The following is a 57045-nucleotide window of genomic DNA, read 5'->3' as shown; positions in this document are numbered from 1 at the left end:
ACTCGATCTTCACTCGGATCTGTTCAAGAAGCTTTCCCACGGCTTGCCCGAAGCGCTGCAAAGCATGCGTGAAAAGCTGGAGGCGTGCTTCGATGCTTGATATGTGAGCGTTCACTCACTGCCGGGCCGCCTTCGGGCGGCCCTTTCATTTTGGGCGCCGGGATGCCGGGATGCCGTGTTTCAGGCCATGCAGGAGCTGTTCGCCGCTTGCGGAGCTAATTCGCTGCGGTGCGGGAATTGTTGTGCGTGAAGAAACAATGAACTATTTGGTTACACATTTTTTGTCATAGTCGAAGAAACCCATAAGAAAAGTACGTACTTTCGAGCAACTTCTGCACGAATTCACGAGTCGTAGGAGAATTCGCAGCTCGCCTGGCTGGATGGCGCGAGCAGTCATTGGGCAGGAGTCGTCTCATGGATCATCTGCAGTCGATGCGAGTGTTCGTCAAAGTGGCCGACCTTGGCAGTTTTGCCCGGGCCGCCGCCGCGATGGATATCTCCAACGCAGTCGTCACGCGCCACGTCGCCGACCTCGAAAGCCGGCTCGGCACGCGGCTGCTTAACCGTACGACCCGCAGCCTCTCGCTGACCGAATCGGGTCAGGTTTATCTCGAGCGCACGCGCCAGATTCTCGACGAACTCGAAGACGTCGAGCAGATGGTGGTCGCGCGCAATCACGAACCCGTCGGGACGCTGCGCATCGTCGCGCCGGTCGTGTTCGGACTGCACAATCTCGCGCCGGTGCTGCAAACCTACACGCAGCGCTTTCCGCAGGTCGTTCCCGACGTGTCGCTCGTCGACCGCCAGGTCGATCTCGTCGAAGAGGGCTTCGACCTCGGCATCGTCGCCGCACGGCAGATGCGCAGCGCGAGCATCGTCACGCGGCGTCTCACGACCGGCCGCATGACCGTCTGCGCGACGCCCGCGTATCTGGAAAAGCACGGCACGCCCACGCGCCCCGAGCAGTTGATGGACCACCCGTCGCTGTCGTTGCCGTCGGAATACTGGGGCGACGAACGCGTCTTCACGGGGCCGGAGGGCGAAATCCGCGTGCGCCCGACCAACGTGATCATCGCCAACAACACCGAGATGCTGCGCCAGTTCGCGCTGCTCGGCATGGGCATCGCGGTCCTGCCGAGCTATCTGATCGGCAGCGACATGGCGCGCGGCCGTTTCGTGCGGCTCCTGAGCGAGTATCGTCTGCCGCAGATCGAGATCAACATCGCCTACCCGAGCCGCCGCCATCTGCCCGCCAAGGTGCGCACGTTCATCGATCACCTGGTCGAGCACTTCAGCCAGACGCCGAACGGTCAGCTCAGTGAGCAGCCGGCGACGGACGGGCAGGCACAGCCTGCGGCTGCATCTGCATCTGCATCTGCATCTGCATCTGCATCTGCAACGTCCGCAACGGCGCGCCATGGCGCGCAGTATCCGGCTTCGTCGGACGCGTTCGATGGTTCGGAGCCGCTGCCAGATCTGCTCGACGGCGAGCGCGAGCCGAAGGCCGTGCGCCCGGGAGTACGATCGCGGACCTCGGTGCTTTCGTCGCTATAAAGCGCTATAAAGCCGATATCTCCGCGCATCGGGCGATAAAAAGGCGCAACCTCGTGAGAGGTTGCGCCTTTTGTCTTGGGCTGGCGGTGCAGCGCGCTCGGCGTTGCCGCCGGACGTCGCACGCCGCGCGATCAGGAGCCCGTCTTGCGGGTGGGCGTCTTGCGCGCGGCAGTCTTGCGCGCCGTTGTCGTCGACTTTGCTGCCGCAGTTTTGCGAGCGGGCTTCGCGACGTCCTGCGCTTCGTCGTTAGCCGCTTGCGTCTCGGGCGCCGCCTCAGCGGCCGCGGTCGATTTCTTCGCCGCGCCCTTTGCTGCCGTCTTTGTGCTGGGTTCCTTCTTCTCGAACTCGAAGCCGATCTTGCCGTCGCTCTGCTTCACGAGGAACGCCTTGAAGTTGCGGCCCGTACGCGACGACTTGAAGTTCGTGAGCAGATCCGTGCGGCCCTCGGCGAGCAGTTTCGCCATCTGCTCGCGCGTGATTTCCTGCTGGAGGATCACCTTGCCCGAGCGGAAGTCGCACGTCTTCGGGTTCGCGACCGAATGCTCGCAGACGTAGCTCATGCCGTGTTCGAACACGCGCCCGCCGCATTTCGGGCACGCGCCCACGGCTTCCTGCGCCGAGAAATCGGGCGCTTCGCCGTCTTCGCCGCCCTGATCCTGGCCGAAGTCGAATTCGAGCTTGTAGTTCTTCGTTTCGTCGTCGAACGAGAGCTTGAGGATCGCCGAGAACGGACGGCCCATCTTGCTGCGGAAGCCGGAAAGCGGGCCGATCGTCTTGTTCTGCAGCAGTTCCTCGACCTCGGGGATCTCGAACTGACGGCCGCCCGGAATCTTGGAAATCGAGAACTCGCACTTCGTGCAGGCGAAGCGCCGATAGTTTTCCTTCACCTGAGCGCCGCAATTCGGACACGGCGTTTCGAGCGTCGCGTAGTCGCCCGGGATCGTGTCGGAGTCGTATTCCTTCGCGCGCTTCACGATGGTCTGCGTCATGCGGGCGATTTCCTGCATGAACGCGTCGCGCGGCAGCTTGCCGCGCTCCATTTGCGAGAGCTTGTATTCCCACTCGCCCGTGAGTTCCGGCGCCGTGAGTTCCTTGACGTCAAGGCCGCGCAGCAGCGTCATGAGCTGGAAGGCCTTCGCGGTCGGGATCAGGTCGCGCCCTTCGCGCACGAGATACTTTTCACCGAGCAGACCTTCGATGATCGCCGCACGCGTGGCCGGCGTACCCAGGCCCTTCGCGGCCATCGCCTCGCGCAGTTCGTCGTCCTCGACGAGCTTGCCCGCGCCTTCCATGGCCGAGAGCAGCGTCGCTTCGTTGTAGCGTGCGGGCGGCTTCGTGACCAGTTGATGCGCGGCGACCTTGTCGGTCTTGACCAACTCGTTCTTCTGCACCGGCACGAGGTTGGCGTCGTCGCCGCCCGTGTCTCGGCCATACACCTGCAGCCAGCCTGCCTCGACCAGCACCTTGCCTTCGGTCTTGAAGTGATGCCCCGCGACTTCGGTGATGCGAGTCGTGACGCGATATTCGGCGGCCGGGAAGAACACGGCGAGGAAGCGCTTCACGACGAGGTCGTAGAGCTTCTGCTCCGGCTCGGACAGCGATTTCGGCGCCTGCAGCGTCGGGATGATGGCGAAGTGGTCGCTGATCTTCGAATTGTCGAAAATGCGCTTGTTCGGCTTCACCCAGCCCTTGTCGAGCACCTGCTTCGCATGCGGCAGGTAGTTGTTGCTCTCCTTGAGCATGTCGAGCGTCTGCTTGACGGTATCGAGGTAGTCCTCGGGCAGCGCGCGCGCATCGGTACGCGGGTAGGTGAGCACCTTGTGCTTTTCGTACAGCGCCTGGGCGAGGCCGAGCGTGTTCTTGGCCGAAAAGCCGAAGCGGCTGTTGGCCTCGCGCTGCAGGCTCGTCAGGTCGAAGAGCGCGGGCGAGAGCTGCGTGGAAGGCTTCGATTCCTCGGTGACGGTGCCTTCGCGGCCGTGGCAGGCGGCGACGATCGTTTCGGCGGCCGGCAGGCTCCAGAGGCGCGAGTCGCGCTTTTCCGGGTCGAATTCATCGCGCTTGAATTTCGGGTCGAACCAGCGGCCTTCGTAGAAACCGGCGGCGCAGACGAACTCGGCGCGCACTTCCCAGTAGTCGCGCGGCACGAAACGGCGGATTTTCTCTTCGCGTTCGACGACGATCGACAACGTTGGCGTCTGAACGCGACCGATGGTGGTCAGGAAGAAGCCGCCGCCCTTGCTGTTGAAGGCGGTCATGGCCCGCGTGCCGTTGATGCCGACGAGCCAGTCGGCTTCCGAGCGGCAGCGTGCGGCATCGGCGAGCGGCTGCATATCGGAGTCGCTGCGCAGATGCGTGAAGCCGTCACGAATGGCGGCGGGCGTCATCGACTGGAGCCAGAGGCGCTGGACCGGCTGCTTCGCCTTCGCGTGCTGCGCGATCAGGCGGAAAATCAGCTCGCCCTCGCGCCCCGCGTCGCATGCGTTGATGAGGCGGTCGACGTCCTTGCGCTTCATCAGCTTCGTGAGCACCTTGAGGCGCGATTCGCTTTTTGCGATCGGGTTGAGGTCGAAATGCGGCGGGATGACGGGGAGATGCGCGAAGCTCCACTTGCCTCGCTTGACTTCATATTCTTCCGGTGCGGCGATTTCGAGCAAATGGCCGACCGCCGAGGACAAGACGAAATCGTCGTTCTCGTAATACTCGTCATGCTTCGTAAACCCGCCCAAAGCGCGTGCGATGTCGTTCGCGACGGATGGCTTCTCGGCGATGATCAGAGCTTTGGACATGACTTTTATAAGTGGGTGAATCCGGGTTAGTGCGCCTGTGGCCGACGCCTGAGCGGGTCGGTTCTCGGGCCGGTCCTGTAACGACCGCTTTATAGCACAAGGTGCGGCGGCGGCGATTTTCGCATCTTCTCGTTGGCCGCCATCGACGCTGTTGTTGCTACTGCCGTTGCAGTCGCTGCTGCAGTTGACAACGCAGTTGTCGCCGCCGCTGCTGACGCGGTTGGCACCGCAGTTGTCACATAAAGCGCCCAATCATAATGGCGCGACGAGCCAGCGGGCAAGCGAGGGACTGATCGGAATCGGGTCATTGTGCGCACGGGCGGCCTGCGGCTCGTGCTCCTGCTGCGGCTCCTGCCCCTGCTTCATGCCTCGGCAAGCGCGGGGCGCAGCTTCGGCGCGTCTGTCACGCCCGGCAGCGCCGTGAGATCGGCGAGCATGCGCTCGACCACGGCGCCATGGGGCAGCACGGTGCCGAAAAAGCGCGTTGCAGAGGCATCTTCGATCAGGATCGTCGGGAAGTTCTCCACATCGAGGTCGTCAAAGCGGTCGGCGTGCGTTTCGATATCGATCCAGGCGAAACAGATGTCCGGGTGCGCGTCGGCGATGCGATCGAACGTCGCCCGATAATCACGACAGGTGCCGCACCAATCGGCGCACAGGCACGCGACGAACAGCGTATCGCGGTCGGCGACGCGGCCGGCGATCCGGTCGGCATCGGTGTCGAGGTCAAGCGCTGGCATGGTCGTTCCTTGCGTTCTCTTCTATATAGAGGCGGTACATTTGGCGCGAATGTAACATGCCGGGGCTAGCGAAGTGTCGCCCTGACGAACCATCCGCCGGGCAGCGAATTCAATTGCCCGGAAAGTTCGAGCTGCAGCAATGCGGCTTGCAACGCCGCTTCGCTCAGTTCGGTACGCGCTGCGAGGATTTCAAGCGTGGCGGGCGCATGGCCGAGCGCGTCGAGCACGCGTAGCGCCTCGGGATCGGGGTTGCCCGGCGATCGTGCGTGGCCGCTTTGCCGGGGCGGTTCGTGCCTGGCCGCGCGCGCTGGTTGCGCGACGCTTTCGCCATCGCTGTGCGCCGTGGATGCTGCGGGCGCGGCGGACAGCTGAATACCGAGCGCTTCGAGCACTTCCTCCGGCGACTCGACGAGTTGCGCGCCTTCCTTGATCAACCGATGGCAGCCGCGCGCAAGCGGCGCGTGAATCGAGCCGGGCAGCGCAAAGACATCGCGTCCCATTTCATTGGCGAGCCGTGCCGTGATCAGCGAGCCGGAGCGCATGGCGGCTTCCACGATGACGACGCCCTCTACGAGTGCCGCGATCAGGCGATTGCGCTGCGGAAAATTCGCCGAGCGCGCGGGCGTGCCAAGCGGCCACTCGGAGAGGATCGCGCCGCGCTGCGCGATCTGCGCGGCGAGCGCGCGATGCGTGCGCGGGTAGACGAGATCGGCTCCCGTGCCGACAACAGCGGCCGTTCCGCCGCGTTCGTCGAGGGCGCCCCGATGCGCAGCGCCGTCCACGCCGAGCGCGAGCCCGGAGACGACCGTGGCGCCCGCGGCTGCGAATGCGCGGGCAAACCGTGCGGCGTCTTCGAATGCCTGCGGCGTCGCGCTGCGGCTGCCGACGACCGCGATGCTGCGCGCGTGCAGCAAGGCGAGCCGGCCTTGTACGTAGAGCAGCGGCGGCGGGTCCGGCATCGCGAGGAGCCGTGGCGGATAGGCAGGATCGGCGAGCGTAACCAGCGCGTTTCCCGGCGTTGCGCACCAGGCGTTCAGCGTTTCGAGCCGCTCCGCAAAGCCGGGCGTGGGCGCAGCGACTGCGGCGCGCGCGGCTTCGCTGCCGGCTGCGGCGGCAAGCGTCGCGAACGGCTGGGCCAGCACGTTCTGCGGCAGCCCGAAGGCGGCGAGCAGCGTGCGCAGCGCGGCGGGTTTCAGGCCGCGCGCAGTGGCAAGGCGCAGCCAGGCGGACCGTTCCTCGTCGCCGATCGGCAAGGGTGCGAGCATGGAGAAAACCCCGGTGCCAGGTGGGTTGCAACCCGGCGTGATAAAATTTTCACTATCCGAAATCCAGTGCGGCGCGTCCCTCGACACGTCGCGCACCTGTGCGGCGGCCTGCGGACTGTGGCGTGGGCAGCGGCCCGTTGAATCCGGCCGTTTTGTCCGTATATCCTCTGCGTCCTGCAACGTGCGGACAAGCTGGCCGAACGGCCAGTCCGCGCGATGCCGCAAGAACCCGGCCCCTCATAGAAACTCCGTAAAACCATGGCTCTACTGAACATCCTTCATTACCCGGACAAGCGCCTGCACAAGATTGCCAGGCGGGTCGAGGTCTTCGACGACCGCATCCGCAAGCTCGTCGCCGATATGGCGGAGACGATGTACGCCGCACCCGGCGTCGGTCTCGCGGCGACGCAGGTGGATGTGCACGAGCGTGTCGTGGTGATCGACGTCTCCGAAACGCACAGTGAACTGCGCGTGTTCATCAATCCGGAAATCATCTGGTCGAGCAAGGAGCACGTGGTCCACGAAGAGGGCTGCCTCTCGGTGCCGGGCATCTACGACGAAGTCGAGCGCGCCGAAAGCGTGCGCGTTCGTGCGCAAAACGAGAAGGGCGAAACCTACGAAATGGACTGCGAAGATCTGCTCGCCGTGTGCATCCAGCACGAGATGGATCATCTGATGGGCCGCGTGTTCGTCGAGTACCTCTCGCCGCTCAAGCAGACGCGCATCAGGAACAAGATGAAGAAGCTCGAGCGCGCGATGTGAGGTATTTTCGCCACGCGGTTCTTTCGTTGTTCCTCCTTCAGCCCGACTTCGAGCGCACATGAGTCACTCCCTTCGCGTCATCTTTGCCGGCACGCCGGAATTCGCCGCCGCGGCGCTCGCAGCGATCCACGAAGCGGGCTTCGCCGTGCCGCTCGTGCTGACACAGCCCGACCGCCCGGCCGGGCGCGGGATGAAGCTGCAAGCGAGTCCGGTCAAGCGCTACGCGCAGGATCACGGCCTCGCGGTTGCCCAGCCCACTTCGCTGCGGCGCGCGGGCAAGTATCCGGAAGAGGCCGCCGCCGCGCTGGACCTGCTGCATGCGACGCCGCACGACGTCATGGTGGTCGCCGCGTACGGGCTGATCCTGCCGCAGGAAGTGCTGGATATTGCACCGCACGGCTGCATCAACATCCATGCATCGCTCTTGCCGCGCTGGCGCGGCGCCGCGCCGATCCACCGCGCGATCGAAGCGGGCGACGCCGAAACCGGCATCACGCTCATGCAGATGGACGCGGGCCTCGACACCGGCGCGATGATCTCCGAGGCGCGTACGCCGATCACCTCCGCCGATACAACCGCAACGCTGCACGACCGGCTTGCGCAACAGGGCGCGAAGCTGATTGTCGAGGCGCTCGTGGAACTGGAGCGCAGCGGCAATCTGTCGAACACGCCGCAGCCGGCCGAGGGCGCGAACTACGCCGAAAAGATCGGCAAGCAGGAAGCCGCGCTCGACTGGCGGCGTCCGGCCGACACGCTCGTGCGCCAGATCCGCGCATTCGACCCGTTTCCCGGCGGCGCAGCGACGCTGGACGGTGCGCAGGTGAAGCTCTGGGCCGCCGAACCGGCCGATGGCGCCGGGGTTCCCGCAGACGCTGCGCCGGGCCAGATCCTCGACGTCACGCCCGCTGGCGTGGTGGTGGCGTGCGGCGAAGGTGCGCTGCGCGTGACGCAACTGCAGAAACCGGGCGGCAAGCGCCTTCCCGCGCGCGAATTTCTGGCGGGCATGCCGCTCGTCGCGGGACAGCGTTTTCAACTGCCGCATACGTCCGATACGTCCTCCGATACACCGAACACGCCTGCAGTCTGAGCGACGAAGCACTGGCGCGCCAGTCGTCCATTCGGCCAGGTGCCGCGCATGATCTGATGCGCGTTAGAATCGGGCCAGCCTGATTCGTATTTCCTGAGGACGCCATGTTCGGCATTACCCACTTTGGTTTTTTCGTCGTCGCCGTCTTTTTGCTCAACGTGACGCCGGGCCCGGATACCGCTTACATCGTCGGCCGCAGCGTCGCGCAAGGGCGCAGCGCCGGGCTCGTCTCGGCGCTCGGCATTTCCGTCGGGTGCTGCGTGCATTCGCTCGCATGCGCGTTCGGCCTGACCGCGCTGCTTGCCGCGTCGGCTACCGCGTTCACCGTGGTCAAGTTCGTCGGCGCCGTGTATCTCGTCTATCTCGGCGTGCGGCTGATTTTCACGAAGGCCGCCCCCGCGACTGCGGAAGCCGATGCCGCGCCGCGCGCGAGCGCGCCGCGTCCGCTGCGCCAGCTCTTTCTGCAGGGCTTCTGGACCAACGTCCTCAACCCCAAGGTGGTGCTGTTCTTCGTTTCGTTCTTCCCCCAGTTCGTGACCGCCACCAGCTCGCACAAGGCGCTTGCATTCCTTGCGCTCGGCGTCGTGTTCGTGTTGATGAGCACGGTCTGGAACAGCTTTGTCGCCTGGATTGCGGGCAGCGTCACGCGGCGCTTCTCCGGCAAGCCGGGCATGAAGCGGTGGCTGGACCGCACGGTCGGCTCGGCGTTCGTCGGGCTTGGCGTGAAGCTCGCCACCGCTTCCCGGTAACGTTGAATTTTTCGCATCCGCTCATATATTACAAATCGCATACAATGCGTTCGCTGCCGGTGAGCGGCGCGCGTTCAACGATTTGATTTCCCTCTTGGGTGAAGGAGCACAGCAATGTTCAACTGGGTCAAAACCGCGATGTTGATGGCTGCGATTACGGCCCTCTTTATCGCGATCGGCGGCATGGTCGGCGGTCAGCGCGGGATGATGTTCGCGTTCGTCGTGGCGCTCGGCATGAACTTCTTCTCGTACTGGTTCTCGGACAAGATGGTCCTGCGCATGTACAACGCGCAGGAAGTGGACGAGACCACGGCGCCGCAGTTCTACCGCATGGTTCGCGATCTTTCCACGCGCGCCGGGCTGCCGATGCCGCGCGTCTACCTGATCAACGAAAACGCGCCGAACGCATTTGCCACAGGCCGCAATCCGGAGCACGCGGCGGTCGCGGCGACCACCGGCATCCTGCGTGTGCTCTCCGAGCGCGAGATGCGCGGCGTGATGGCGCACGAACTCGCGCACGTGAAGCATCGCGACATTCTCATCTCGACGATTTCCGCCACGATGGCCGGTGCGATTTCAGCGCTCGCGAACTTTGCGATGTTCTTCGGCGGCCGCGACGAAAACGGCCGCCCGGCGAATCCGGTCGCGAGCATCGCCGTCGCGCTGCTCGCGCCTATCGCGGGCGCACTGATCCAGATGGCGATTTCGCGTGCACGCGAATTCGAGGCCGACCGTGGCGGCGCGCAAATTTCGGGCGATCCGCAAGCGCTTGCATCCGCCCTCGACAAGATCCATCGCTACGCGCAAGGCGTTCCGTTCCCGGTAGCGGAGGAACATCCCGCAACCGCGCAGATGATGATCATGAATCCGCTCTCGGGCGGCGGCGTCGCGAGCCTGTTCTCAACGCACCCGCCCACCGAGGAGCGCATCCGCAGATTGATGGACATGGCGGCGGGCAAGACCTGACCGAAATCCGCTGCTTCGAAAAACGCCTTTCTGAAGGCGTTGATGTGATGGTCAGCCCGATCCCTACTCAGCGAACTACGCCGAGTAGGGATTGTTCTTTTTGGGGACCATCATGGACACGGCTTCGTTGACCGGCGTCGATTTGGGCCAGCACTGCTTCCACCTGCACGCGCAGGGCCCATGTCGGGCCGCGTCCTCGGGCGTAGCGCTCACGCCACGCTACAATGCGTCGTTTGCGCCGCGCGTCTCTCGCGGCCCGCTTCCGGTTTTTCCATGACATCCAGCTCGTCCCGGCGGTCCGCCGCTCCGTCCCGCAATCCACGTCCTGGCGCTCAGGCACACAGGCCTCGCGCCGCGACCGGCCCTCAGGCCGTGCATCTGGCACCGGATTCGCTCGGCTTCGCGCTCGATCAGGCCGCACAGGCCGTCGGCGCGGTGCGCGCGGGCGCGGCGTTGCCCGCTGCACTTACGAGCGTGTTCGCCGCCTTGCCCGCCGATTCGGCGACGCTCGCGCGCGGAGCCGTGCAGGACATCGCCTACCGGACGATGCGGCGTCTGGGCCTCGTCGACTGGCTGCTGCGGCAGCGCGTGAGCAAGGCGCCGCCGCAGCCGGTCGCGAACCTGATGGCGTGCGCGCTGGCGCTGCTCGTCGACGACGAAGCGAACGCGGCCTACGCGCCGTTTACGGTCGTCGACCAGGCGGTTCGCGCGGTGGGCGCGCGCCGCGAAATGGCTTTCGCGAAGGGGCTCGTCAACGCCGTGCTGCGCGGTTTTCTGCGCGAACGCGAGGCATTGCTGGCCGCGGCGCGCGCCGACGAGGTCGCGCACTGGAACTATCCGCAATGGTGGATCGATGCGACGCGCGCTGCGTGGCCGGGCGAATGGCAGTCCATTCTTGCCGCGGGCAACACGCACGGCCCGCTCACGCTGCGCGTGAACGCGCGCCGCACGACTGCCGCCGATTACCTCGTGCGCCTTCGGGCGGCGGACATCGACGCCGTGCAGATCGGCGACCATGCCGTGCGCCTTGCTGCGCCGCTGCCGGTCGATCGCATTCCGGGTTTCATGGCGGGCGACGTTTCGGTGCAGGACGCGGGCGCGCAAGTCGCGGCGCAACACCTGGGCGTGCGCGACGGCATGCGCGTGCTCGACGCCTGCGCGGCGCCTGGCGGCAAGAGCGGCCATCTGCTCGAACTTGCCGACATCGATCTGATCGCGCTCGAAAGCGACGCCGCACGCGCTGCGCGCATCGGCGAAAATTTCGAGCGGCTCGGTTTCACCCAGGACGATCCCGCGCACCCGCTGCGGCGCGCGCGGGTCGTGATCGGCGATGCGGGCGCTGCGGGCGATAGCGCCGCCTGGTACGACGGCCAGCCCTTCGACCGCATTCTGGCCGACGTGCCGTGTTCGGCGTCGGGCATCGTCCGGCGTCACCCCGATATCCGCTGGTTGCGTCGCCAGGGCGACATCGCGGCGCTCGCCAAAGAGCAGCGTCGCATCGTCGCGGCGCTGTGGCCGCTCCTGAAGCCGGGCGGCGAACTGCTCTACGTGACCTGCTCGATCTTCCCCGAGGAAGGCGAAGCCGCGGCGCGCTGGTTTGAAAGCAGCCACCCGGATGCGGTACGATTGGGCGCGCCGGGGCAGCTGTTGCCGACGGCCGGGCATGCGCCGTCCGGGGAGGCTGGCGGTGACGCTGACTGCGAGGCTGACAACGGCGCAGCCAGCAAGGCGCAGCCCGACGCGAGCGGAAACGATGCGGATCACGCCGCCGTTCCCCGCCGCACCGCCGATCACGACGGATTCTTCTACGCGCGCTTTCAGAAACGGTGATCATTAAACGCTTCTTCCCGCTGCGGCTCGCGGCTCTGATCTGGTTCGTGCTGGTCGCCGGCTTTATCGCCGCGACGCCGGCGCGCGCCGATTCGATCTCGGTGCAGCGCGCGTCGCTGCAGGCCGACGGCAACGGCTGGAACCTCGACGCCCGTTTCGACTTCGACCTGAACAGCAGTCTGGAAGACGTGGTCAACAAAGGCACTCCGCTCTACTTCACGACCGATTTCGAACTCTCTCGCGCGCGCTGGTACTGGTTCGACGAGAAGCCCGTGAGCGTGTCGCAGAGCATCCGGCTGTCGTTCCAGCCGCTCACGCGCGAATACCGCGTCTCGACCGGCGGCCTGCAGCTCGGCTTTCCGACGCTCGCCGAGGCGCTCGCCGTCGTCAAGCACGTGACCTCGTGGCATGTGTTCGACCGCAGCGACGTGAGCGCGGACGAAACCTACATCGCGTCGGTGCGCATGCAACTCGACGTGGCGCTCATGCCCAAGCCGTTCCAGATCAACGCGGTCAACAACCGCGACTGGGATCTCGCCTCCGACTGGAAGCGCTTTAACTTCACGGTGACCGAACGTGCTAGGTAAAGTGCGCCGCGCCACCAGCGTCAGCAGCATTGTCCTCAGGCTGCTCGTCTCCACCGTCGCGTTCACCGCGACGCTGCTGCTCGTGCTGCTCGCCGCCGCGAGCGCGAACACCGAATTCTTCGATCGCTATTACGGCTGGCTCTACGCGGCCAACTTCGTCGTCGCGCTGATTTTCATGTCGGTGGTGACGGCGCTCGTGATCGTGATCGTCGTGCGCCTGAGGCGCGGCAAATTCGGCACACGGCTGCTCGCGAAGCTCGCGTTCTTCTTCGCGCTCGTCGGCGTCGTGCCGGGCGGCATCATCTACATCGTTTCGTATCAGTTCGTGTCGCGCTCGATTGAATCGTGGTTCGACGTGAACGTCGAAACCGCGCTCACAGCGGGCCTGAACCTCGGGCGCGGCATGCTCGATGCGTCGCTCTCCGATCTGCAGACCAAGGCGCGTCTCATGGCCGAGCAGATAGCGAGCGCCGACTCCGCAGGCACGACGCTCACGCTTTTGCGCACGCGCGACCAGTTCGGCGTGCAGGACGCGACGATCGTCACGCCGGTGCGCAGCATGTCGGGCGCGGCGCCGGACTTGCGGGTCGTCGCGCAGGCGTCGAGCAACCTGTCGTCGCTGGTGCCCGCCGGCCTGCCCACGCAGCTCATGATCGATCAGGCGCGCGAGAGCGGCTACGCGGCGATCGAAGGCGAAGTGGATGGCGATCCGCAAGAGCGCGGTTCGAAGGGCCCGCTGCGGCTGCGCGTCGTGACGCGCATTCCCGACGCGAACACCATGGACCTGCAGCCCACCGAACGCTTCCTGCAACTCGAACAGCCCGTGCCCGCCGCGCTCGCGCGCAACGCCGACGCCGTGCAGCGCGCGTATCGCGAGTACCAGGAGAAGGCGCTCGGGCGCACGGGCTTGCGTAAGATGTACATCGGCACGCTGACGCTCGCGCTCTTTCTCGCCACGTTCGTCGCGATGATGCTCGCGCTCGCGCTCGGCAACCAGCTTGCGCGGCCGCTTTTCCTGCTCGCACAGGGCACGAAGGAAGTGACCGAGGGCGACTACACGCCGAAGCGCGAAATCAAGTCGCGCGACGAACTGGGCTTCCTCACGCAATCGTTCAACGCGATGACGCGCCAGCTATCGGAAGCGCGCGCGGCCGTCGAGAAGAACCGCGTCGCGCTCGAACATTCGAAGGCGTACCTCGAAAGCATCCTCGCGAACCTCACGGCGGGCGTGTTCGTGTTCGACCGCCAGTTCCGGCTGACCACGGCGAATCCGGGCGCGGAGCGCATCTTCCGCCAGCCGTTCGAGACGCAGCTGGGCGTGCCGCTCGAACACATCGGCGTGCTGGCCGAATTCGGCGCCATGGCGCGCAAGGCGTTCGCCGATCAGGAAGCCGCGAGCAGCGACGGCGACCGGGCGCGCGGCCACTGGCAGCAGCAGTTCTCCGTGCCGATCACGGGCGAAACCGATCCGCTCACGCTGCTCGTGCGCGGCGCGCGCCTCGTTGCGGGAACGGGCACGGGCGCCGAGGCGGGCAACCCGCAGACGGCGGGCTACGTGGTCGTGTTCGACGATATCTCGGACGTGATCTCGGCGCAGCGTTCGGTCGCGTGGGGCGAAGTCGCGCGGCGTCTCGCGCACGAGATCAAGAACCCGCTCACGCCGATCCAGCTGTCGGCGGAGCGCCTGCAGATGAAGCTCTCCGACAAGCTTTCGCCGACCGACGCCGACGTGCTCAAGCGTGGCGCGACGACGATCGTGAACCAGGTTGCGGCGATGAAGCAGATGGTCGACGATTTCCGCGACTACGCGCGCACGCCGCCGGCGGTGCTGTCGAGCCTGCAGCTCAACGATCTGGTGAGCGAAGTGCTGACGCTCTACGGCGTGGAGGAAGGCAAGAGCGCGCTGAAGGTGGAGTTGTCGGCGCTGCCGGTGATCCGCGGCGACGCGACGCAATTGCGCCAGGTGATCCACAACCTGTTGCAGAATGCGCAGGACGCGGTCGCCGACACACCGAACCCGCATGTGACGCTCGAAACACGGGCCGTAGAATACGGGGATCCGGATGCGGAGGGCCGCTCGCGCATCGCCGTGCGCCTCACGATATCGGACAACGGAGCGGGATTCCCGGCGCGCATCCTCACGCGCGCGTTCGAACCCTATGTGACGACCAAAGCCAAAGGAACAGGACTCGGGCTTGCGATGGTCAAGAAGATCGTCGATGAGCACGGCGCGCGCATCGACATCCGCAACCGCATGAAGACGGGCGACGTGATCGAAGGCGCGCAGATCTCGATTCTCTTTCTCCAGCTGGCGGACGACGCCGCAACGCCGGAATCCGGCGCGCGGAGTTCGCGTGCCGCAGCCGGGCAGGGAACAAAAGCAACAGTGCAGACAAGGGCAGCGTAAATGGCAACCATCCTGGTGGTAGACGATGAAATGGGGATCCGGGAACTGCTCTCGGAGATCCTGAGCGACGAGGGACACGTCGTGGAGCTGGCGGAGAACGCGCAGGAGGCGCGCGAATTCCGCCTGCGCCAGGTGCCTGACCTGGTTCTGCTCGATATCTGGATGCCGGACACCGATGGCGTCACGCTGCTCAAGGAATGGGCGGCGCAGATGCTCCTGACGATGCCGGTCATCATGATGTCGGGACACGCGACGATCGACACCGCCGTCGAGGCGACGAAGATCGGCGCGCTGAATTTCCTCGAAAAGCCGATCGCGCTGCAAAAACTGCTGAAGGCTGTCGAGCAGGGACTCGCGCGCGGCACGGCGGCGCCCGTGCTTGCGCAGGCGAGCGGCAAGCCCGCGGCGGGCGGCTCGGCTGCGGTGGCATCGGCGGCGGCGCTGCCGATGTTCGTGGCCGACGGCGTGCAGGGCATGGCGCCTGTCGCGCAGACGGCGTCGATTTCGTTCGACATCCCGCTGCGCGACGCGCGCGACGCCTTCGAGCGCGCCTACTTCGAGTACCACCTCGCGCGCGAGAACGGCAGCATGACGCGCGTGGCGGAAAAAACCGGGCTCGAGCGCACGCACCTGTACCGCAAGCTCAAGCAGCTCGGCGTGGATCTCGGCAAGAGCAAAGGCGAATGAACGTCATCGCCTGGTTTTGAGAGGGGCTTGCGTTGGGCTGCGAGCCTCGCTATAATCTGCGTTCTTCGTTGGCCCGGTAGCTCAGTTGGTAGAGCAGCGGATTGAAAATCCGCGTGTCGATGGTTCGATTCCGTCCCAGGCCACCAGAATTGCAGCCCCAGGAGATCGCACGATTCCTGGGGCTTTTTCGTTGTTCTGTTGTTCTGTCGCGCCGAAGCGGCAGCCAGCCGTATGCGCCGGGCGCCGATCCTCCCGCGAAGGGCCTGGGCCTATACTGCATTAGCTGCATGAGCCGGCGCCGCATGAGCCGGCACGGCCCCGGGCAGCCGAAAGCGGCTACCTGAAATGGCTACCGAAAGTGGCCACCTGAAGCGGCCACCTGCGGCATGGCGGCGGCGTTCGCGACGCAGTGCGGGAGCCTCACACACGGAGTTTCACGGTGACTCGAACAGACGCCAAGACCGGCGCACTCGTGCTGTTTTCCGGCGGCCAGGACTCGGCCACGTGCCTCGCCTGGGCGCTCGACCGCTACGACACCGTCGAGACGCTCGGCTTCGATTACGGCCAGCGCCATCGCGTCGAGCTGGCGTGCCGCGAAGGCTTTCGCTCGGCGATTGCGCGTGCGTTCCCCGCGTGGGCCGGGCGGCTTGGCGAAGATCACATGGTCGACCTCTCGGTGCTCGGTTCGATCAGCGACACCGCCATGACGCGCGAGATCGAGATCGAGACCGCCGCGAGCGGCCTGCCGAACACGTTCGTACCGGGCCGCAACCTGATGTTCATGACGATCGCCGCGGCAATTGCCTATCGGCGCGGGCTCAAGGTGCTGGTCGGCGGCATGTGCGAAACCGATTTTTCGGGCTATCCCGACTGCCGCGACGACACCATGAAGGCGCTGCAGGTCGCGCTGAACCTCGGCATGGACAGCCGCTTCGTGCTCGAAACGCCGCTGATGTGGCTCGACAAGGCCGACACCTGGCGTCTTGCGGAGCAACTGGGCGGCAAGGAACTCGTCGAGCTGGTGCGCGTCGAGACACATACGTGCTATCTCGGCGAGCGCGCCGAACTGAACGCATGGGGCTTCGGCTGCGGCGAATGCCCCGCCTGCAAGCTGCGCAAGCGCGGCTACGAAGCGTATCTCGCGGGCGGGAAGGTCACTGAAGCGCCGCTCTGAGGCCCTCGGCGCAACGGTTACCGGTTACCCCACGGCGCACGATGCAGGCAGCAGACTCGGGCCGCCGACTCAACCCGATCCAGGATCAGGCAGCAGCATGACTTACGCGGTAAAGGAAATTTTCTACACGTTGCAGGGCGAAGGCGCGAACGCCGGGCGCTCGGCCGTGTTTTGCCGGTTCGCCGGCTGCAACCTGTGGTCGGGCCGCGAAGAGGACCGGGCCACTGCCGTGTGCCGGTTCTGCGATACGGACTTCGTCGGCACCGACGGCGAGAACGGCGGCAAGTACCCGCGCGCCGAAGAACTGGCCGCGAAAATCGCGTCGCTGTGGCCCGAGGGCGAAGGCAACCGCTTCGTCGTCTGCACGGGGGGCGAGCCGATGCTGCAGATCGACCCGCCGTTCGTCGACGCGCTGCACGCCGCCGGCTTCGAAATCGCCATCGAAACGAACGGTTCGCTGCCGGTGCTCGATACGATCGACTGGGTGTGCGTGAGCCCGAAGGCCGATGCGCCGCTCGTCGTCACGAAGGGCAACGAGCTGAAGGTCGTGGTGCCGCAGGACAATCAGCGCCTCGCCGACTACGCAAAGCTCGACTTCGAGTATTTTCTCGTCCAGCCGATGGACGGCCCATCACGCGACCTGAATACGAAACTGGCCATCGACTGGTGCAAGCGCCATCCGCAGTGGCGCCTCTCGATGCAGACTCACAAGTACCTGAACATTCCCTGACGCGCCGTGCTGACGATCACCCGAAAACTCGAATTCGATGCGGGCCACCGCATCCCCGACCACCGCAGCCAGTGCCGCAACCTGCACGGCCATCGCTATGTGCTTGAAGTCACGCTGCAGGGCGACACGGTCGAGGCCGAAGGCGCGCCCGACCGCGGCATGGTGATGGACTTCGCGGACGTGAAGTCGCTCGCGAACCAGCATCTCGTCGACCGCTGGGATCACGCGTTTCTCGTCTACGAAGGCGACACGCAGGTGCGCGCGTTCCTCGACACGCTGCCGGGCCACAAGACCGTCGTGATCGACCGCATTCCGACCGTCGAGAATCTCGCCGCGCTTGCGTTCGAGATCCTTGCGAACGTCTACGACGCCCACTACGGCGTGAATCTCCAGCTCCATAAAGTGCGCCTCTACGAAACGCCGAACTGCTGGGCCGAAGTGGTCCGCGACTAAGTTCCCCATCAGGCCCGACACCAGGCCCACCACCAGGCCCACCACCAGTCCGCGCGCACGCGCAGCCCGCTTCCAGGCAGCCTGCTCCTGCGCGCGCCGTCACCGGCGCGCGCCCGTCCTTCCCCTGGCCTGTCGATGCCTCTCCGCACCGGGTTTTCCGCCCGATGGCGGCGTTTATTGTCGCTGTATCATCAATGCAGCAAGGCCGCGCACCTTCCGCGCGGACGGACAACATAAACATAGCGAGACATGCCGGTTGCGGCGTCGCCGGGCCACACGCCCGGGCACGACGCGCGCGGCGCGCGGCCTCGCCGGGAGCACGGCGATGAGCACCTTCACCAATCCCCTGAAAGAACGTTTGAGAGAGGCCGGGCCGCTCTACGGCCTGTGGCTGTCGATGGGCAGCGAAACCGCCGCCGAGGCGCTCGCCCACGCCGGATTCGACTGGCTGCTGATCGACATGGAGCACGCGCCCAACGACAGCGCGGATACGGTCGCCCAGCTGCGTGCGATTGCCGCCGCCCATCTGCCGACCGAGCCGGTCGTGCGCCTGCCGACCAGCGAGCCGTGGCTCGTCAAACGCGTGCTCGACGCGGGCGCGCGCACGGTGATGTTTCCCAACATCGGCAGCGCTGAGGAAGCCGCGCATGCCGTGCGCCTCACGCAGTATCCAGACGAGCGCACGCCCGATGGGCGGCGCGGCGTGGCGGGCGTCGTGCGCGCGGCTGCGTACGGCATGCGGCGCGATTACCTGCACACTGCAAACGCGCAGATTGCTTGCATCGTGCAGATCGAATCGGCGCAGGCGCTGGGCGAGGTGGAGAAGATCGCGGCGACGCCGGGCGTCGACTGCCTGTTTGTCGGCCCCGCCGATCTTGCCGCGAGCCTCGGCCATCTGGGCGACTCCAGGCATCCCGACGTCAACGCAGCGATGCTGCGCATCGTCGCTGCGGCGCGGGATGCGGGCGTGGCTGCGGGCATCTTCGCGATGGATGCGGCGCAGGCGAAGCAGTACCGCGACATGGGCTTCAGCTTCATTGCGCTCGCCGCCGATGTGATCTGGCTCGTGCGCGCGACGCGGCAGGCGCTCCAGGAGGCGAGATCATGAGGCGCTATACAGGGACGGCGGCGAGGATGGCGGCGCGCGCGGCAGCCGGGTTTTTCGCCGCGACCGTTGCGGCGGCGTGCCTTGCCGCCGGACCCGCAGTTCGACCCGCAGCCGGACCCACCATCAGCGCGGCCGATGCCACGGGCGCGGGCGCTCAATCGGATCCGCAGACGGCCAACGCCGTCGCCGACTACAACGCAGGCAACCTGAGCGCCGCGCTGACCGAGTTTCGCGCGGCGGCTGAGCGCGGCAACCGTCTCGCGGAATTCGACTACGCGATGATGCTGCTGAACGGCGAAGGCGGCGCGACGGATGTCGGCGAGGGCCGCCGGTGGCTGCGCAAGGCCGCCGACGCGAACATGTCGCATGCCCAGTACGTCTACGGGAAGATGTACGACGACGGCGACTTCGTCGAGCGCGATCCTGCTCAGGCGCACCCGTGGTTCCTGAAGGCGGCGAAGCAGGGCCACGTGCAGGCCGAGCTTGCGCTGGCGAACCAGTACCTCGACGGACGCGGCACGACCCGCAACAACAAGCAGGCGTTCTACTGGTACAAGAAGGCGGCTGAAGGCGGCGACATGACGGCGCAATACGTGACCGGCTCGTTCTACGAGCACGGCGGCGACGGTGTGCCGAAAAACCTCAACGTCGCGCGCGCGTACTACGCTGCCGCCGCGGCGCAGGGCGACCGGGTAGCGTTGCTCAAGTACCGGCAGTTGAGTTCGCAGTTGATGAAGTCGGCGCCTGGCGCGACGCCGCAGTAGTCGAAAAGCAGGTAAAAAGCAGGCACAGCGCGGCGCGCCGGGTTTCGCGCAGGCTAGCTCTGCATGAGCCGCTTCTGGCGGCCGACGCTCATGATCAGTCCGATCGCGATGCCGAGCGTCGTGAGTGCGGTCCCGCCGTAGCTCATGAACGGCAGCGGCACGCCCACCACGGGCAGGATGCCGCTCACCATCCCGATGTTCACGAATGCGTAGGTGAAGAAGGCCATCGTCAGCGATCCGGCCAATAATCGCCCGAACAGCGTGGCGCCGTTCGCGGCGATATACAGCCCGCGCGCAATCAGGCACATATAGAGCGTGAGCAGCACGAGTCCGCCCGCCATGCCGAATTCCTCGGAGAACACCGCGAAAATGAAGTCGGTGTGCTTTTCGGGGATGAACTCGAGGTGCGACTGCGTGCCCTTCAGCCAGCCCTTGCCGAGCGGCCCGCCGGAGCCGATCGCGATCACGGCCTGAATCGTGTGGAAGCCCTTGCCGAGCGGATCGGATGTCGGGTCGAGCAGCGTGCAGACGCGGTGCTTCTGATAGTCGTGCAGGAGCGGCCAGTTCACCTGCGGCTGGCAGATCTTGTCCTGGAAGACGGCAATCGACGCGACCGCGATCACGCACGCGATCAGCACCGGCACGATCAGCTTGAACGACAGCCCCGCGAAGTAGATCACGAAGAAGCCTGCCGCGAACACGAGCACGGCGGTGCCGAGATCGGGCTGCTTGGCGATCAGGCCGACCGGCACGAGCAGGATGATGAAGCCGACGAGAAAGTCGTACCAGCGCGTCACGCCTTCGCGGCGCTGGTAATACCACGCGAGCATGAGCGGCGTGGCGATCTTGAGGATTTCCGACGGCTGGATCACGACGCCCACGTTGATCCAGCGTTTCGCGCCCTTGCGCGTGAGGCCGAACATCGCCACCGCTATCAGCATCGCGATGCCGAATGTGTACATGGGCACGGCGAAGCGCATCAGCGTCGTGGGCGGCACGTTCGCGAGCACCCACATCACGACGAAGGTCAGCATGATGTTGCGCAACTGGTCCTCGACGCGGCCCGGCACGTCGAGGCTCGCGCTGTACAGCGTCACGATGCCCACGCACAGCAGCAGGAACACGGTGAGCGCCAGCGGCCGGTCGAAGCCGATGAACATCTTGCGGATCGTGTCGAACACCGCGCGCTTGTCGATCTTGTCGAACTGGAACATGGGCATGGCGGGCTCCTTACTCGTCGATGCCGGCGGCGGGGGATGGCCGCTCCGGCTGGCCGTCGTTGCGCGAGGGCGCGAGGGCGGCCGTGTCCGGTTCGCTCGCGGGGCCGGAGGGGTGCGATGGCTGCCGAGAGGGGGGGTGCGGCTCGCCCCGGCGCGGCGCGGATGCGGCGTCCGCGCCCGTGGCTTTCGCGATGCCCGTCGCGCGCGCAGCGGGCGCTGAAGCCGCCGTTGACCCCAAAGCAGCACCCAAAGCGGCACCCGAAGCAGCGCTGGCGGGTGTCGCCGCAGCCGCAGCCGAAGCCGCCGCCGCCGCTGAGGCCGCAGCAGCTGCCGAAGCCGCGCCGGGAATCGGCAGCGGCTTGAACCCGGCGGCGACTTTCACCGTATGGTTGTCGGACGTGTCCTGCGGCGCGCCGATCACGGGCTCGGACGCATCCTGCGCCGCGGACGCCGCAGCGGCCACTGCGGCTTGCAGGACGCCCGGCTTCTGGCGGTCGAGGAGGTAGTAATCGAGCACGCGGCGCGCGATCGGGCCTGCGGCCTGCGCGCCCCAGCCGCCGTTCTCGACGATCAGCGCAACCGCGATCTTCGGCTTGTCGGCCGGCGCGAACGCGATGAAGAGCGCGTGGTCGCGCAGATGCTCGGCGAGCGCATGCGCCTGATATTTCGCGCCCTGCAGCGAGAACACCTGCGCCGTGCCGGTCTTGCCCGCCGACGTGTACGGCGCGTTCGCGAAGATCTGGTACGCGGTGCCCGACGGGTTCATCGTCACGCCTTCCATGCCGCGCTTCACGACGTCGATGTCCGCTTGCGACACGTTCAGGCGTCCGCTTTCGTGCGGCACCGTGAGGTGCACTTCGCGCGTGATCGGATTCTCGATTTCCTTCACGAGGTGCGGCTTCATGACGATGCCGTTGTCGGCGAGCGTCGCGGTCGCGTGCGCGATCTGCAGGATCGTGAACGAGTTGTAGCCCTGGCCGATGCCGAGGCTGACCGTCTCGCCCTCGTACCAGCGTTGCTGCTCGGGCTTGCGGTAGGCCTTGCGCTTCCACTCGGTCGACGGCAGGATGCCGCGCGCCTCGCCCGCAATGTCGATGCCCGTGATCTGGCCAAAGCCGAGCGGCTTCATGAAGCTGGCGATGTTGTCGACGCCGAGATCGTGCGCGAGCATGAAGAAGTAGGTGTCGTTCGACACCATGATCGCGCGGTTCATGTCGATCCAGCCCTGGCCGGATCGCACGTCGTTGTTGAAGCGGTGGCCGCCGAACATGTAGTAGCCCGGATCCTGGAAGCCCCATTGCGGCGTGCGCTTGTGCAGCGTGAGCGCGGCGAGCGCCATGAACGGCTTGTAGGTCGAGCCGGGCGGATAGGTGCCGTGCAGCGGCCGGTTGAGCAGCGGGTGATCGGGGGAGTTGTTGAGCTCGTCCCAGGTCTGCTGGTCGATGCCGTCGACAAACGCGTTCGGATCGAAGCTCGGCGCGGAAACGAACGCGAGGATGTCGCCGGTCGCCGGCTCGATCGCCACGAGCGCGCCGCGCCGGCCCGCGAACGACTGCTCGGCGATCTGTTGCAGGCCGATGTCGATCGACAGCCGCAGGTTGTTGCCCGGCGTCGACTGGGTGCGCGAGAGCGTGCGCACGGGCCGTCCGCCCGCCGTGACTTCGACTTCCTCGAAACCGGTCAGTCCGTGCAGTTCGGTTTCGTAGCTCTGCTCGACGCCGATCTTGCCGATGTAGTCGGTGCCGTTGTAGTTGTTCGCGTCGCGGCGCGGATCGTAGTGCTCCGGATCGCTGTTGTTCTGGTCGCTGGCGTCGTCGATGCGCTCCTGGTCGCGCTGCGAGATGCGGCCGATATAGCCGATCACGTGCGCAGCCGTCTGGCCGAGCGGGTACTGGCGGAACAGCCGCGCGCGCACTTCCACGCCGGGGAAGCGGAAGCGCTGCGCGGTGAAGCGCGCGACTTCGTCGTCGGTGAGGCGGGTGCGGATCGGCAGGCTTTCGAAGTTCTTCGAGTCTTCGAGCAGCTTCTTGAAGCGGCGGCGGTCGCGCTGGTCGATCGGGATCACCGTCGAGAGCTGATCGATCGTGTTGTCGAGCGTGTCGGTCAGCTTCGAGGGCGTGATTTCGAGCGTGTACGCCGAGTAGTTCCTGGCGAGCACGACGCCGTTGCGGTCGGTGATGATGCCGCGGTTCGGCACGATCGGCGCGACGGAGATGCGGTTTTCGTCGGCCTGCAGCGAATACTTGCCGTGGTTCCAGACCTGCAGCCAGAGGAAGCGCGACGCGATCAGCCCGAAGCAGACGAACACGAACAGCCCCGCCGCGGCGACGCGCAGGCGGAACTTCAGAATCTGTCTCTGGGTGTCCTTGAATTCGGTCATGCGATGCGTCCGGCCCGCGTGCGCGGCTTAGATAGGCCGCGTGTCGTCGGGATCGACGGGGCGGCGCTGCGGCAAGAGGAGCACGATGCTCGCAACGGGCCACAGCACGGCGGCGACGAAACCGCTCAAGAGGTAATCCCAGCCGGGAAACGATGCGCCCATCAAGAGGCGGATCACGAACGGCACGATCTGCGTGCCGACCAGCATCGGCATTACGGCGAAAACCTGCACGCCGAGCGACATCCACAGGACGCGGCGATGAATCGTGATCGCGCCGTACGACAGCAGCGTGTACGCAAGCGCGTGTTCGCCGAGCAGGCTGGCGTTATGCACGTCCATCATGAGGCCGAGGCAGAACGCGAGGCCCATGCCGACCTTGCGCGGCTGGTGGATGTTCCAGAACAGCAGCACGAGCGCGACGAAGTCGGGCACGCCCGGCAGCTTGCCCCACGGCAGCAGGTTCAACAGGAACGCGGCGGCGAGGCTGAACGCGATGAAATACGGGTTGACCGGCTGCAGGATGTATTGCGGACGCGGCATCACGGATGCTCCGGCGCGGCGGCGGGCGCCGCGCTGTGCTGCGCGGACCGGGCCGCTGGTTTGGCTGCCGGAGTGGCCGCTGGTGTGGTCACTGCGGCGTGCTCGGGCTTCGCTGCGGATCGGGGTGCGGCCTCGGCCGGCTTCTGCTTTGCGGCGGCGGTCGCGGCTGCCGCTGCCGCTGCCGCTGTGGCGGCCGGGGTTGCCTGGGTTGCTGCCGGGGTCGGCGCGGCCGTTGCCGCGGCGGCGGGCTGCGTCTTGCCGTCCGCTGCCTTCTCTGCTGCCTTTTTATCGGCGGCTTTCTTCGCATCGGCCTTCTTTTTCGCGTCCTTGGGGGCGACGGGCTCGGTCTCGGCCGGACGCGGCGGCTCCTGCGAAACATAGTGCAGCACGAGCACCTGGCGCGCGCCGCGCACGGTTGCAATCGGCACGCAGACCACGCGCGCGAACGCGGTGTCGGCCTGGCGGTCCACGCGCAGCACCTTCGCGACCGGCAGTCCTTGCGGATACACGCCGTCGAGGCCGCTCGTCACGAGTTCGTCGCCGACCTGCACGTCGGCGCTGATCGGCACGAAACGCAGGTCGAGCAGCGCACCCTGCGCGGTGCCGTAAATCACGCTGCGCAGGCCCGTGCGCACGATTTCGACCGGGACGGCCTGGTCCTTGTCCGTGAGCAGCGTGACTTCGGACTGCATCGCGAATACGCGCGTGACCTGACCGACCACGCCGTCCTCGTCCACGACGGGCGAGCCGGTCTGGATGTCCTGCTGCGAGCCGCGCCCGATCACGACCTTCTGCGTGAACGGGTCGCGCGTGTCGTACTGGATTTCGGCGGGAGTCGACTGCGCGCCGATACGCTGCGACAACTGCAGCACCGCGCGCAGGTGCGCGTTTTCGGCGCTGAGCGCGCTGGCGGTATTGGCTTCCTGCGAAAGCTGGAGATTGCGCGCGTGGAGTTGCGCGTTCTCGGCGCGCAGCGTGGCGCCCGTCACCGCGAGGTCGGCGGCGCCCATGATGAGATCGCGCGGCACGAGCGCCGCGCGTTGCAACGGGTAGAGGCCTGCCCCGAGCACGCCGCGCACGACTTCGAGCGTCTTGAAGCGGGCGTCGGAGACAAGCAGGGCCAGCGACAGCGCGACAAAGAGGATGAGCCGCGCAAGTGCCGAAGGGCCTTGCTTGAACAGAGGCGGCGGACTGTATTCCATGGTCGGCGCCGGGGGCGTGTGCGGATGGACGAAACGGTGGCGCTACGAGCGGCGCCTGTTAGCGGGCGACGAGGCCGCAACCAGGCAGCGAACCGGCTGCCTCTCCAGGAGGAGCTGGATGTGCGGGATGTGCCGCGCCGCGCGCATGGGATGCGTGTGCTTACTCGTACGAGAAGATGCTGCCGAGCTTGTCCATGCGTTCGAGCGCCATGCCCGACCCGCGCACGACGCAGGTGAGCGGGTCTTCGGCGACGAGCACGGGCAGGCCGGTTTCTTCTGCGAGCAGGCGGTCGAGGTCGCGCAGCAGCGCGCCGCCGCCCGTGAGCATCATGCCGCGTTCGGCGATGTCGGCGCCGAGTTCCGGCGGCGTCTGCTCGAGCGCGATTTTCACGGACGAGACGATCTGGTTCAGCGGATCGGTCAGCGCTTCGAGGATTTCGTTGCTGGAGATCGTGAAGCTGCGCGGGATGCCTTCCGAGAGATTGCGGCCCTTCACTTCCATTTCCTTGACTTCGGAGCCGGGGAAGGCGGAACCGATTTCCTTTTTGATGGCTTCGGCGGTTTGCTCGCCGATCAGCATGCCGTAGTTGCGGCGGATGTAGTTGACGATGGCTTCGTCGAACTTGTCGCCGCCCACGCGCACCGAGCCCTTGTAGACGATGCCGCCGAGCGAGATCACGCCGACTTCGGTCGTGCCGCCGCCGATGTCGACGACCATCGAGCCCGTGGCTTCCGAAACCGGCAGGCCCGCGCCGATCGCAGCGGCCATCGGCTCTTCGATGAGGTAGACCTGCGAGGCGCCCGCGCCGTGCGCGGCTTCCTTGATCGCGCGGCGCTCGACCTGGGTCGAGCCGCACGGCACGCAGATGATGATGCGCGGCGACGGCGAGAACATGCGCGATTCGTGAGCCGACTTGATGAACTGCTTGATCATCTGCTCGGTGACGGTGAAGTCGGCGATCACGCCGTCCTTCATCGGGCGGATCGCCTCGATGTTGCCAGGCACCTTGCCAAGCATCTGCTTGGCTTCCTTGCCGACGGCCTGAATGGTCTTCTTTCCGTTCGGGCCGCCTTCCTGACGGATCGACACGACGGACGGCTCGTCGAGGACGATGCCTTTGCCGCGCATGTAGATCAGCGTGTTGGCGGTGCCGAGGTCGATCGCGAGGTCGTTTGAGAAATAGCTACGCAGAAAACCGAACATTCAAAAATCCTGTCTCGCTTGTGGCCGACCTTCCAGACGGGCGGGTCAAGGACGGCAGCGGAAAAAATAACAGCCCCAGGCCGGGCGCGAAGCGCGCCGCGAGGAACCTGAAACTGCGGGAATGATTACCGGGGGCAAACTGGTGGCGTTCTGAGTCTGCCGCGAGCCTGCCCCTTGCATGCCCCGTAGCCCCTTCGTGCCTTTATGTGCCTTTGCGTGCCTGTTGCGCACCTTTCACGTGCCATTTGCGCACCGCTTTGCGTGCGCTGGTTGCCTGCGCGTGTTTGTCAGCGCTTCGCCAGTACTTTGGCCGCGAAGTGTTGCACAGGCGTTGCACAAGCGCTGCCGAAGTGCCGTGATCGGCGATCAAAGACAGACGAAAGGCAGATGCAAGGCTATCCGGGTTTGGGTCGAACGCGTAATGATACCTTATAATTTTGCCTGTTTTGCAGGATCCGAAAGGGAGTTTTTGACGACGTCGAAGCTTTCCTCCAGAGCCGGATCCGGCGCGATAAATCGCTGTTGCAGCACTGTTTTTTCGAACCTGGCGCAACGGCTGGAGCTACAGCCCATTTTTTCCGGTGACCGCATGGCCCTGACCCTCAACGATGTGAAGCGAATCGCGCATCTCGCGCGTCTCGAACTGGCCGACGCCGAAGCCGGCAATACGCTCGAACGCCTGAACAACTTCTTCGGCCTCGTCGAGCAGATGCAGGCCGTCGACACCACCGGCATCGCGCCGCTCGCGCACCCGATCGAGCAGATCGAGGACGTCGCGCTGCGCCTGCGCGAGGATGCCGTGACCGAAACCGTCGACCGCGACGCGTTTCAGCGTCCGGCGCCCGCGGTGCAGGACGGCCTGTACCTCGTGCCGCGCGTGATCGAATAAGCCTCGGGCACCCGGTTTTCCCGTCGCTGGCGCATGAAAGCGCCGCGACGGCTCCCCGATCTCACGGGGCGCGGCCTGCCGGCCGGGCACGAAGCCCCGATGACGGCGCACGCAGCACGCAGTACGCAGCAAGCGGCGCCGCCGCCACGTTCTTCCAGGAACCTCGCAATGCATGAAAAAAGCTTGACCGAACTGCGCGCCTCGCTGGCTGCCAGGGAATACTCGGCAGTCGAGCTGGCGCAGCACTATCTGGCGCGAATCGACCGGTATAAGGCGCTGAACGCGTTCGTCGACGTCAATCCGGAGCTGACGCTCGCCCAGGCCAGGGCCGCCGACGCGCGCCTCGCCGCCGGCGACACCGGCGCGCTGCTCGGCCTGCCGCTCGCGCACAAGGACGTGTTCGTCACGCGCGGCTGGCGCTCGACGGCCGGCTCGAAGATGCTCGAAAACTACGTGAGCCCGTTCGACGCCACCGTCGTCGCGCGGCTCGAGCGCGCGGGCATGGTGTGCCTCGGCAAGACCAACATGGACGAATTCGCGATGGGCTCGTCCAACGAGAACTCGCACTTCGGCGCCGTGAAGAACCCGTGGGACGAGCGGGCGGTGCCGGGCGGCTCGTCGGGCGGCTCGGCTGCGGCCGTGGCTGCGCGCCTCGCGCCCGCCGCGACCGGCACGGACACGGGCGGCTCGATCCGCCAGCCCGCGTCGTTCTCGGGCGTCACGGGCATCAAGCCGACCTACGGCCGCGTGTCGCGCTACGGCATGATCGCGTTTGCCTCGTCGCTCGACCAGGGCGGCCCGTTCGCGCACAGCGCCGCTGACTGCGGCCTGCTGCTCAACGCCATGGCGGGCTTCGACGAGCGCGACTCGACGAGCCTGCAGCGCGACGACGAGGACTACACGCGCCATCTCGGCACACGCTGGAGCGCCGACGCTTCCGCCGACAAGCCGCTCGCGGGCCTGCGCATCGGCCTGCCGAAGGAATACTTCGGCGCGGGTCTCGCCGAAGACGTCCGCGCGGCCATCGACGCCGCACTCAAGGTCTACGAATCGCTCGGCGCCACGCTCGTCGAGGTGTCGCTGCCGAAGACCGAACTGTCGATCCCCGTCTACTACGTCATCGCCCCCGCCGAAGCCTCGTCGAACCTCTCGCGCTTCGATGGCGTGCGCTACGGCCATCGCGCAGCCGACTACCGCGATCTGCTCGACATGTACAAGAAGTCGCGCGCCGAGGGCTTCGGCCCGGAAGTGAAGCGCCGCATTCTGGTCGGCACCTACGTGCTCTCGCACGGCTACTACGACGCGTACTACCTGCAGGCGCAGAAGATCCGCCGCATCATCGCGCAGGACTTCCAGGAAGCGTTCAGGCAGTGCGACGTCATCATGGGCCCGGTCGCGCCGAGCGTGGCGTGGGACCTCGGCGCGAAGGGCGACGATCCGCTGCAGATGTACCTCGCGGACATCTACACGCTCTCCACGAGCCTCGCGGGCCTGCCCGGCATGAGCGTGCCGTGCGGCTTCGGCGCGGGAGCGAATGCGCAGCGTCCGGTCGGTCTGCAGATCGTCGGCAACTATTTCAACGAGGCCCGCATGCTGCAGGTCGCCGACGCCTTCCAGCGCGCGACCGACTGGCATCGCAAAGCTCCGGCAGAGGTGTGATCATGGCAGCAACACAATGGGAAGTCGTCATCGGTCTTGAGACGCACGCGCAGTTGTCGACGGCGTCGAAGATTTTCTCGGGCGCTTCGACGCAGTTCGGCGCCGATGCCAACACGCAGGCCTGTCCCGTCGATCTCGCGCTGCCGGGCGTGCTGCCGGTGATGAACCGCGGCGCCGTCGAGCGCGCGATCCGCTTCGGTCTCGCGATTGGCGCGACGGTCGCGCCGCGCAGCATCTTCGCGCGCAAGAACTACTTCTATCCGGACCTGCCGAAGGGCTATCAGATCAGCCAGTACGAGATCCCGGTCGTGCAGGGCGGGCAGATCACGATCCAGGTCCCCGCCAACGAGAAGACCGGCAAGGAAGCCTACGAGAAAACCGTCAATCTCACGCGCGCCCACCTCGAAGAGGACGCCGGCAAGTCGCTGCACGAAGACTTCGCGGGCATGACGGGCATCGACCTGAACCGCGCGGGCACGCCGCTGCTCGAAATCGTCACCGAGCCGGAAATGCGCAGCGCCGCCGAAGCGGTGGCCTACGCGAAGTCGCTGCACAGCCTCGTCATGTGGCTCGGCATCTGCGACGGCAACATGCAGGAAGGCTCGTTCCGCTGCGACGCGAACGTCTCCGTGCGTCCGGTCGGCCAGCAGGAATTCGGCACGCGCGCCGAAATCAAGAACCTGAACTCGTTCCGCTTCCTCGAAGAAGCGATCCAGTACGAAGTGCGCCGCCAGATCGAACTGATCGAGGATGGCGGCACCGTCGTGCAGGAAACGCGCCTCTACGACCCGGACAAGCGCGAAACGCGCTCGATGCGCAGCAAGGAAGACGCGCACGATTACCGCTATTTCCCCGATCCCGATCTGATGCCGCTCGTGATCGATGCGGCGTGGATCGAGCGCGTGAAGGGCGCGATGCCCGAACTGCCCGCGACGATGCAGACACGCTTTGTCGAGCAGTACGGCGTGACGCCTTACGATGCGGGCGTGCTCACGGCGGCCAAGTCGATGGCTGTGTACTTCGAGGCCGTGGTCGCGACCACAGGCGCCGCCCAGGCGAAGGTTGCCGCGAACTGGCTGATGGGCGAAGTGTCGTCGCAGTTGAACCGCGAAGGCCTCGATATCGACGCGTCGCCGGTCTCGGCTGCGCAGCTCGGGCTGTTGCTGCAACGCATCGCCGACGGCACGATCTCGAACAAGATCGCGAAGGAAGTGTTCCTCGCGATGTGGGACGAGAAGGCCGAGGGCGCGGATGCCGCCGATCGCATCATCGAAGCGAAGGGCCTCAAGCAGATTTCGGATACCGGCGCGCTCGAAGCGATCATCGACGAGGTGCTCGCCGCGAACCAGAAGTCGGTCGAGGAATTCCGCGCGGGCAAGGAGAAGGCGTTCAACGCGCTGATCGGCCAGGCGATGAAGGCAACGAAGGGTAAGGCGAATCCGCAGCAGGTGAACGAGCTGCTGAAGAAAAAGCTATCCTGAGCGCTTTCCGGCAATTGCCACCGCAGGGCGGCGTCGCGCAAGACGCGCGACGCCGCCCTGCCGTTTGATGCGCCGCCGAAGTATGCGCTGTGGGACCGGAGTGAGCGCGTTGGAACAAGAGGAGAACCCCGAATGACGAAGCCCCCGAGTCTCGATGACTACCGCGTGCCGTACTTCGACGACAAGCGGGCGGCGAAATTCTCACTCGACGCGCTCGATCCGTCGGCCAAGCCGTTCAGCACGGGAACCAAGGAAGGCGACCGCGACCGCCTGGCCGTTGTCAGCGAGCGCATCGACGTGCAGCAGGAGCGCTTGCACGCGCAACGGTACGAGCGCGTGCTGCTCGTGCTCCAGGGCATGGATACGAGCGGCAAGGACGGCACGATCCGCAGCGTCTTTCACGAGGTCGATCCGCTCGGCCTGCGCATCGTGCCGTTCCGCGCGCCGAGCGCCATCGAGGCGTCGCACGATTTTCTCTGGCGCGTGCACCGGCGAGTGCCCGCAGCGGGCGAGCTGACCATCTTCAACCGCAGCCACTACGAAGACGTGCTCGTGCCGCGCGTGATGGGCCAGATCGACGCGACCGGGTGGGAGCGCCGCTACCGCCAGATCCGCGAGTTCGAGGCGATGCTCACGGAAACCGGCACGACCATCATCAAGTGCCTGCTGCACATCTCCAAAGACGAGCAGAAGGCGCGCATTCAGGCGCGCATCGACGACCCGACCAAGCACTGGAAGTTCGACCTCTCCGACCTCGAAGCGCGCAAGCGCTGGGACGTCTATCAGGCGGCCTATCGCGACGCGCTCGCGGCCACCTCCACGGAGTACGCGCCGTGGTACGTGATTCCGGCGAATTCGAAGTCGCATCGCAACCTGATGGTGGCCGAGCTGCTGCTGCGCCTGCTCGAAGGCCTCAAGCTCGAATTCCCGCCCGCCAGGGAAGAACTGAAGGGCGTCAAGGTCGACTAGCCCGGCTCGCTTGATTGGCGACATCACGCCTCGCGCAGCGGCACAGAGCGGACGCAAGGCGCGGGCGCAAACCACAAGGAAACAAGACATGTTGCGAGTGATCACCGCGAACCTCAACGGCATTCGTTCGGCGGCGAAGAAGGGCTTCTTCGAGTGGTTCGGGGAACAGAAGGCCGACGTGCTCTGCGTGCAGGAAATCAAATGCTCGCAGGACGACATGACGCCCGAATTTCTCGCACCGCACGATTTCACGGGCTATTTCCAGCACGCGGTGAAGAAGGGCTACAGCGGCGCGGGCCTCTACACGCGCCATGAACCGGACGAGGTGATCATCGGCTTCGGCAGCGAAGAGTTCGATCCCGAAGGCCGCTACGTCGAGGCGCGCTTCGGCAAGCTGTCGATCGTGTCGGTGTACGTGCCCTCGGGTTCGAGCGGCGATGAGCGCCAGGCCGCGAAATACCGCTTCATGGACGCGTTCATGCCGCATCTCGCCGAACTCGCGCGCGAGCGCGAAGTGATCGTGTGCGGCGACGTGAACATCGTCCACAAGGAAATCGACATCAAGAACTGGAAGGGCAACCAGAAGAACTCGGGCTGCCTGCCCGAAGAGCGTGCGTGGCTCACGAAACTCTTCGACGAAGTCGGTTATGTCGACGTGTTCCGCACGCTTGACTCACGGCCCGAGCAGTACACCTGGTGGAGCAACCGCGGCCAGGCGTACGCGAAGAACGTGGGGTGGCGCATCGACTACGAGATCGCCACGCCCGGCATCGCGGCCACCGCGAAGCGCACGTCGATTTTCAGGGACATCAAGTTCAGCGACCACGCGCCGCTCACCATCGACTACGACTACGAGGTCGCGTGCATTGGGTGACGTTGCGTGACGCCGGGCTGCGCCCGCATCAGGGCGCCGCGATCTTGCGCCGTTGCGGCACGATAATGCCCGCGTAGTCGGGCAGCGCATCGACCGGCACGCCGATCGCCTTCGCATAGAGCGGCATCATGTCGGGCAGGCGCTTGACGACGTCGGCGCGGCGCGCGCTCGTGTACGGATGCACGTAGATGAAGCCCTGATCCCGGTCGTTCTTCGTCGCCGCGGCGAGCTTGTCCCAGAGCGTCACCGCTGCGCGCGGATCGAAGCCCGCGCGCGACGCTATGTCGCTGCCGATCACGTCGGCTTCGGTTTCGTCGGCGTGGCCGTAGTGCATTTCGACGAGCTGCGAGCCGATGCCGAGCGGAAACACGCCCAGATCGGCGAGCCCGAAGAGCTGCGGCACGCTGCCGGACTCGATCTGCGCCGCCTGCTGTTCGCCGAGGCGCTCGCGCACGTGCTCGCGCACCGCATGCGCGATCTCGTGGCCGAGCAGCATGCCGAATTCGTTGTCGTTGAGCTTCACGCGGTCGAGCAGGCCGCCATACACGACGATCTTGCCGCCCGGCAGGCAGTACATGCGGATATCCGGCGACCGGATCACCGCCACCTCCCATTTCCAGTTCTTCACGCGCTCGCCCCACTTCTGCGTGAAGGGCGCAAGGCGGTTCACGAAGAAGCGCACGCGCTCCACATGCGGGTCGCTGTCGGGATAGAGCCGGTCGGAGTGGGCCGCGCCGCGCACGATCTCGGCATATTCGGCGGCGGCCTGCGCCTCCAGCATCGGCGAGGGGATCAGGTTGCGGTACACCGCGCCATTGCCGAAGCGCACCTGGCGGCCCGTGCTCATGCTCGGGGCGGGCGCGCGGGCGGCCAGATCGGAGGCGTTTTGCACCGTGGATGCGGTGGGCCCGGTCGCAGCGACAGCGTTCGCGGCCTGCGCGCTGCCCGCGTGCAATGCCATAAACGCCGCCATAAACGCCAACAGCGGCGCCGCCGCGAGTGTCAGTGTGCGTGCACCGTGCCGACGCGGGCGGCGGGGCGCCGGTTGCGTTGCGGGCACGGCAATGTGCTGCGGGGTCACGACCTGATTCTCCACGGGGCGATGCGAACCAGCAGGAGCATACCCGGTACAGCGAGCGCCGTGCAGAGGATGAAGTAGTCGAACCAGCCGATCTTTGCGACCAGATAACCGCTCGCTGCGGATGCAAGCGTGCGCGGCACGGCGGCGAGACTCGTGAAGAGCGCGAACTGGGTGGCCGTATAGCGCGGATCGGTGGTGCTCGCGATATAGGCGGTGAACGCGGCGAGCGTGAGACCGGTCGCGAACGTCTCGAAGCCGTAGACGAGCGCGAGCGCCACGGCGCGCGGATCGAGCGAGAGCTGCAGGTTCAGGCCCAATACGCTTGCGACCTGCGACACGGCATGGCTCGTGGCGACGACAGCGTCGTAGATCGCCGCGAGCGACGGCGAGCCGGGCCCGAGTTGCGCGAGCCATGCGAAGCCGAGCGTCGAGACCATCTGCAGGAAACCGAAGATCCACAGGCCGCGCCCGATGCCGATCTTCACGAGCGCCACGCCGCCGACGATGCCGCCCGCGAGGCTCGCGCCGAACGCCGTCATCTTCGCGATCACGCCGATTTCCGTGCGCGAGTAGCCGATGTCGAGGAAGAACGACGTCGAGAGCGTGGTGGCCATCGTGTCGCCGAGCTTGTAGAGGAAGATGAACGCGAGCACGAAGAGCGCGCCCTTCCAGCCGTCGCGGCGCACGAATTCGACGAACGGCTGCACGGCCGCTGCACGCAGGCTCTTCGGCGGCGTGCCGTGCACCTCGGGCTCGCTCACCACGAGCGCCATGATCATGCCGGGAATCATGAACGCGGCCGTGACGACGAACACGGTCTGCCACGGCAGGTGATCGGAGAGGATCAGCGCGAGCGAGCCGGGCACGAGCGCGGCGATCTTGTACGCATTCACGTGCACCGCATTGCCGAGGCCCTGCTGCGTGTCGGTCAGCAGCTCGCGCCGGTAGGCGTCGATGGCGATGTCCTGGCTCGCGCCGAAGAACGCGACGAGCGCCGTGAGCGCGGCCACCGTCCAGATCGCGTCCTTCGGCGAGACGAAGCCGAGTGCCGCGATGGCGAGCGCCACGAGAATCTGCGTGACGAGCATCCAGCCGCGCCGGCGGCCCGGACGCCAGCCCGGCAGGCGCGGCACGTAGCGGTCCATCAGCGGCGCCCAGACGAACTTCCAGGTGTAAGGGAACTGGATCAGCGCGAAGAGGCCGATCTCCTTGAGGTTGACGCCCTCGGAGCGCAGCCACGCCTGCACGAGATAGACGAGCGTGAAAAGCGGCAGCCCGGAGGTGAAGCCGAGAAACACGCAGATCAGCATGTGCGTGTTCAGATACGCCCGCCAGCCGGGATGTTCTTCGTGCGCGTCTACGTGAATGTTGCGGGCGGGTGCCTCGTGGGGCGGATTCGGCATGTCGTCGTCAGCGGCGGCGGCGGTTTTTGTGGATCTGAGTCGAAAAAACACGCCGCGCTGCCGGCGACGTTATTTTTTCCGTACGCGATAGACCGCAAGACTACCACGCCAGTTCACGCCCCATCGAACGGTCTGGCCGCCGTGCAGTACGGCGCGGTCAAGAATTTCGACACCCGCTTCGGGGGCGAGCGCCTCGAAATCCTTCACGGTGAGCACGCGCACGTTCGGCGTGTTGTGCCACTGGTAGGGCAGCGACTTCGAAACCGGCATGCGTCCGCGCAGTACCGAAAGCCGGTGCGGCCAGTAGCCGAAGTTCGGGAACGAGACGATGCATTCCTTGCCCACGCGCGCGGTCTCGCGCAGGATCGCGGCCGTCTGGTGGATGGTCTGCAGCGTCTGCGAGAGGATCGCGAAGTCGAAACTCGCGTCCTCGAAAAGACGCAGGCCGTCTTCCAGGTTCTGCTGGATCACGTTGATGCCGTTCGTCACCGAAGCGAGCACGCCCGCATCGTTGATCTCGATGCCGTAGCCCGTGCATTCCAGCTCTTCGCCGAGCAGCGCGAGCAGCGAGCCGTCGCCGCAGCCGAGGTCGAGCACCGTCGAGCGCGGCTCGATCCAGCGTGCGATCGTGCGGAAGTCGGGACGGGCGGAAAGACGGTCGAAAGCGCTCGGGTTCATGCGCCCACCTCGCTGGCAATACGTTCGTAGTAAGCGCGCACGACGTTGTGATAGCGCGCGTCGTCGAGCAGGAATGCGTCGTGGCCGTGCGGCGCGTCGATTTCCGCGTAGGTCACCTGGCGCTTGTGGTCGAGCAGCGCCTTCACGAGTTCGCGCGAGCGCGCGGGCGCGAAACGCCAGTCGGTCGAGAAGCTCGCCACGAGGTACTTCGCTTTGGTATGCGCGAGCGCGCGGGTGAGATCGCCGTCGAACGCCTTGGCCGGGTCGAAGTAATCGAGCGCGCGCGTGATGAGCAGGTACGTGTTCGCATCGAAGTAGTCGGCGAACTTGTCGCCCTGGTAGCGCAGATACGACTCCACCTCGAATTCGACGTCGAAGTTGAAGTTGTATTCGTCGACGGCGCCTTCCGCGCGGCGCAGCGCACGGCCGAATTTCTCGGCCATGTCGTCGTCGGAGAGATAGGTGATGTGGCCGATCATGCGCGCCACGCGCAGGCCGCGCTTCGGCTTCACGCCGTGCGCGTAGTAGTCGCCGCCGTGGAACTCGGGGTCGGAAAGAATCGATGAGCGCGCAACTTCGTTGAACGCGATGTTCTGCGCGGAGAGCTTGGGCGTCGACGCGATCACGATGCAGTGGCCGACCCGGTCGGGATAGCGCGTGCTCCAGGCGAGCGCCTGCATGCCGCCGAGGCTGCCGCCCATCACGGCGGCGAATTTGTCGATGCCGAAGCGGTCGGCCACGCGCGCCTGGGCGTCCACCCAGTCCTCGACGGTGACGACCGGGAACTTCGCGCCGTAGGGCTGGCCGGTCGCCGGATCGACGCTCATCGGACCGGTCGAGCCGAAGCACGAGCCGAGGTTGTTCACGCCGATCACGAAGAAGCGGTTGGTGTCGAGCGGCTTGCCGGGCCCGACCATGTTGTCCCACCAGCCGACGTTTTTCGGGTCGCCTTCGTAGACGCCCGCGACGTGATGCGACGCGTTGAGCGCGTGACAGACGAGCACGGCGTTGCTGCGTGCGGCGTTGAGCGTGCCGTAGGTTTCGACGACGAGGTCGTACCCGGCGAGCGACGTGCCGTTCTGCAGGCGCAGGGGTTCGTTGAAATGCAGTGTGTGTGGAGCGACGATGCCGATCGATTCCATTCGTTCCGCCTTGGTTTTTCGGGGCGGCTAGACGGTGTCGGCGGGCGGGAATGCGGTGGGTTGGCTCGGCTGACGACCTCTTTAGCCGCATTTGTAATGAACCCGGCAGCCGTGGCTTTCGGGTTCGCGCGCCCGCAATCGAGTCAGCAAATCGGCGCGTCGATGTCCAAAGACAAGCGCAGAGTATAGCGGAAATTGCGCCCCGGCAATGCGGTGAATCGACCGGGGCGGCGAATCAATGCGCGCGCGTGCCGTCGTGCCGACGCGAGCGCGTTACTGCAGGATCACGCGAATCTGCTCGTCGGCGTGCTCGACCGGCGAGCGCGTGAAGCCGCTTTGCGCGTAGCGATGCCAGCAGCCGATCACGTAGCGCACGACCAGGTTGGCGCGCATGGCCGGATCGTACCCCTCCGGTAGCGCCGTTGCGCCGGGGTTGTGCGCGCGCTCGTTGCCTTCGGCGACGCCCACGCGCAGGCACTGGCGCAGCGACGCCTCGATGCGGTCGAGCATCTGGTTCACGCGCTCGGCCAGCCGCTCGTGCTCGCCCACGAGCGCTTCGCAGGTCAGCACGCGCGTCATCCCGGCGTTCTTGGTGGCGAAGTTGATGAGCATGAGCGCGATGGCGCGCGCCTGCAGCACGCCGCTCGGCTCCTTCGCGACGATCTGGTTGATGAGCGCGAACAGTGTCTGTTCGATGAAATCGATGAGCCCCTCGTACATCTGGGCCTTGCTCGCGAAATGGCGGTAGAGCGCGGCCTCGGAAACGCCGAGCCGCGCGGCCAGCGCCGCCGTCGTGATCTTTTCGCCGCGCGGCGTTTCGAGCATCGACGCGAGCGTCTGCAAAATGTGAATGCGGCGCTCGCCCGGCTTCGGGCGGCCGGTGCGGTGCACTACGCCCGAGGGCGCTGGTGTTACGACTGCGTCACGCGTGTCTGTCGGCTGCATGGATGTCGCCCCTGATCTAGCCGCCGAAGTCCTTACCCAGCGGTTACGTCCTCACCCCGTCTGCCGCAGTCGTCCCGACCGCAGGCCAGCGTGTAGCGATTTTAACGAACGAACGCGATGATCGACATAGTGCGGTCTGCCGCTGTTGCCTGCGCCGCTGCCTGCACGACTGCCCGCGCGCATCGCCGGTGCGCGCTCGGGCAGGTGGCCGGTGATCCACACCGTCTGGATGCCGAGCTGCCGGTAGCGCTTCAGATGGCTGCGCGTGTCCTCGATCAGGATGGCATCGGCGAGCGATGCCCCGGCGCGGCGCAGCATCGCGCGCAACATGGCCCGGTCGGGCTTCGCGCGCCAGCCGCGGCGCGTGCGCATGTGCTCGATGGCGACGACGCGTTCGAACAGCCGCGCGATGCCGAGTTCTGCGAGCACCGCGCGCGCATAGGCTTCGGGCGCGTTGGTCAGCACGATCTTGCGGCCCGGCAGCGCGGCGAGGATGCGCGCGAGGCCGCGTTCGGCGACGAGCATCGCGCGCAGGTCGGGGAAGGTGTGGACGACCTTGAGGAAGTCGTGCGGATCGACGGGATGGTGGCGCGTGAGGCCGAGCAGCGCCGCGCCGTAGCGGTGCGTGTAGCTCGTGCGCAGATGGTTCGCGACGTCGTGGCTCACGCCGAGCGTATCGACGATGTATTGCGTCATCGCCTGGTTGATCGCCGGGAAGATCGCGTGCGATGCGCCGTGCAGCGTGTTGTCGAGGTCGAAGAGCCAGACCGGCGTGCGCGCAGCGCGCTGTGGCCGGTGTTGGCGCGCTCGTGCGATGGTCATGGCGGCCCTCAGGGAGCGGTGCCGGAGCGGCGCGTTGCGTGAAACGGCGCGCAACGGCTGCGCCGCGACGGACTGCGGGATGAACGGCGGGATGAACGGCGCGGGCCGGACATCGCGCATGGCGGCGCGAAGATGCGCCGCCGCCAGCTTCAATGCGAGCGGATCATCGTGCCGAACGGCTGCTCGGTCAGGATTTCGAGCAGCACCGAATGCTCGATCCGCCCGTCGATGATGTGCACGGAGCGCACGCCGCTCTTGGCCGCGTCGAGCGCCGACGCGATCTTCGGCAGCATGCCGCCCGAGATCGTGCCGTCTTCGAAGAGCGCGTCGATCTCGCGCGCCGACAAATCCGTGAGCAGATTGCCCGCCTTGTCCATCACGCCCGGGATATTGGTCATCATCACGAGCTTTTCGGCGTTGAGCACGACCGCGAGCTTGCCCGCCACGAGATCGGCGTTGATGTTGTACGAGTAGCCGTCTTCGCCGAAACCGATCGGCGAGATGACCGGAATGAACGCATCGTCCTGGAGCGCCCGCACGACCGCCGGATTGATCGACTCGACTTCGCCCACCTGGCCGATATCGACGTACTGGCCCGGCTGGTCGCGGTCCGGCATCATCAGCTTGCGCGCGCGGATCAGGCCGCCGTCCTTGCCGGTCAGGCCCACGGCGTGGCCGCCGAAGTGGTTGATCAGCGTGACGATGTCCTGCTGCACCTCGCCGCCGAGCACCCACTCGACGACTTCCATCGTTTCCTCGTCCGTGACGCGCATGCCCTGGATGAAGGTGCCTTGCTTGCCGATCTTCTTGAGCGCCTGGTCGATCTGCGGGCCGCCGCCGTGCACGATGACCGGATTGATGCCCACGAGCTTCAGCAGGATCACGTCGCGGGCGAAGCCCTGCTTCAGACGTTCTTCGGTCATGGCGTTGCCGCCGTATTTGATCACGATGGTCTTGCCGTGATACTGGCGGATGTAGGGCAGCGCTTCAGCCAGAATTTCGGCTTTCAGGGTGGGCGCGATCTGCGAGAGGTCGATAGGCTCGGACATGGCGGCGGGAGTGGGCAAAAAGACGGTTGAAACAGGCCGGATTGTACAGGACTGGCGCGCTGCAACAGCGTTTTCGAGACGGTGCGCGGGCGTGCGCGCAACACGGCGCAAAACGGCGCAACGCGCGCCAGGAAGGCGTTCCGGCGTGTACTACGTGCTGCCCAAACGGACTACCAACGCGCGTGCAGGCGTGTTCGAGCCGCCGAGCGAATCCGGGCGTGGCGCTGTGGCATCATCTCCGTACTGCCGACCCCGGCTTCACGATGAGCGCGCCGCCATGACCGCCTCCGTCACTTCCGCCGCCAGTCTCAAATGCGCGCGCTGCCCGCGCTGCGGCCGGGCCTTCGACTGCGGCCGGAACACCGAACCGTTCGATTGCTGGTGCCGCACGCTTCCTGCGCTTGCCGCGAACCAGCTCGATCCGCGCGGACGCTGCCTGTGCCCCGAATGTCTGGCCGACGCGGCAGCGGCCTCCGCCGCCGCCGCCGGGCCGGTCGATGGCGCGGACAGCGGCTCTCGCGTGAGTTGACTGGCGCAACGCGCTGCGTGCGCCCGGCTTGCGATCAGGTCAGCGCACCGGTTCGCGCTTGGGTCAAGACTCAATCAGGCCGCGCCCGCGCAAGCGCCCAGAGATCGGCGGCGACTTCGTCGAGCACCGGCTCCCACTGTCTGAACGCCTTTTGCCGGTACAGCGTCGTGTGCGCGTACCACGGGCTGTCGCGCCGTTCGAGCTGCCAGACCCAATGCGGATTCACGTCGAGCAGCACCCACGTGCGCTGGCCGAGCGCCCCGGCGAGGTGGGCGCTCGACGTGCACACCGAAATCACGAGATCGAGCGCATCGACGAACGCGGCGGTGTCGTCGAAGGTTTGCCACTGGGCGCTGAAATCGGCGATATCGAAGCCCGCGGCGCGCGCGGCGGCGACATCGTCGGTTGCGCCCGGCTGCAGCGAGTAGAACGCGACATCGTTGGTCAGCCCGGCAAAGTGCGCTGCGAAGCGCGCCAGCCCGATGTGCCGGTACGGATTGCGCTGATGTCCGGTGCTGCCCGTCCACGCAAGGCCGACCTTCAGGCGGCGTTCGCCGGCGAGCTGCTTGTGCCAGTGCGCCGCCGCCGCCGGGTCGGACGCGAGGTAGCGCAGCGGGGCAGGGATCGTGTCTTCGCGCGTGCCGAAGTGAAACGGCAGGCTCATCAGCGACACTTCGCAGTCGTGCGGCGGCAGGCTTTCGATGCCGCCGCCCGCGCTGTAGCCGTCGCAGTGGCCGCCGAGGCTGCGTTCGAGCAGCGCGCCCATCTGCGGAAACGAATTCCAGAGCAGGCGGCCGCCTTCGCGATGCACGCGCTCGGCGAGCAGCGGCACGTAGCGGCAGAACTGCAGCAGATCGCCCATGCCCTGCTCGCCCCACAACAGCAGCGTGCGGCCCGCAATCGGCTCGCCTTGCCATTGCGGCTGCGCGAACACCGGCCGTCCGCGCTTCAGCTCCAATGCACCTTGCCAGCGCAGCTCGTGCCCAGGCCAGCCTTCGACGAAACGGCCGCGGACGAGGTCAATCAGGGACAGGTTGAAGCGCGATAAGGGGTCGTCCGGCGCGCAGAGGCAGGCGGTGCGCGCCGCGCGCTCGGCCTCGTCCCAGTTCTGGGCTTCCTTTTGGGCGATTGAGTAATTGTTGAGCGCGAGCGGATCGTGTGGCGCGATTGCGAGCGCGCGCCGGTTGGCTTCGATTGCACGCGCAACGCCCGTGTCGTCCGGCCGTAGCCGCCCGAGGTTGATCCAGGCGAGCTTGTCGCCGGGATTATCGGCAATGCAATCTTCAAGAAGCCGGGCGATTTCCTCACTTTTGCCATTGACGTGAATCAATGCTGCTGCGAGATTATTGCGAAGATTGGGAAATGCGGGGGCGACGGCTAATGCGCGACGGTAAATCTCCACCGCTTCGGCATGTCGATCGGCGACCTGCAGCGCGAGCCCGGCAGCGAAGCTCGGGCCGGCGCGCCCAGGGGTGAGCCGGGCGGCGGCGGTCGTGATGCGGATGACTTCGTCGAGCCTGCCGGCCTCGCGCGCCATATTGACGGCTTGAAGCAGGGATTCGTCGTCGAGCGCGCGCAGCGCGTCGGCAGTCCGGTCGAGCAGTGCGCGGGCGCTGGCGTCCGATGCGGGGTGCGAAGCGCAGTCGAGATAATCGAGAAAGAGCTGCCAGATCGGCTGCAAGACAGGCTGCAAGACGGGCTGTATGGACTGAAATGGGCCGCGGGGGGCGTTGGGCATCGTTTCTCCAGCCGTAATACCGAAGTACTGCCAAGGTGGCTTAGTTTGACAAGCCTTATTGGATCAAATTTTTTCAAGATAATTAATCGGATTCGTCCGAACATGTAAACTCACGCCATGCATCGCATTACCCTTAGTGCTCGCGTCAATCTGGGCCATCTCTTCTGGCTGCGCAGCCTCGCTATCATCGGCCAGCTCTGCACGATCGCCGTCGTGCAGCTGTTCTTTGGCGTTCATCTGCCGCTGCCGGCCATGCTGTTCGTGATCTCGATGGAGGTCGCGTTCAACGGCATCACCTGGATGCGCGTCGCGCAGGATCGTCCCGAGTCCAATCTCGAACTGTTCGGCCAGATCTGGGTCGACCTCGGCGCGCTGTCCGCACTGCTCTTTCTCTCGGGCGGCACGACCAATCCGTTCGTCTCGCTCTACCTGCCTTCGCTCGCTATCGCGGCAGCCGTGCTGCCGTGGTATCTCACGGCCTGGCTCGCCATGTTCGCGGTGGCCTGTTACGTGCTGCTCGGCTTCGACAACGTGCCGCTCAACATGGACAACCCCGCGAACCTGTTCGATTACTACCGCGCGGGCATGTGGGTGAACTTCATGGTGAGCGTCGGGCTGATCGTGTGGTTCGTCGCGCGCATGTCGCGTGCGCTGCGCGAGCGCGAAAACGCGCTGGCCGACGCGCAGCAGAGCCTGTTGCGCGACGAGCGCGCCGTGGCGCTGGGCGTGCAGGCGGCGACCGTTGCGCACGAAATCGGCACGCCGCTGTCGACCATCGCGATGCTCACCGAGGAACTGCGCGACGTGGCGCGCACCGACAAGGCGCTCGCCTCGTACACCGCCGACCTCGATCTGCTCGACCGCCAGATCACACTGTGCACGTCGGCGCTGGCGCGCCTGCGCAGCCGCGCGTCGGCCGAGGACAGCCGCCAGGCGGTGAGCGAGTGGCTCGGCCCGTTCGTCGAGCAGTGGCGGCTGCGTCATCCGCACGTCAAATTCGAGCAGCTCGGCGACGCGCCGACGGATCTGTATCTCGACGACTGCGTGGCGGTCGGCCAGATCCTGACCATCCTGCTCGACAACGCCGCGCGTGCAAGCCGCGATTACGTGACGCTGTGCGCGTACCCTTCCACGCGCTCGGGCTACATCGATTTTGAAGTCCGCGACGCGGGGCCGGGCATTCCGGCGTCGCTGCGCAATACGCTCGGCGCGGTACCCGTGGAAAGCACGCAAGGCGGCCACGGGGTCGGGCTATATCTGGCGTTTTCGTCGGCGGAGCGGCTCGGCGGGTCGATCGACCTGTCGGATGTCGCGACGCTTGCCGCAGACGAAGGTTTCGGCCAGGCGGCTGGCGGCGGAAATGCCGGCGGGAGCGCAGGCCGCGAGTACAAGACGCGCGGCACGCGCGCGGAATTGCGCGTACCGGTGAGTACCGGCGCGTCCGCAACGGCGCACGGCGCGCGTGCGGAAGGCGCGGCTGCAGCGGGTTCAGATTCAGGTGCGGGCCGGCCCGGTTCGGCGCCGCCTAACAACACGGAGAAGCAGGCATGAGCGAGATGAATTTTCTGGTGATCGACGATGACGAGGTTTTCTCCGATATCCTCACGCGCGGCCTGACGCGGCGCGGTTACCAGGTGCAGCAGGCGCACAACGCGGAAGAAGCGCTCCGCTTGGCCAACCAGCAGCGGTTTGGGCAGATCACGGTCGACCTGCATCTGGGCAGCGACTCGGGTCTCGCGCTCGTCGCGCCGCTGCGCGAGCTTCAGCCCGACGCGCGCATGCTCGTGCTGACCGGCTACGCGAGCATCGCGACGGCGGTGCAGGCCGTGAAAGACGGCGCCGACAACTACCTCGCGAAGCCTGCGAACGTCGAGATGATTCTCTCGGCGCTGCAAAACGACGCGAGCGCATCGCAGGCCGATGCGGCCATCGAAAACCCTGCGCCGCTTTCGGTCGCGCGCCTCGAATGGGAACACATCCAGCGCGTGCTGGCCGAGCACGGCGGCAACATTTCGGCGACCGCGCGCGCGCTCAACATGCATCGCCGCACGCTGCAGCGCAAGCTCGCGAAGCGTCCGGTACGCCAGTAAGCGCATTCGTCATTCGCTTCGTCATTCGCGCTGCGGCGCGAGTGCGGCAAATCAGAAGGCAAACAGCAAGGGGCCCCGTGGGGCCCCTTTGCGTGTTGCCTGTGCGGCGCAGCGCTTACAGCACGTAGCGCGACAGATCCTCGTCCTGCGCGACTTCGCCGAGCGCGCGGTCGACATACGCGGCGTCGATGGCCACGGTCGTCCCCGAGTGATTGCCCGCTGCGAACGACACCTCTTCGAGCAGCTTTTCGATGACGGTGTACAGGCGGCGTGCGCCGATGTTCTCGGTTTTTTCGTTGACGGAATACGCGATCTCCGCGAGACGGCGAATGCCGTCATCGGCGAAATCGAGCTGCACGTCTTCGGTTGCGAGCAGCGCCTGATATTGCTTGACGAGGCTCGCATCGGTCGCGACGAGAATTGCTTCGAAGTCCTTCACAGACAGCGAATCGAGTTCCACGCGGATCGGGAAGCGGCCCTGCAGTTCCGGAATCAGATCGCTCGGCTTCGCAAGATGGAACGCGCCGCTCGCGATGAACAGGATGTGATCGGTCTTCACCATCCCGTACTTCGTATTGATGGTTGTGCCTTCAACGAGCGGCAGCAGATCGCGCTGCACGCCCTGGCGCGAGACTTCGCCGCCGCCGCCTTCGGCATTGCGCGACGTGATCTTGTCGATTTCGTCGAGGAACACGATGCCGTTCTGCTCGACGTTCTGCACGGCCTTCGTCTTGACCTCTTCGTCGTTGAGCATCTTGCCCGCTTCTTCGTCCGTGAGGACCTTCAGCGCTTCCTTCACCTTGAGCTTGCGGCGCGTCTTCTTGCCGCCGCCCAGGTTCGCGAACATCGAGCGGATCTGGTCGGTCATGTCCTCCATTCCGGGTGGGCCCATGATGTCCATGCCGACTTGCGGCAGTTCGACGTCGAGTTCGATTTCCTTGTCGTCGAGCTGGCCTTCGCGCAGGCGCTTGCGAAACGTCTGCCGCGTGGCGTTGTCGCCTTCGCCGTGGCTCGCCGTGTCCACCGCCGAGCCGAAGCCGACCGGACGCGCGCTCGGCAGCAGGATGTCGAGGATGCGGTCTTCGGCCTGATCGGTGGCCTTGCTGCGCACCTTGCGCATTTCCGATTCGCGCGTCTGCTTGACCGAAATCTCGATCAGGTCGCGCACGATGCTGTCCACGTCGCGGCCCACGTAGCCCACTTCCGTGAACTTGGTCGCTTCGATCTTGATGAAAGGCGCGTCGGCGAGTTTCGCGAGGCGGCGTGCAATCTCGGTCTTGCCGACGCCGGTCGGCCCGATCATGAGGATGTTCTTCGGCGTGATTTCCTGACGCAGCGGATCGGCGACCTGCTGGCGGCGCCAGCGGTTGCGCAGCGCGACGGCGACGGCCTTCTTCGCGCGCGCCTGGCCGATGATGTGCTTGTCGAGTTCCGAGACGATCTCGGCGGGGGTCATGGTGCTCATCCTGATTCCTTCTCGTCTGTTCGGTCTGCGAGTCCGGTTACTCGATGGTTTCGATCACGCGGTTGTGGTTCGTGTAGATACACATGTCGCCCGCGATTTCGAGCGACTTTTCGACGATCTCACGCGGGCTCAGCTCGGTGTTCTCGACGAGCGCGCGCGCCGCGGCCTGCGCATAGGCGCCGCCCGAGCCGATTGCGCAGATCCCGCCTTCCGGATCGAGCACGTCGCCGTTGCCGGTAATGACGAGGGTGGTTTGCCCGTCGGCGGCGATCAGCATCGCTTCGAGGCGGCGCAGCATGCGGTCGGTGCGCCAGTCTTTCGCGAGTTCGACGGCCGCGCGCGTGAGGTTGCCCTGATGCTTTTCGAGCTTGGCTTCGAAGCGGTCGAGGAGCGAGAACGCGTCGGCCGTGCCGCCCGCGAAGCCGACCATGACCTTGCCGCCATAGATGCGCCGAACCTTCTTCGCGCCGCCCTTCATGACGATGTTGCCGAGCGTGACCTGGCCGTCGCCGCCGAGCGCGACCTTGTCGCCGCGCCGCACGGAGACGATCGTCGTGCCGTGAAATTGCTCCATGTGGGTTCCTCTTTTGACCGTTTGTGCCACGTTTATGCCACGTTAGTGCCGGTGACTGTTTGGGGGATGCGGCCGCTGACCGGGCCGCCGCCGCTGAATTCCGGGGTGCGCCGCGCGCGCTTTCAGGCGCGCTGCGAGGCACATTTCATTCAAGTTTAGGGCGGCGATGGGCAGTTCAAGAGCGCGCGCGGGGGAAAACGCGCCGCACGCGAGGTCAGGATACGCGCGAGCAGGCCGCAAAAACAAAAAGCGCACGGGACTCCGTGCGCTTCTTTGGGGAAGGCGGATTGTGCGGCGCGCACCCGCGGCGGCGCACCAGCTAATCGATCAATCGCCGAACAGCTTCTGGCGCAGTTCGCGGCGCTCCTGCGCCTCGAGCGACAGCGTGGCCGTGGGCCGCGCGAGCAGACGCGGGATGCCGATCGGCTCGCCCGTTTCCTCGCACCAGCCATACTCGCCCGACTCGATGCGCGCGAGCGACTGCTGCACTTTCTTCAGCAGCTTGCGCTCACGGTCACGCGTGCGCAGCTCGAGTGCATGCTCTTCTTCGATCGTTGCGCGGTCGGCCGGATCCGGCACGATTACGGTTTCGCGCAGGTTCTCGGTGGTTTGGCCCGCATTGCGGAGAATTTCCGCCTGCAGCTGTTCGAGCCGGTTTTTGAAGAAAGCGAGCTGATCCTCATTCATGTAATCCTTATCGCTCATCTTCAGGATTTCGGCTTCGGTCAAGAGTCGTTTCGTGGTCATCTGGCTTGCTTCTTCAATGAGTGAGGCAAAACTTGCGCTTGTGCCCGCACTTTTGTGTTGCCCGCAATGGCTTTGTACCACGCGCCATTCGGGCTGACGCGTTGTCGCGCGCGAACGATGCGCTCTCGTGGACGCCGAAGCGCCGCTGCGGGGCCGAACTCCTCTGGAAACCGCTCTTCAGATACTCCTGAGGCATTTTCCGTACCGGCTACGCGCTGCCACGCCGCGTGCCGCCGGTGGGGCTGTACCGTCCGGTGCACATGCGCCGGGGGCCGCCATTCTACTCATACTTGTTGTACTTGCCGCACTGTCGGCACGGCCAGTTTTACGAGGCCGCCTCGCTTGGCGCATGCAGCGCGCATGGCGGCCTTTATTTGCCTCTCTGCTTACCTTGCCCGCTTATCTGCCTGCTTACTTGCCCGCGTTCTTTCGCGCCTTCTTTCCCGCATTTTTTCCAACACGGTCGCGCAGCGGGGCCACAAAGTCGGGCCGTATTGTAACTGAATCGCAAGCGCGTGCTGTGAGGGGGAAATCCCTGCTCCGGGCGCATTCGTATTCGGCACGTTATCAGGAAAATATAACGCGCCAAACGTGAAAAAGCGATGGTCGGGTACGTTATTTGGAGGGCAGGGCCACGCAAAGACGGGACGGTGCGGGCCTTTCCCGGCGCGCAGGACGCACGCCGGGGCCGGACAACGCTCAGCTCAAACGCCGTTCAGATGCAGCTCAGACGAGGCAGGCGTCGAGGCCGTCGGTGATGAGGTCTTGCGGCAGCTCGATGCCGATGAACACCATCTTGTTGCTCTTCTTTTCGCTCGGCAGCCATTTTTGGGCAAGGTCGCTGCCCATCATCTGATGGACGCCCTGGAACACCACCTTGCGATCCACGCCCTTCATGTACAGCACGCCCTTGTAGCGCAGCAGGCGCTCGCCGTAGATCTGCAGGATGCCGCCCAGGAAGTCTTCGAGACGGTTCGCATCGAATGCGCGGTCGCTTCGGTACACGAACGATTTGATCTTGTCGTCGTGGTGCGCGTGGTGATGATGGTGGTGGCCGTGATCGTGGCCTTCGTGGTTACAGTGGCCGTGATCGTGATCGCACTGCGCGTGTTCGTGATCATGGTCATGATCGTGCGCGTGATCGTCTTCCTCGAGGAAATCCGGGTCGATCTCGAGCTTCGCGTTGAGGTTGAAGCCGCGCAGGTCGAACACTTCCTTGATGTCGGCTTCGCCGAAATTCACCTGGCGGATCTGCGCCTTCGGATTCATGTGCATCAGGCGGTGGCGCAGGTCGGCGAGTTCCGCTTCGTCGACGAGATCGGACTTCGTGATGAACAGGCGGTCGCCGAAACCGACCTGGCGCTGCACCACTTCGTGCTCGTCGAGCTGATGGTTGCCGTGCTTCGCGTCGACGAGCGTGATGATCGCGTCGAGCAGGAACTGGTCGGCGATGTCGTTATCCATGAAGAACGTCTGCGCGACCGGGCCCGGATTCGCGAGGCCCGTGGTTTCGATCACGACGCGGTCGAAATCGAGCTTGCCGTCGCGCTTTTGCTGGGCGAGGTCGCCGAGCACGCGCGCAAGGTCGCCGCGGATCGTGCAGCAGATGCAGCCGTTGCTCATCTGGATGATCTGCTCGCCGCTGTCCTGCACGAGGATCTCGTTGTCGATGTTCTCTTCGCCGAACTCGTTTTCGATCACGGCAATCTTCATGCCGTGCTGCTCGTTGAGGATGCGCTTGAGCAGCGTCGTTTTGCCGCTGCCGAGAAAGCCGGTCAGGATGGTTACGGGAATCATGGTTGCCATGCTGGATGCCTGTTCTGTGCTGTGCGTGAATCGAAGCGCCGACCGTCCGGCGCGCCTGGGCGTGCTCTGGCGCGCGTGGAAAAGGGTGTCGCTGTCCGGTGTTACAACATAACTGCGTATTGGAACATAACTGCGGGAACATAACTTCGGAAACGCAACTGCGGAAACGCAACTGCGGAAACATATCCGCGCCGCCGCTGTATCGCGCGGCCGAAGCCCGCGCCGGAGGGTGCGCCGCCGGTTACGTCAATGCCGGTTACGCCGGATAAGGGGCGCGAGCGCGGACGTTCCGGTCCGCGCACTAGCCGGGCAGATGGGGCCGTTCAGGCGATCTGCAACAGCAGGCCCTTGAGATACTCGCCTTCCGGGAACGCCGTGAGCAGCGGATGATCGACGCCCGCGCCGAGGCGCTTGAGGATGCGCGCGTCGACTTTCGCGTCGGCGGCTGCGCCCGCGACGATCTTCTGGAACAGATCCGCATCGATCGCGCCTGAGCACGAATACGTGAAGAGCAGGCCGCCCGGGCGCAGCAGCTTGAACCCGGTGAGGTTGATGTCCTTGTACGCGCGCGCCGCGCGGTCGACGTGCTCGCGCGAAGCGGCGAACTTCGGCGGATCGAGCACGACGAGATCGAAACGCTCGCCTTCGTCGTGCAGGCGGCGCAGCGTCTTGAAGGCGTCGGCGTCGAGCCAGGCGGCGCGGGCCGCATCGAAGCCGTTCGCCTCGACGTTCTTCTGCGCGGTCGCGAGCGCTTCGCCCGACGAGTCGATCGACACCACGCGCTTTGCGCCGCCCTTCATCGCCGCGAGCGAAAAGCCGCCGGTGTAGCAGAAGCAGTTGAGCACCTCGCGCTCGCGCGCGAAAGTCTGCACGAGCGCGCGGTTGTCGCGCTGATCGACGTAGAACCCGGTCTTGTGGCCGTTGCGCACGTCGACGTGATAGCGCACGCCGTTCTCGCTCGTCACGATGGTTGCGGGCGGCTCGTCGCCCGCAAGCAGCCCGGTGATCTGCTCAAGCCCTTCTTTTTCGCGGATCGATACGTCCGAGCGCTCGTAGACGTTCGGACAGCCGGTCGCGCTCGTGAGCGCGGCGACGATGGCGTCCTTCCACGCCTCGACGCCGGCCGCCATGAACTGGCAGACGAGCTGGCCGCGTCCGTTTGCGCCGTCTTCGACGTAGTGATCGACGATCAGGCCCGGCAGGCCGTCCGCTTCGCCGAAGATCAGGCGCACGGCGCCGGTGCCGGTCACCATCGCCTGGCGGTGCGCGACGGCGCGCTGCACGCGGCGCTTGAAGAACGCGTGATCGATGGGTTCGTTCTCGTCGAAGCTCCAGACGCGCACGCGGATCTGCGAGTGCGGGCTGTAGGCGGCGCGCGCGAGAAAGCGCCCGTCGTGCGCGCGCACGATCACGGTTGCGCCCGCAGCGGGCTTGCCTTCGACGCGGTCGATTGCATTCGCGTAGACCCACGGATGGCGGCGCAGCAGGGATTTTTGTTTCGACGGTTTGAGCGTGACGATATTCATGATGTGTTCAATACAGAAAGCCGGCGCGCACGGCGGCTGGCTCAGGCCGCCAGGCCGCCGCGCGGATGTGCCGTAGCGCCGTAGCGCGTCAGCCGCGCTTTTTCGCGCGTGGATGCGCGGTGTCGTAGACCCGCGCGAGATGCTGGAAATCGAGCGACGTATAGACCTGGGTGGCCGCGATGCTCGCGTGGCCGAGCAGTTCCTGCACCGCGCGCAAGTCGCCGCTCGATTGCAGGAGGTGGGTCGCGAACGAGTGCCGCAGCACGTGCGGGTGGACGTTGGCCGGAATGCCGGCTGCGAGCGCGGCGCGCTTCACGCGCTCGCGTACGACGCCGGGCGACATGCGGTTGCCGCGCACGGAGAGAAAGAGCGGGGCGTCGTCATGCTTGACGAGCGTGTCGCGCACGGCGAGCCAGGCGTCGATGGCTTCGAGCGCCTTGCGCCCGACCGGCACGACGCGATGCCGGTTGCCCTTGCCGAGCACTTCGACTTCGGCGGCGTCGCGCTTGAGCCAGCCCGCCGATTCGTAACCGTCGCGCTTCGCGTAGCGCACGTCGAGGCCCACGAGTTCGGCGAGCCGCAGCCCGGACGAGTAGAACAGTTCGAGGATCGCGTGATCGCGCAGCGCTTCGGGGTCGTTGCTGCCGGTCGCGGCCGGGCCGCGGGCCTCCATCAGACGTTGCGCGTCGTCGACGGAGAGCGCCTTCGGCAGCGTCTTCGCGCGCTTGGGCGCGCGCACGGCGGCTACGGGGTTCGCGTCGAGTTCGATGCGCCCCGCCAGCCAGCGATAAAACGCGCGCCACGCCGACAGCCGGTGCGCGATCGAGCGCGCGGAGAGCCCGCCCGCGTGTGCGCGCGCAACGGCGACGCGCACGTCGGCCGGTGTGATCTTTTCGAGCGGGCGCGCGCCCGCGAGCTTCTTCAGCTCGTCGAGTTCGTGCGTGTAGCCGCGCAGCGTGTGCGTCGACAGCCGCCGCTCGTGTTCGAGGCTGGCGAGGTAGTCGGCGATCGGATCGGTCGAGGTCACGATGGGCGGCGTTTCAGGCGTTCAGTGCGGCAGCAGGCGCGTGAGCGCCGCGCTCGCGAGTGCGCCGATCTGCGTGAGGAAATCGGTGGCCATGCCCTCGTGGAAGCGGCGCGGATCCGGTGAGCCCATCACCAGCAGGCCGAACGCGTTGCCTTCGGTTTCGGCATGGCCGCTGGCGCCGGGCGCGCGCAGCGCCACCAATGCGACCGATTGCGTTTCGCCGTCAGCCGCGTCGAGCCACTGCGCGGCTTCGAAACCCGAATTCGCGCCGCAGTACGGCACCGTGAGGCTGTTCGCGAAGAGCCGCACTTCTTCGCCGGTCTGGCGCGCGAAATCGGACTGACCGTAGGCTTCGGCCACGTCCCAGATGCGCAGCGCGGCCTGCGGCACCTCGAACACGTCGCGCAGGTTCTCCGAGATGGCGCGCGGCAGGGCGTACGGATCGCGCTCGGCGATCACGCGCGTCGTCCAGCGGCCGAATTTCGACGCGATGCTGTCGTTTTCGTGGCCGTAGCGCAGCAATTCGGAAAGACGGCGCTCGAGATGCTTGTTCTTCTCGCGCAGCATTTCCATCTGCCGCTCCTGGAGCGACACGGCGGCCTTGCCGTGAGGATTGCCGAGCTTGATCGTCGTGAGCAGTTCGGCATGCTCGACGAAGAACTCGGGGTTGGCGAGCAGGTAGTCGGCGACTTCTCGATCGTTCATGTTGTCGGTGCGTGGTTGACCGTGGTTGGCGTAAGGCGCGCCGGGCGCGCAATCGATGAAGCGTGTAATCGTGCAGTCGAGCGGTGAGGGCGAGCTGCGATTCGATGGCCTGGGGCAATGGCCTGGTGCCGCGCGGCGAACCGCTCGGGGCCTGCGCTCAGGGCGCTCAGTCCGCCAGTTCGATTTCACCCTCGAAAACGGTCGTGGCGGGACCCGCCATCATGAGCGCCGCGGATTCGTCGCGCGCGCCGTCCCAGGCAATCGTGAGCATGCCGCCGTGCGTGTGCACCTTGACCGGCGAGTCGAGCAGTCCGCGCCGGATGCCCGCGGCCACGGCCGCGCAGGCGCCCGTGCCGCACGCGAGCGTTTCGCCCGCGCCGCGCTCGTAGACGCGCAGACGAACCTCGTTGCGCGAGACGATCTGCATGAAGCCCGCGTTGACCTTCTTCGGAAAGCGCGCGTGCGCCTCGATCACGGGGCCTTCGACGCGCACCGGCCAGGCTTCGGCGTCGTCGACCACCTGCACCGCGTGCGGGTTACCCATCGAAACAGCTGAAATCCAGCGGGTTTTGCCATCGACGTCGAGCGGCCAGAGCGTGTCGTTGCCCTCGCGCTGTCCTTCCAGCCCGCTTGCGTCGAACGGCACGCGCGCGGGTTCGAACACCGGGCTGCCCATATCGACGACGACTTCGCCGTTTTCCTGCATGGCGAGCGTGATCGTGCCGTTTTGCACCTGCACGCGTACGCGGCTCGCATCTGTGAGCTTGCGCTCGCGCACGAACTTCACGAAGCAGCGCGCGCCGTTGCCGCAATGCTCCACTTCGCCGCCGTCGCAGTTGAAGATGCGGTAGCGGAAATCGACACCTTCGATAGTCGGCTTCTCGACCAGCAGCAACTGGTCGGCGCCGACGCCGAAATGGCGGTCGGCGAGCGCGCGCACGTGCTCGGGCGTGAGCGCGAGCGGCTGGCTGTAGCCATCGAGCACGACGAAGTCGTTACCCGCGCCGTGCATTTTGGTGAATTTGAGTTTCATGGCGCTATTGTAAGTGAGGCCCGTGCGTTCGCCACGCAACCCGCATGCGCCCCGCATGTCCCCTGCAAGGCGGGCGCACCCCGCTCAATACACGCCCGGCTCGCCGGGCGGGCGCGTCTTGAAGCGCTTGTGGACCCAGTAATACTGCTCGGGAAGGTACGGAATCTGCTCTTCGAGAAAGGCGTTCATGCGGCGCGCGTCGAGGTCGTCGTCGCCGGTCGGGTAGTTGTCCCACGGCTTGAAGATCTTCAGGCGATAGCCCTTGTAGTCCGGCAGCACCTCGCCGATGAACGGCACCACCTGCGCGCGCCCCACCTGCGCGAGGCGCCCCACGGCGGTCAGCGTGCACGTGGGCACGCCGAAGAACGGCACGAACGTCGAATTGCGCGTGCCGTAGTCCATGTCCGCGCCGAGCATCACGGGTTTTCTGTCGCGCAGCCAGCGCAGCACGACGCGCGCGCTGTCCGCGCGGCTCACCATTTCCGCGCCGAAACGGCTGCGGCCCGCTTTCGCCGCCGCTTCGAATTCGGGGTTCGAGAACGGCTGATAAAGCGAGCCGCAGGGCCGGTGCAGCGAATAGTTGAGGAACATCGAGCCGGCCTCGATGCCGACGAAGTGCAGGCCGAGGAATAGCGTGGGCGGCAGGTCGGGATCGGTGAGATCGACTTCGCTGTCGAGCACGAAGAGCTTTTCGAGCTTCTTCGCCGAGGCGAACCACTGCACGCTGCGCTCCATATAGCTGCGGATCGCGTGGCGAAAGTGCAATCCCGCGACTTCCTCGCGCTTTTCCGCGCTCCACTCGGGAAAGCACAGCCGGAGATTGGTATGGACGACGCGCTTGCGCCGGCTCGGGATCTTGTAGAGCAGCCAGCCGAGGCCGTCGCCGAGACGGGCGACGAGCCCGTAGGGCAGGATCGCGAACAGCTTGAGCAGGCCGATCGCGAAGCGGGAGCCGAGCTTGCCTAGCATGCGACGGCTCCCCGGATGGCCGCGAACGCGGGAACGGAACCGAAAGCTGGCGGTAATGCGGCGGCGGATGCCGGGGTGGAAGCAATAGGTGACACGCGAAGGGGGACTCTGTGACAAATTAGGGAAGACGCTATAATACGGGCTTCGCCGAGTTAATAGACAACTTGCGGGGCGAAGACGGTTCGTGCCGGATTGTCGTCGTTTGATCGACGCCAGGCGCGCCCCGGGCAGGTATCCGCTAAAGCGTCGCCGCTTCAAGGCTCCCGAAGCTGGCTACGTGAAATCAACCGTCACCAGCTTAAAGAAAGGAGTTCAGAGCGTGGCAAACGACTATTTCTTCACTTCCGAATCGGTTTCGGAAGGCCATCCGGACAAGGTCGCTGACCAGATCTCGGACGCGATCCTCGACGCCATCCTCGCCCAGGACAAATACTCCCGCGTTGCAGCAGAAACGCTGTGCAACACGGGCCTCGTCGTCCTCGCCGGTGAAATCACCACGACCGCGAACGTCGATTACATCCAGGTCGCGCGCGACACGATCAAGCGCATCGGCTACGACAACACCGATTACGGCATCGACTACCGCGGCTGCGCGGTGCTCGTCGCTTACGACAAGCAGTCGCCGGACATCGCCCAGGGCGTGGACCGCGCGCACGACAACAACCTCGATCAGGGCGCGGGCGACCAGGGCCTGATGTTCGGTTACGCGTGCGACGAAACGACCGAGCTGATGCCGCTGCCGATCCACCTCTCGCACCGCCTCGTCGAGCGCCAGTCGAACCTGCGCCGTGACGGCCGCCTGCCCTGGCTGCGCCCGGACGCGAAGTCGCAGGTGACAATCCGCTACGTCGACGGCAAGCCGCACGCGATCGACACGGTCGTGCTCTCCACGCAGCATTCGCCGGACATCGACCTCGCCACGCTGCGCGAAGCCGTGATCGAGGAAGTCATCAAGCCGGTGCTCCCGGCCGAACTCATCAAGGGCGAGATCAAGTACCTCGTGAACCCGACCGGCCGGTTCGTGATCGGCGGCCCGCAAGGCGACTGCGGTCTCACGGGCCGCAAGATCATCGTCGATACGTACGGCGGCGCAGCGCCGCACGGCGGCGGCGCGTTCTCGGGCAAGGATCCGTCGAAGGTGGACCGCTCGGCGGCCTACGCCGGCCGTTATGTCGCGAAGAACATCGTGGCCGCGGGCCTCGCATCGCGCTGCCTGATCCAGGTGTCGTACGCGATCGGCGTCGCGCAGCCCACGTCGGTGATGGTCAACACGTTCGGCACGGGCAAGGTTTCGGACGCGACGATCACGCAACTCGTGCGCGAGCATTTCGACCTGCGTCCGAAGGGCATCATCCAGATGCTCGACCTGCTGCGCCCGATCTACGAAAAGACCGCCGCTTACGGCCACTTTGGCCGCGAAGAGCCGGAATTCTCGTGGGAAACGACCGACAAGGCGCTCGCGCTGGCCGAAGCCGCCGGCACGGAGCCGGTGGGCGCGCTCGCGTAACAGGACGCAATCGCGCAGTGGTCGTGTCCGGATCGCAGGGTCGGCGAAGCGCCGGCCTACGACTGAAAAACCGATAAAAAACCCCGCACGGCGTAATGCCTTGCGGGGTTTTTTCGTTTCTGCGCCGGGTGGGGCAATTTATCGCATCGCGAACGCAAACCATCCCATGCTGCTTGCCGACGTGCGGCGCGGACGGCGTGCGTTATGCGGCGCCGGGCCGGCCGCCGTCGTGCCGACGGCGCTGAATGCGCGCAGCGGCGTTTTCGGCCGATAGAGCAGCGTGCGCAGCGAGAAATGCCGTGTGCCCGATCGCATGCGCAGCACCGAGAAGAACGAGTGGAACCAGGCGCGCATGCCGTCGACGGGCCTGGCTTCGCGCACGTGCCCCGCGAGTGCGCGCGTGCGTGCTGCGTGATGCCGCAGCGCGCGCGTCACGTGACGGCGTGCGGGACGCGCCGCCTTCAGCGCGGCGCGGGTAATGCTGCTGGTGAAACGGCGGGTAAGGCTGCTGGTGAAACGACGGGTATCGAAAACGGTGTGCATGGTGTTGAGCGAAATCGGAGTCGAGATGCGCCTTGCATGGCGCTTCATCTGCAGCAGCAAACGTGCCTGCGCCGAAGAAATCTAAAAACAGTGTGCGCCCCGCGGCTTACGCGCGGAGCAAAGATCGAAGCGACGCAACATACCTGCGCAAAACCTGCGCGAACCTGTGTCATGCGGCGGACCATGCAGCGGTTGCTGGCCGCCCGTGCGTGCGAGAAAGGGGCTGCTGACTGAAACAACATGCCCGCGAGGCTACACGCGATTCGTGTCGCGCTGAAGTCGGTTAAACCCCCGCTTCGGCACGGCCGCAATTGCTTTACCCCAGTCGCTCTACAATCGAACCAGTCGAACGGTCGGCACGCACATGCGCGCCGGATGCCAAAGACATCGAATCACGGGCGTCTCATGTCAGTTCAATCAAAGAAAGAACAGGTGCAGGCGCTGCGCGATCACGGCTTCGTCGTGGTGCCGAGGCTCGTCTCGTCCGAGCGTTGCGAAGAACTCAAGCGCATCGGGCAAACGCAACTGCGCGAAGCTGCCGCGCCGCTCGAATTCGAAGCCGATTTGCGCTATCCCGGCGCGCCGTCGTCGAAGGACGCGCCCGGCGGGCATACCGTGCGGCGTCTGCTCGATGCGTACGCGCGCCACGCGCGCTTTCGCGAATGGGCGATTTCGCCCGACATCGTCGGCTGGATGGAGCTGTATTTCGGCGAAATGCCGGTGCTGTCGCGCGCGCATCACAACTGCACGATGACGAAGCATCCGGCGTACGGCAGCCTTACCGGCTGGCATCGCGACGTGCGCTACTGGTCGTTCGAACGCGACGATCTTGTCTCGGTCTGGCTCGCGCTCGGGCCCGAGACGGTCGAGAACGGCGGGCTGTGGTTCGTGCCGGGTTCGCACGAGCAGGCGTTCACGTCGGACCGGTTCGACGCCGCGAAATTCTTCCGCGCCGATGTGCCCGAAAACCGCGCGTGGATCGACCGCGCGGTGTCGCCGCCGCTGCAAACCGGCGACGTCGTGTTCTTTCACTGCAACACGCTGCATTCGGCCGGACAGAATCAGAGCGATCAGGTGAAGTTCTCGCTCGTGTTCACGTATCACGGCGCGAGCAACGTGCCGCTGCCGGGCACGCGCTCGGCGGGTATGCCGGAAGTGCGGCTCTGAGCGACGCGGCGGGCAGGGCGCTTACGGCGTGCGCCGGTGCGTTGTCCGGTGCGTCGTGCGGTGCGTCGTGCGGTGTGTTGACCGGTGCGTTGTGCGCCCTGGCGGCGTCAGCGCCGCCGCCCTGAAGCCGCGAGACCCGTGAGCCCGGCGATGGTTGCGGCCACGCCACCCACGATCAGCAGGATCGTGCGGTTGGTCGGCGCGCCCGTGAAAAGCCGCGACATGTCGTTCGAAAACGAATGGAACGACTCGCCGGCGAAATAAAGCAGCACCACGCCGCAGGCGATCAGCGCAAACGAAATCGCTTTGACCATGGAAATCCTCCCGGATAAGACGGACCTCGCAGTGTAGGCGAGCGGCGACGCTCCCGTCCATTGCGCCGCCGCCGACACAATCCCGAAGAATGGGCATCTGCGCAAAGCAGGCGGATTC

51 protein-coding genes, 1 tRNA gene and 2 pseudogenes (1 of these 54 cut by a window edge) are annotated in these 57045 nt (G+C 65.9%); 26 read left to right on the top strand and 28 right to left on the bottom strand.

Annotation, left to right across the window (positions count from 1 at the left end; genetic code table 11):
* Together EPN59_RS10210 and EPN59_RS10205 are read left to right on the top strand one after the other, a co-directional pair.
* Window positions 1–100, top strand: a pseudogene (locus tag EPN59_RS10210) (phosphoenolpyruvate carboxykinase domain-containing protein); its annotated part reaches 260 nt to the left of the window's first position; the annotation flags it as partial.
* A gap of 314 nt (window positions 101–414) precedes the next feature.
* Entirely contained in the window at window positions 415–1554 is a 1140-nt protein-coding gene (locus EPN59_RS10205; protein WP_293037715.1) for a LysR family transcriptional regulator, read from the top strand.
* A 131-nt stretch (window positions 1555–1685) separates the two neighbouring features.
* On the opposite strand, the gene EPN59_RS10200 is transcribed toward EPN59_RS10205, so the two are convergent.
* The 3 genes from EPN59_RS10200 to dprA all read right to left on the bottom strand — a co-directional run bounded on the left by EPN59_RS10200 (window position 1686) and on the right by dprA (window position 6345).
* Window positions 1686–4340 (bottom strand): DNA topoisomerase III, encoded by a 2655-nt coding sequence (locus tag EPN59_RS10200; protein WP_293045979.1) that lies wholly within the window; start codon window positions 4338–4340, stop codon window positions 1686–1688.
* A gap of 362 nt (window positions 4341–4702) precedes the next feature.
* Window positions 4703–5080 (bottom strand): thioredoxin family protein, encoded by a 378-nt coding sequence (locus EPN59_RS10195; protein ID WP_293037721.1) that lies wholly within the window; start codon window positions 5078–5080, stop codon window positions 4703–4705.
* A 65-nt stretch (window positions 5081–5145) separates the two neighbouring features.
* Window positions 5146–6345 carry a DNA-processing protein DprA gene (gene dprA, locus EPN59_RS10190; protein ID WP_293037724.1) on the bottom strand — a complete coding sequence of 400 codons (1200 nt, stop codon included), beginning with the start codon at window positions 6343–6345 and terminating at the stop codon, window positions 5146–5148.
* A 258-nt stretch (window positions 6346–6603) separates the two neighbouring features.
* Here dprA and def point away from each other — a divergent pair, with 258 nt between their 5' ends.
* The 14 genes from def (at window position 6604) to EPN59_RS10120 (ending at window position 19649) form a co-directional block, all read left to right on the top strand.
* Entirely contained in the window at window positions 6604–7107 is a 504-nt protein-coding gene (gene def, locus EPN59_RS10185) for a peptide deformylase (protein ID WP_293037726.1), read from the top strand.
* A gap of 58 nt (window positions 7108–7165) precedes the next feature.
* Window positions 7166–8194 (top strand): methionyl-tRNA formyltransferase, encoded by a 1029-nt coding sequence (fmt, locus tag EPN59_RS10180; RefSeq protein ID WP_293037727.1) that lies wholly within the window; start codon window positions 7166–7168, stop codon window positions 8192–8194.
* A 104-nt stretch (window positions 8195–8298) separates the two neighbouring features.
* The gene (locus EPN59_RS10175; protein WP_293037728.1) at window positions 8299–8943 is read left to right on the top strand and encodes a LysE family translocator; all 645 of its coding nucleotides are present in this window, start codon (window positions 8299–8301) and stop codon (window positions 8941–8943) included.
* A 114-nt stretch (window positions 8944–9057) separates the two neighbouring features.
* Window positions 9058–9909 carry a zinc metalloprotease HtpX gene (gene htpX, locus EPN59_RS10170; protein WP_293037730.1) on the top strand — a complete coding sequence of 284 codons (852 nt, stop codon included), beginning with the start codon at window positions 9058–9060 and terminating at the stop codon, window positions 9907–9909.
* A 273-nt stretch (window positions 9910–10182) separates the two neighbouring features.
* A complete protein-coding gene (rsmB, locus tag EPN59_RS10165) occupies window positions 10183–11739 on the top strand; it encodes a 16S rRNA (cytosine(967)-C(5))-methyltransferase RsmB (protein ID WP_293037732.1) in 1557 nt (518 codons plus the stop codon).
* The gene (locus tag EPN59_RS10160) at window positions 11736–12326 is read left to right on the top strand and encodes a DUF4390 domain-containing protein (protein WP_293037734.1); all 591 of its coding nucleotides are present in this window, start codon (window positions 11736–11738) and stop codon (window positions 12324–12326) included. Before rsmB ends, EPN59_RS10160 begins: the two co-directional genes overlap by 4 nt.
* The gene (locus tag EPN59_RS10155; protein WP_293045977.1) at window positions 12316–14733 is read left to right on the top strand and encodes a PAS domain-containing sensor histidine kinase; all 2418 of its coding nucleotides are present in this window, start codon (window positions 12316–12318) and stop codon (window positions 14731–14733) included. Before EPN59_RS10160 ends, EPN59_RS10155 begins: the two co-directional genes overlap by 11 nt.
* Window positions 14734–15420: a response regulator transcription factor EsaR gene (gene esaR, locus EPN59_RS10150; protein WP_293037740.1), complete on the top strand. Its 687-nt coding sequence runs from the start codon at window positions 14734–14736 to the stop codon at window positions 15418–15420.
* A gap of 70 nt (window positions 15421–15490) precedes the next feature.
* A tRNA-Phe gene (locus EPN59_RS10145) sits at window positions 15491–15566 on the top strand.
* Between the two features lie 293 nt (window positions 15567–15859).
* Entirely contained in the window at window positions 15860–16594 is a 735-nt protein-coding gene (gene queC, locus EPN59_RS10140; protein WP_293037742.1) for a 7-cyano-7-deazaguanine synthase QueC, read from the top strand.
* Between the two features lie 97 nt (window positions 16595–16691).
* Window positions 16692–17324 (top strand): 7-carboxy-7-deazaguanine synthase, encoded by a 633-nt coding sequence (gene queE, locus EPN59_RS10135; protein ID WP_293037745.1) that lies wholly within the window; start codon window positions 16692–16694, stop codon window positions 17322–17324.
* Window positions 17325–17333: 9 nt separating this feature from the next.
* A complete protein-coding gene (queD, locus tag EPN59_RS10130; protein ID WP_293037780.1) occupies window positions 17334–17777 on the top strand; it encodes a 6-carboxytetrahydropterin synthase QueD in 444 nt (147 codons plus the stop codon).
* 325 nt (window positions 17778–18102) lie between these two features.
* Window positions 18103–18885, top strand: a complete 783-nt coding sequence (locus EPN59_RS10125) for an aldolase/citrate lyase family protein (RefSeq protein ID WP_293037748.1) — start codon at window positions 18103–18105, stop codon at window positions 18883–18885.
* Window positions 18882–19649 carry a tetratricopeptide repeat protein gene (locus EPN59_RS10120; protein WP_293037750.1) on the top strand — a complete coding sequence of 256 codons (768 nt, stop codon included), beginning with the start codon at window positions 18882–18884 and terminating at the stop codon, window positions 19647–19649. The genes EPN59_RS10125 and EPN59_RS10120 overlap by 4 nt, the downstream gene beginning before the upstream one ends.
* 53 nt (window positions 19650–19702) lie before the next feature.
* Here EPN59_RS10120 and rodA read toward each other — a convergent pair whose 3' ends face one another.
* The 5 genes from rodA to EPN59_RS10095 form a co-directional block, all read right to left on the bottom strand.
* Window positions 19703–20863 (bottom strand): rod shape-determining protein RodA, encoded by a 1161-nt coding sequence (rodA, locus tag EPN59_RS10115; RefSeq protein ID WP_293037783.1) that lies wholly within the window; start codon window positions 20861–20863, stop codon window positions 19703–19705.
* Between the two features lie 16 nt (window positions 20864–20879).
* A complete protein-coding gene (gene mrdA / locus EPN59_RS10110) occupies window positions 20880–23249 on the bottom strand; it encodes a penicillin-binding protein 2 (protein ID WP_293037753.1) in 2370 nt (789 codons plus the stop codon).
* Between the two features lie 27 nt (window positions 23250–23276).
* Window positions 23277–23789 carry a rod shape-determining protein MreD gene (mreD, locus tag EPN59_RS10105; protein WP_293037755.1) on the bottom strand — a complete coding sequence of 171 codons (513 nt, stop codon included), beginning with the start codon at window positions 23787–23789 and terminating at the stop codon, window positions 23277–23279.
* Window positions 23789–24991, bottom strand: coding sequence for a rod shape-determining protein MreC (gene mreC, locus EPN59_RS10100; RefSeq protein WP_293037758.1), 1203 nt, complete (start codon window positions 24989–24991; stop codon window positions 23789–23791). Before mreC ends, mreD begins: the two co-directional genes overlap by 1 nt.
* Window positions 24992–25151: 160 nt before the next feature.
* The gene (locus EPN59_RS10095) at window positions 25152–26195 is read right to left on the bottom strand and encodes a rod shape-determining protein (protein ID WP_124152902.1); all 1044 of its coding nucleotides are present in this window, start codon (window positions 26193–26195) and stop codon (window positions 25152–25154) included.
* 589 nt (window positions 26196–26784) lie between these two features.
* On the opposite strand from EPN59_RS10095, the gene gatC reads away from it, so the two are divergent.
* The 5 genes from gatC to EPN59_RS10070 all read left to right on the top strand — a co-directional run bounded on the left by gatC (window position 26785) and on the right by EPN59_RS10070 (window position 32067).
* On the top strand, window positions 26785–27084 hold the full coding sequence (gene gatC / locus EPN59_RS10090) for an Asp-tRNA(Asn)/Glu-tRNA(Gln) amidotransferase subunit GatC (protein ID WP_293037765.1): 300 nt from the start codon (window positions 26785–26787) through the stop codon (window positions 27082–27084).
* A gap of 168 nt (window positions 27085–27252) precedes the next feature.
* Window positions 27253–28743: an Asp-tRNA(Asn)/Glu-tRNA(Gln) amidotransferase subunit GatA gene (gatA, locus tag EPN59_RS10085; protein WP_293037768.1), complete on the top strand. Its 1491-nt coding sequence runs from the start codon at window positions 27253–27255 to the stop codon at window positions 28741–28743.
* A 2-nt stretch (window positions 28744–28745) separates the two neighbouring features.
* Complete coding sequence (gene gatB, locus EPN59_RS10080; RefSeq protein ID WP_293037770.1) at window positions 28746–30224, top strand: Asp-tRNA(Asn)/Glu-tRNA(Gln) amidotransferase subunit GatB; 1479 nt, start codon at window positions 28746–28748, stop codon at window positions 30222–30224.
* Window positions 30225–30356: 132 nt separating this feature from the next.
* Window positions 30357–31193 (top strand): PPK2 family polyphosphate kinase, encoded by an 837-nt coding sequence (locus tag EPN59_RS10075; protein ID WP_293037773.1) that lies wholly within the window; start codon window positions 30357–30359, stop codon window positions 31191–31193.
* Between the two features lie 88 nt (window positions 31194–31281).
* A complete protein-coding gene (locus EPN59_RS10070) occupies window positions 31282–32067 on the top strand; it encodes an exodeoxyribonuclease III (protein WP_293037775.1) in 786 nt (261 codons plus the stop codon).
* Between the two features lie 28 nt (window positions 32068–32095).
* Here the strand turns inward: EPN59_RS10070 and EPN59_RS10065 are convergent.
* The 7 genes and pseudogenes from EPN59_RS10065 to argB all read right to left on the bottom strand — a co-directional run.
* Window positions 32096–32899, bottom strand: a pseudogene (locus EPN59_RS10065) (M48 family metallopeptidase); the annotation flags it as partial.
* Window positions 32900–33144: 245 nt separating this feature from the next.
* On the bottom strand, window positions 33145–34551 hold the full coding sequence (locus tag EPN59_RS10060) for an AmpG family muropeptide MFS transporter (RefSeq protein WP_293034154.1): 1407 nt from the start codon (window positions 34549–34551) through the stop codon (window positions 33145–33147).
* Window positions 34552–34620: 69 nt separating this feature from the next.
* Window positions 34621–35229 carry a methionine biosynthesis protein MetW gene (gene metW, locus EPN59_RS10055; protein ID WP_293034155.1) on the bottom strand — a complete coding sequence of 203 codons (609 nt, stop codon included), beginning with the start codon at window positions 35227–35229 and terminating at the stop codon, window positions 34621–34623.
* Window positions 35226–36371: a homoserine O-acetyltransferase gene (locus tag EPN59_RS10050; RefSeq protein WP_293045974.1), complete on the bottom strand. Its 1146-nt coding sequence runs from the start codon at window positions 36369–36371 to the stop codon at window positions 35226–35228. The genes metW and EPN59_RS10050 overlap by 4 nt, the downstream gene beginning before the upstream one ends.
* 273 nt (window positions 36372–36644) lie before the next feature.
* Window positions 36645–37316, bottom strand: a complete 672-nt coding sequence (slmA, locus tag EPN59_RS10045; protein WP_293034897.1) for a nucleoid occlusion factor SlmA — start codon at window positions 37314–37316, stop codon at window positions 36645–36647.
* 51 nt (window positions 37317–37367) lie between these two features.
* Window positions 37368–38138 carry a pyrimidine 5'-nucleotidase gene (locus EPN59_RS10040; RefSeq protein WP_293034899.1) on the bottom strand — a complete coding sequence of 257 codons (771 nt, stop codon included), beginning with the start codon at window positions 38136–38138 and terminating at the stop codon, window positions 37368–37370.
* A gap of 149 nt (window positions 38139–38287) precedes the next feature.
* Window positions 38288–39187: an acetylglutamate kinase gene (gene argB / locus EPN59_RS10035; RefSeq protein WP_293034901.1), complete on the bottom strand. Its 900-nt coding sequence runs from the start codon at window positions 39185–39187 to the stop codon at window positions 38288–38290.
* 277 nt (window positions 39188–39464) lie between these two features.
* On the opposite strand from argB, the gene EPN59_RS10030 reads away from it, so the two are divergent.
* Window positions 39465–39716, top strand: coding sequence for a cysteine-rich CWC family protein (locus EPN59_RS10030; protein ID WP_293034903.1), 252 nt, complete (start codon window positions 39465–39467; stop codon window positions 39714–39716).
* Window positions 39717–39786: 70 nt separating this feature from the next.
* Here EPN59_RS10030 and EPN59_RS10025 read toward each other — a convergent pair whose 3' ends face one another.
* Together EPN59_RS10025 and EPN59_RS10020 are read right to left on the bottom strand one after the other, a co-directional pair.
* Window positions 39787–41397 carry a hypothetical protein gene (locus EPN59_RS10025; RefSeq protein WP_293045971.1) on the bottom strand — a complete coding sequence of 537 codons (1611 nt, stop codon included), beginning with the start codon at window positions 41395–41397 and terminating at the stop codon, window positions 39787–39789.
* Window positions 41398–41517: 120 nt separating this feature from the next.
* Entirely contained in the window at window positions 41518–41691 is a 174-nt protein-coding gene (locus tag EPN59_RS10020) for a hypothetical protein (protein WP_293045991.1), read from the bottom strand.
* On the opposite strand from EPN59_RS10020, the gene EPN59_RS10015 reads away from it, so the two are divergent.
* Window positions 41623–43005: an ATP-binding protein gene (locus tag EPN59_RS10015; RefSeq protein ID WP_293045989.1), complete on the top strand. Its 1383-nt coding sequence runs from the start codon at window positions 41623–41625 to the stop codon at window positions 43003–43005. The genes EPN59_RS10020 and EPN59_RS10015 overlap by 69 nt on opposite strands.
* Window positions 43002–43544: a response regulator transcription factor gene (locus EPN59_RS10010; RefSeq protein WP_293034908.1), complete on the top strand. Its 543-nt coding sequence runs from the start codon at window positions 43002–43004 to the stop codon at window positions 43542–43544. The genes EPN59_RS10015 and EPN59_RS10010 overlap by 4 nt, the downstream gene beginning before the upstream one ends.
* 115 nt (window positions 43545–43659) lie before the next feature.
* Here EPN59_RS10010 and hslU read toward each other — a convergent pair whose 3' ends face one another.
* The 9 genes from hslU to EPN59_RS09965 form a co-directional block, all read right to left on the bottom strand.
* Entirely contained in the window at window positions 43660–45009 is a 1350-nt protein-coding gene (gene hslU, locus EPN59_RS10005; RefSeq protein WP_293034910.1) for an ATP-dependent protease ATPase subunit HslU, read from the bottom strand.
* A 37-nt stretch (window positions 45010–45046) separates the two neighbouring features.
* Complete coding sequence (gene hslV / locus EPN59_RS10000) at window positions 45047–45583, bottom strand: ATP-dependent protease subunit HslV (RefSeq protein ID WP_293034912.1); 537 nt, start codon at window positions 45581–45583, stop codon at window positions 45047–45049.
* A 327-nt stretch (window positions 45584–45910) separates the two neighbouring features.
* A complete protein-coding gene (gene dksA / locus EPN59_RS09995; protein WP_085228454.1) occupies window positions 45911–46330 on the bottom strand; it encodes an RNA polymerase-binding protein DksA in 420 nt (139 codons plus the stop codon).
* Between the two features lie 726 nt (window positions 46331–47056).
* Window positions 47057–48127 (bottom strand): GTP-binding protein, encoded by a 1071-nt coding sequence (locus tag EPN59_RS09990; RefSeq protein WP_363928554.1) that lies wholly within the window; start codon window positions 48125–48127, stop codon window positions 47057–47059.
* Window positions 48128–48459: 332 nt separating this feature from the next.
* Window positions 48460–49662: a class I SAM-dependent rRNA methyltransferase gene (locus EPN59_RS09985; protein WP_293034916.1), complete on the bottom strand. Its 1203-nt coding sequence runs from the start codon at window positions 49660–49662 to the stop codon at window positions 48460–48462.
* An 88-nt stretch (window positions 49663–49750) separates the two neighbouring features.
* A complete protein-coding gene (gene xerC, locus EPN59_RS09980; protein WP_293045960.1) occupies window positions 49751–50689 on the bottom strand; it encodes a tyrosine recombinase XerC in 939 nt (312 codons plus the stop codon).
* A gap of 21 nt (window positions 50690–50710) precedes the next feature.
* Entirely contained in the window at window positions 50711–51394 is a 684-nt protein-coding gene (locus EPN59_RS09975) for a DUF484 family protein (RefSeq protein ID WP_293035638.1), read from the bottom strand.
* Window positions 51395–51560: 166 nt separating this feature from the next.
* Complete coding sequence (dapF, locus tag EPN59_RS09970; RefSeq protein ID WP_293035635.1) at window positions 51561–52427, bottom strand: diaminopimelate epimerase; 867 nt, start codon at window positions 52425–52427, stop codon at window positions 51561–51563.
* 84 nt (window positions 52428–52511) lie between these two features.
* Entirely contained in the window at window positions 52512–53396 is an 885-nt protein-coding gene (locus tag EPN59_RS09965) for a lipid A biosynthesis lauroyl acyltransferase (protein WP_293035632.1), read from the bottom strand.
* 319 nt (window positions 53397–53715) lie between these two features.
* Between EPN59_RS09965 and metK the strand changes: the two genes are divergently transcribed.
* On the top strand, window positions 53716–54903 hold the full coding sequence (metK, locus tag EPN59_RS09960) for a methionine adenosyltransferase (protein WP_293035629.1): 1188 nt from the start codon (window positions 53716–53718) through the stop codon (window positions 54901–54903).
* A 138-nt stretch (window positions 54904–55041) separates the two neighbouring features.
* On the opposite strand, the gene EPN59_RS09955 is transcribed toward metK, so the two are convergent.
* On the bottom strand, window positions 55042–55446 hold the full coding sequence (locus EPN59_RS09955; RefSeq protein WP_293045957.1) for a hypothetical protein: 405 nt from the start codon (window positions 55444–55446) through the stop codon (window positions 55042–55044).
* A gap of 405 nt (window positions 55447–55851) precedes the next feature.
* Here EPN59_RS09955 and EPN59_RS09950 point away from each other — a divergent pair, with 405 nt between their 5' ends.
* Window positions 55852–56613, top strand: a complete 762-nt coding sequence (locus tag EPN59_RS09950) for a phytanoyl-CoA dioxygenase family protein (protein ID WP_293033506.1) — start codon at window positions 55852–55854, stop codon at window positions 56611–56613.
* A 107-nt stretch (window positions 56614–56720) separates the two neighbouring features.
* Here the strand turns inward: EPN59_RS09950 and EPN59_RS09945 are convergent, their stop codons facing one another.
* Entirely contained in the window at window positions 56721–56927 is a 207-nt protein-coding gene (locus tag EPN59_RS09945) for a DUF3185 family protein (protein WP_293033508.1), read from the bottom strand.
* Window positions 56928–57045: the final 118 nt, after the last annotated feature.

It is taken from the genome of Paraburkholderia sp., assembly GCF_004298475.1.
GTDB classification, from domain to species: Bacteria; Pseudomonadota; Gammaproteobacteria; order Burkholderiales; family Burkholderiaceae; genus Paraburkholderia; species Paraburkholderia denitrificans.
Note: the sequence above shows the minus strand (reverse complement) of the source record. Positions and strands in the feature narration are given on the sequence as shown.

Bases quoted from the DNA above. Each gene is read 5' to 3' on its own strand.
- gatC (WP_293037765.1), top strand. From the start codon at position 26,785: ATGGCCCTGACCCTCAACGATGTGAAGCGAATCGCGCATCTCGCGCGT.
- EPN59_RS09990 (WP_363928554.1), bottom strand. From the start codon at position 48,127: ATGATTCCCGTAACCATCCTGACCGGCTTTCTCGGCAGCGGCAAAACG.
- EPN59_RS10120 (WP_293037750.1), top strand. From the start codon at position 18,882: ATGAGGCGCTATACAGGGACGGCGGCGAGGATGGCGGCGCGCGCGGCA.
- EPN59_RS10030 (WP_293034903.1), top strand. From the start codon at position 39,465: ATGACCGCCTCCGTCACTTCCGCCGCCAGTCTCAAATGCGCGCGCTGC.
- EPN59_RS10040 (WP_293034899.1), bottom strand. From the start codon at position 38,138: ATGACCATCGCACGAGCGCGCCAACACCGGCCACAGCGCGCTGCGCGC.
- EPN59_RS10205 (WP_293037715.1), top strand. From the start codon at position 415: ATGGATCATCTGCAGTCGATGCGAGTGTTCGTCAAAGTGGCCGACCTT.
- mrdA (WP_293037753.1), bottom strand. From the start codon at position 23,249: ATGACCGAATTCAAGGACACCCAGAGACAGATTCTGAAGTTCCGCCTG.
- EPN59_RS09975 (WP_293035638.1), bottom strand. From the start codon at position 51,394: ATGAACGATCGAGAAGTCGCCGACTACCTGCTCGCCAACCCCGAGTTC.
- def (WP_293037726.1), top strand. From the start codon at position 6,604: ATGGCTCTACTGAACATCCTTCATTACCCGGACAAGCGCCTGCACAAG.
- gatB (WP_293037770.1), top strand. From the start codon at position 28,746: ATGGCAGCAACACAATGGGAAGTCGTCATCGGTCTTGAGACGCACGCG.
- EPN59_RS10010 (WP_293034908.1), top strand. From the start codon at position 43,002: ATGAGCGAGATGAATTTTCTGGTGATCGACGATGACGAGGTTTTCTCC.
- EPN59_RS09965 (WP_293035632.1), bottom strand. From the start codon at position 53,396: ATGCTAGGCAAGCTCGGCTCCCGCTTCGCGATCGGCCTGCTCAAGCTG.
- EPN59_RS10070 (WP_293037775.1), top strand. From the start codon at position 31,282: ATGTTGCGAGTGATCACCGCGAACCTCAACGGCATTCGTTCGGCGGCG.
- dprA (WP_293037724.1), bottom strand. From the start codon at position 6,345: ATGCTCGCACCCTTGCCGATCGGCGACGAGGAACGGTCCGCCTGGCTG.
- EPN59_RS10195 (WP_293037721.1), bottom strand. From the start codon at position 5,080: ATGCCAGCGCTTGACCTCGACACCGATGCCGACCGGATCGCCGGCCGC.
- dapF (WP_293035635.1), bottom strand. From the start codon at position 52,427: ATGAAACTCAAATTCACCAAAATGCACGGCGCGGGTAACGACTTCGTC.
- hslU (WP_293034910.1), bottom strand. From the start codon at position 45,009: ATGAGCACCATGACCCCCGCCGAGATCGTCTCGGAACTCGACAAGCAC.
- slmA (WP_293034897.1), bottom strand. From the start codon at position 37,316: ATGCAGCCGACAGACACGCGTGACGCAGTCGTAACACCAGCGCCCTCG.
- hslV (WP_293034912.1), bottom strand. From the start codon at position 45,583: ATGGAGCAATTTCACGGCACGACGATCGTCTCCGTGCGGCGCGGCGAC.
- EPN59_RS10020 (WP_293045991.1), bottom strand. From the start codon at position 41,691: ATGAACGCCAAAGAACAGCTGCACGACGGCGATCGTGCAGAGCTGGCC.
- metW (WP_293034155.1), bottom strand. From the start codon at position 35,229: ATGAACCCGAGCGCTTTCGACCGTCTTTCCGCCCGTCCCGACTTCCGC.
- mreD (WP_293037755.1), bottom strand. From the start codon at position 23,789: ATGCCGCGTCCGCAATACATCCTGCAGCCGGTCAACCCGTATTTCATC.
- EPN59_RS09950 (WP_293033506.1), top strand. From the start codon at position 55,852: ATGTCAGTTCAATCAAAGAAAGAACAGGTGCAGGCGCTGCGCGATCAC.
- rsmB (WP_293037732.1), top strand. From the start codon at position 10,183: ATGACATCCAGCTCGTCCCGGCGGTCCGCCGCTCCGTCCCGCAATCCA.
- EPN59_RS10095 (WP_124152902.1), bottom strand. From the start codon at position 26,195: ATGTTCGGTTTTCTGCGTAGCTATTTCTCAAACGACCTCGCGATCGAC.
- EPN59_RS10075 (WP_293037773.1), top strand. From the start codon at position 30,357: ATGACGAAGCCCCCGAGTCTCGATGACTACCGCGTGCCGTACTTCGAC.
- queE (WP_293037745.1), top strand. From the start codon at position 16,692: ATGACTTACGCGGTAAAGGAAATTTTCTACACGTTGCAGGGCGAAGGC.
- fmt (WP_293037727.1), top strand. From the start codon at position 7,166: ATGAGTCACTCCCTTCGCGTCATCTTTGCCGGCACGCCGGAATTCGCC.
- EPN59_RS10200 (WP_293045979.1), bottom strand. From the start codon at position 4,340: ATGTCCAAAGCTCTGATCATCGCCGAGAAGCCATCCGTCGCGAACGAC.
- esaR (WP_293037740.1), top strand. From the start codon at position 14,734: ATGGCAACCATCCTGGTGGTAGACGATGAAATGGGGATCCGGGAACTG.
- EPN59_RS10175 (WP_293037728.1), top strand. From the start codon at position 8,299: ATGTTCGGCATTACCCACTTTGGTTTTTTCGTCGTCGCCGTCTTTTTG.
- dksA (WP_085228454.1), bottom strand. From the start codon at position 46,330: ATGACCACGAAACGACTCTTGACCGAAGCCGAAATCCTGAAGATGAGC.
- EPN59_RS09985 (WP_293034916.1), bottom strand. From the start codon at position 49,662: ATGAATATCGTCACGCTCAAACCGTCGAAACAAAAATCCCTGCTGCGC.
- gatA (WP_293037768.1), top strand. From the start codon at position 27,253: ATGCATGAAAAAAGCTTGACCGAACTGCGCGCCTCGCTGGCTGCCAGG.
- EPN59_RS09945 (WP_293033508.1), bottom strand. From the start codon at position 56,927: ATGGTCAAAGCGATTTCGTTTGCGCTGATCGCCTGCGGCGTGGTGCTG.
- rodA (WP_293037783.1), bottom strand. From the start codon at position 20,863: ATGTTCCAGTTCGACAAGATCGACAAGCGCGCGGTGTTCGACACGATC.
- EPN59_RS10060 (WP_293034154.1), bottom strand. From the start codon at position 34,551: ATGCCGAATCCGCCCCACGAGGCACCCGCCCGCAACATTCACGTAGAC.
- mreC (WP_293037758.1), bottom strand. From the start codon at position 24,991: ATGGAATACAGTCCGCCGCCTCTGTTCAAGCAAGGCCCTTCGGCACTT.
- htpX (WP_293037730.1), top strand. From the start codon at position 9,058: ATGTTCAACTGGGTCAAAACCGCGATGTTGATGGCTGCGATTACGGCC.
- EPN59_RS10125 (WP_293037748.1), top strand. From the start codon at position 18,103: ATGAGCACCTTCACCAATCCCCTGAAAGAACGTTTGAGAGAGGCCGGG.
- EPN59_RS09955 (WP_293045957.1), bottom strand. From the start codon at position 55,446: ATGCACACCGTTTTCGATACCCGTCGTTTCACCAGCAGCCTTACCCGC.
- EPN59_RS10050 (WP_293045974.1), bottom strand. From the start codon at position 36,371: ATGGAATCGATCGGCATCGTCGCTCCACACACACTGCATTTCAACGAA.
- argB (WP_293034901.1), bottom strand. From the start codon at position 39,187: ATGTCCGAGCCTATCGACCTCTCGCAGATCGCGCCCACCCTGAAAGCC.